We start from the raw sequence: 49,365 nt of genomic DNA on the forward strand, positions 1-49,365 counted from the left end.
CGACGCCCCGATGAGCCCGAGACCTATGACGGCCACGGCCGAGAAGGGGGCGTTGGCGCCGTTCAGTTCAGCAGATTCAGTCATGGGAGTGTCTGTTTCCTCAATCGATCAGGTACCAGTCGCCTCCCATTGTATACGAAGCCGCCGCCCCCGCACCCGAACACCCGCCAGCGCCGCATTTTCCGCACGTCTCTCCGCCTCCGCAATGTTTGACAGGATTCCGTTTGGGGTTATATACTGACGGGGCTGGGTGGCTTGCCGGGGCGAACGGCGGCTACCTCGTTTTCAAGTTTGTAGCTTGGCGAAGTAGCCGTTTTCCGTACTTATCGGGAGCGGCTATTTCGCTTTCTGGTCTTTACGGTCAGATCGATCACCGCAATAATCACGGAGAGGAATTAGGGCGCAACAATCAGAACAAGTAGCACGTGGTTTACCGCATATTCTTGATGCGCTGGACGTGCAGGCGGCCTCGCTTCTGGTTGAGGTCGCCGTAAGTAGTCACAAGGGCTTCTCCGAGACGATCGAGCTGCTGCTGATCCATGATCGGCGGCAGCTTTTCGCACTCGGTCTCTATCGCATCGACAAACGAGCGAACATCACACCCAGATGCATGCGTCATGCTGTAGTTCCCGCATTCCGCGACGCTCACGTTGACGTTGTCGACGAAACCCGCCTCATCGGTCTCGAACGAGTCAAGCCGGGTGAATACCAACTGCTCATACACGCTCTCGAAAGGATACTTTGGGCAGATGTCCGCAAAAGCCACGGCATGACGAGAATTCTGAGTTAGAGCGGCGGTTTCTTTGGTGCCGTTGATGCCCACAGCCTCAAAAGGCTTGAAAGCCGTCACGCTCACCCCCTTGCGGCTTTTCACTTCCAGCACGAACGCCGCCTGACGCGTTGCCACGATAAGATCCACCTGATCCCAAAGAGCCCGTTCCCCTCGGTTCGACGGTTCGCGCGGGAAGTACAAGTTGGGCAGAAGCTGAGCCTGGTAAAGCGGCGAGGAAACGTCGCGCACCTTCTCGAGCACCTTCTGGAACACCTCGAACTCGGCCGTCATGCCCGCCACATCGCCATACCCTGCGGGAAGACGCCATGCTCCTGCTGCCGAGTACTCGGGAACGAGTTTGAAAGGATCGATCACTGTGCGCTCGAGCGGAAAGCCGGTGCGCAGGTACCATTCCCCCGTATAGTAGCGCGACAGAGCAAGGGCACCAAGGTCACGCCAAGAATCTAACTTGTCAGCGCGGATATCGCCCAGCGTCTCTTCAATCGCCCGCAGCTTCCGATCCGCGTAGCGCTTCAGAGGAGCAACCCAGACAAACAGCTTGCCATTGCGCCGTTCCTTCCATTTTTCCGCCTCCTTCTTCTCCAGAAGGAGCCTCGCTTCGATCTCATCGAGCGATTCGCAGATGGCGCGCGCCCGTTCGTCGTAGGCTGTTTCGGACAGAGCAGTTCCGCAGGACGGGCAGAGCCGATTAAGATACGCGCCTCCAATCTCTTCGGGGCTAAAGAGATTGGAGCATTTCGGACACAGGCACCGCACGTCCAATGGCGGTTCTTTCGGAATAACGGGCTCGGGGTTTTGCTTGCGAACCGTTCTACCAGCCTTGTTCGTCATTAACCCTCCTGGGATCGTTCGGAAAATGTTCGGCGCAAATCTCCCGCACCGTGCTACAATGCAGGAGAAGGCGGTTGCCGCTGCTACGGCGACCGCTCCACGAATTGACTAGTATTTCGTGGTTGGAGGGTCGCCTTTAGCTACTCGGCTGAGGGCGGCTCTTTCCTCTTTCTGAGCAATTCCCTGATCAGCCCTACAATGGCCGTTATCATGGTTGCCAGCTTGGTAATCAGCTCCACTGTTTCCATAGGGTGTTCCCTTCTCGCAGTGGAGCGGCCTTCCGCCTTCCCCCTAACGGATGCATCCCAGCGATGCACCCGTTAGGGGGAGCCGACTCTATGTCAATTCTAACATGGTGCTTTACGGTAAAGCAATATGCCATTTTCAACATTATTTCAAAGGAAACCTCACCTTGAAGCCCCAGGGGGTTGCCTGCTGCGCTATCATTCGATGCGTTCCAGACAACCGCCTTCTGCTCGCAACGCGCTCCTGAGGCGGCTGCCCCAATCCGAGGAAGATCCCGTGACAGACCAATCGACCATCAACGTGAGAATCAGCACAACGCTCAAGAAGCGCGGAGACGACGTGCTCAGCAAGGCGGGCGGCTCCCCTTCTCAGGCAATCCGAGCGCTTTGGGCCGAAATGGCACGCACCCGAGCCGTTCCGGATTTCATATTGCGAGATCTGCGGGAAGGCGCCCAAGACGAGCGCATGCACAAGCATTCCGCTTTGCGAGGCTTGGACAACTTGGCGGGCGCCTCTGTCCCGCGAAGCGACGTCCGTCGCGACGACCTGCCTTCGGCCGCACTTCAAGCAGAGAGCGAGGTGACCTCGTGAGGGTGCTCGTTGACACTGATGTCTGGCTCGACGTAGCGCTAGGGCGCGATGGGCACGACGCCTCCCTTGCCGCGCTTTACGGCTGCATCGACGATGGGATCATCATGACCGCTGCGGCTACCACCTTGAGAGATGCATTCACCATAGCGAGCGCGGCAGATGGCTGCACCATCGCCTACGAGATGCTGGAACGCCTCATGGATCTCGCCGAGATACTTCCCGTCGACAGCATCGTGTGCCGTAGCGCCCTTCAGCTGAGGCTTTCGAGCTACGGTGACGGTATCATCGCCGCCTGCGCCCGCACAGAGAACATCGACCTCGTCATCACGCGAAACACCGAGCCATTCCTCTCCTTAGGCATTCCCGCAAGCACTCCGGACGAGTTCATCGAAGAGCTGGGGTTCACTACCATCGAACTTGGCGCTCTTTAGGGCAATGCCCTGCCCGAGAAGCGAGCTTCCCTACTCATGCAGCTGGCTTTTGGCCCAGCCTTCGTCGATGGCGGCGTTGCAGCGCTCGTCCAAAAAGGCGGCGCACTCCTCGGGAGTCGTCTTGCCCATGAGGAGGTCGTGAATGCCCGTATAGAAGATGTCGCGCACGCTCTGGGTGTCGGGGTTGTTGCCCGTGAAATCCCATACGTTGCCGGCATTGGCGCGGAACAGATCGTAGAAGGGGATGTCGGCCCCGTAGCGGTCGGACACGCGCTTGCTCGCCGGTATCGCGCCCGCCGCGTAATCGAGCCAGTGCCCATCGCCGTACACAAAGAAGAGGAAATCCCTCGCCACCTGCAGCTTCTCAGCATCGCCGTTGTCGAAGATCTGGAAGCCCGAGGCGAAGGCAGTGGCGCTGCCGTCCGCATCGGGCCCCGGGAAGTTCACGAGCCCCACCGCATCGCCGTAGCGGGTGATGGAGGCGTTGTTCACCATGTAGATGGCCAACTGCCCCTGTCGGAACAAACTGGAGCAGTCTTCGATCTCGAGATTCTCCGCATGGAGCGGGAACCAGCCGCGTCCCACACCGTCCTGAATCCACCGGAGCGCCGACACACCCTCGGATGCCGAGAGATTGAAGTGGCCAGCCTCGTCGTAGATGTCGGATCCGGCCGAGCGCAGAAGCGTCACGATATGGGTGTCGCCTTGGGAACTGCCCGCGTACATCATCATCGGGAAGCTTCCTTCGGGAAGCGAGGCGGAAAGCGCGTCCAAGATGCGCGTCCACTCGCTCAGCGACCAGGCGGTGATTTCCCCTTCGGCGATGAACTCCCCAAGCCCCGCGTTGCGGAGCATCTCCTTGTTGTAGGCGAGCACGTTCTGGCGCGCCAGATAGGGCATCATATACGCGCGGCCCTCCACCACGCCCATGTTCCACAAATCGTCGAAGAGGTCGTCGCGGATAGCCGGAGTAGCGACATCGTCCAACGGCACGACGCGCCCGGTGCGAATGTAGGTAGAGATGTTGAAGTAGTCGCCGTAAAGCACGTCCGGTGACTTGTCCGTATCGAACGACCCCTCGACGGCCTCGTCGTACTGGTTCTGCTCGAAGACGATGACCTCGACGTCGACGGGGCGCGCGTAGGTGCGCTGGAACTCGTCGGCCATGCCCTGGATGACCATCTCCACCTGGCTGATGGAGTCGTCGAAGACGACATCGTGGCCCGTGCGGGGCACCTTGATCACCAGACGAACGGGCGCGGCACCCGTGAAGGGCAGGCCGCTGCAGCCGGCAAGGGGCAGCGCCCCCGCGGCCGCGAGGAAGGCCGCTCCCGCGCAGAAGGCGCGGCGGGTCATGCCGCGACGAGGGATCGGCGGTGCGACGCTTTGCGTCGGCGACAATGCCGGCTCGATCATCCTGCGATGCGTTCTGCGGCTCTCGCTACTCATGAGGCACCGCCCTTCCGAACGGCCTCAAGCTTTTGCAGCATGACCGTCACGTTCAAAGGCTTGCTGAGGAAGTCGTCCATGCCCGATGCCAGAGCGCGATTGCGATCTTCGGCGAACGTGGAGGCCGTGCAAGCGAAGATGCGCACCGTCTTGGCATCGGCTCGCTTCAGATCTCGGATCGCGCGAGAGGCCTCGTAGCCGTCCATGACCGGCATCTGGGCGTCCATGAGGATGGCCGCGAAATGCCCCACCGGCGATTCGGAGAACAGGCGCACGGCCTCCTCGCCGTTTTCGGCCACGGTGATGGAGAAGCCCTCCTCGGTGAGGATGGACGAGATGATGTCGGCGTTCAGCTCGTTGTCCTCGGCCACGAGGATCTCGACGGGCGCCCGAGCGGCTTCGGCACCAGACGGCGAGGAGACGGCCCGAACGGCTCCGGGGGGCCCGGGGGTTTCGACGGTTTCGACGGTTTCGACGGTTTCGGCCTCCACCTTTTCCGCGCGTTCTACACCTCCCACGCCTTCCGCGCCTTCTGCACTCGACGAAATCAGCGAGGGCGCCTGGGCAGGCGTCAGCCCATCACCATTCGCGACAGTAGGAAGCGTCACGATGACGGTGAAGCAGGAGCCGCACCCCGGCTCGCTTTCCACCGTGATGGAGCCGCCCATCTGCGTCATGAGCAGGTAGCTGATGGACATGCCCAGCCCCGTGCCCTTCTGGGAATCGCTGTTGCGGTTGCGCTCTTGCGTGAAGGCGTCGAAGACGTGCTCGGCGAACTCCTTGGTCATGCCGCAGCCGGTATCGGCGATCGACACCGTGAGCACGGCCTCATTCCCCGACGCGTACACCGCCTCGTGCACCTTCATGGTGATGCGGCCGCCCTCGGGCGTGAACTTCACCGCATTCGACAGGATGTTCATGAGAACCTGCGACAGGCGCACCTCGTCGCCTCGAAGCCACGGGTGCTCGACCGTGCGCGACAGCTCGAAGCGGATCCCGCGGTCGGCCATGGGCCCGCGCTGCATCTCGCAGACATTGTCGACCAGCGCGTTCACGTCGAAAGGCTCGCTCGTCAAATCAACCTTGCCGGCCTGCAGCTTCGACATGTCCAGGATGTCGTTCACGAGCGATAGCAGGTACTGGGCGGCCTTGCCGAGCCGATTCACGTAGTCGCGCATGGCGGTGGCGTCGTCCACGTGCCGCTCCATCAGATGGTTCAGGCCGATGATGCCGTTTAAGGGCGTGCGGATCTCATGGCTCATGTTCGAAAGGAACTCTGTGCGCGCGACGGCCTCGGCCCGAGCCTGGATCGACTGCCTCATGAACCGGTAGATGACCGCCAGCATGATGGAGATGACCGCCACCATGGCCCCGAGCATGCCCACCGTCATGGCGATAAAGGGGGCGAAGCGCTGGCTGAACACCTCCGTCGGAACCGTCATGATGAACGACCACTCGGTACCTGCGACCGGCGCGAAGGACATGACGAGATCCTCGCCGGCGCTCGTCGTGCAATTGATGACGAAGCTCTCGCCCGCGGCGATGTTGCGGCGGATGTCCTCCACCGTGACGCCGTCGTCGATGCGCCCGGCTTCGAGCGTGTCGTAGAAGTTGTCGCGCCCGGCGAGGTCGGTGGCAGGGCTGGCGCTCACGATGTAATAGCCCCGCGCGTTCACGACCGAGGAGACGCCCTGGCCGTCGAAGCTCTCGACGACCAGCTGGCTGGAGATGGTGGACAAGTCGCTGCGGGCGAGCATGGCCACGAAGGTTCGCCCGCCGATTTCCGTATCGGACAGACGGATGCCGAAAATGAGGGACTCCTTGGTGGTTTCCAGCCGGCCGTTCTCGTCGTCGTAGAGCATGGCGAAGTGCTCGCACCCGTCTTCCATAAGCTCGTCGTAGGCGTGCTCGTCGGCACCGAGGCGCACGTACGAGCTGCTGTAGAGCGTGCCGTCGGCTTCCATGAGATAGACCGCGTTGAACATGGCCGACGAGGCCGCCTCCAGGTTCAGCTGCTCCTGGGCCTCGTGCACCGTCTGCACGTCGTAGACCTCGAGGCGGTCGGCCACCGAGCCCAGGCGCGCGTAGCAATTGTTCAGCGTGCCCTCGATGGTCTCCACGTCGTGGCGGGATATCTCGTCCACGGAGGTCATGAGGTTGCCGGCGACCGTCGCGGAGAGTTGGGCCAGGTAGACGCAGACCGCGACGACGATGACGACCGCCGCGGCCGATACGATGGCGATGTACTTTCTGCGCTCCAAAAGCCGTCCTTGTGCATGCTTGTTATTCCTGCGTCAGTTTATCACTGAAAACAAGCGGTCACGAGAACGTAACTCGACGGTGAACTTGAAAGGGCCCGCAACCCAACCGTAGGGGGCGACCTTGGTCGCTCCTCTCAGGCGAGATTAACGTGCTTGACGAGGGCGAATCGAGGTTCGCCCCTACGAGAAGGAGCTTTCGAGTTCCTTGATGGCGGCGTAGAAGCGCTCGTTTTGCGGCGTGGGGATGCCGTGGGCCGCGCCCAGGCGGTTGATGGTGCCCGAGAAGAGCTCCACCTCCGTGGGACGGCGCGCCAGCACGTCCTGGCGCAGGCTCGGCAGACCCTCCGGGTTCAAGTGGTCGATGATGTCGAGCCAGTAGGCCACGTCCTCTTCGGTGAGATCCACGCCTTCCGCCCGGCCCACCGCCGCCACCTCGCGCATGGCGGCGATCATGGCCTCGCGCGCCTCACCGGGTACATGGATGCCGCTGAAGCAGCAGTCGTAGACGGCACAGGCCTGGTTCACCCCCACGTTGCAGATGAGCTTGCCCCACAGCTGGTGCCGGATGTCATCCGGCGTGATGAAGGGCTGGTCGATGGCGGTGAGCCATTCCGCGACGCGCTCGAGGTTCGCCCGCTGGGCCGCGTCCTCGGCATCGTGGACGCCCAGGGCCATCACGCCCACGCAGCCGGCGGTCACCGTGGCGCCCACCTTGCGGGAGTCCATCTGCTGGGCGACGCACAAAAGGACGCGATCCCACCCAAAGCGCTCGGCGAGCACTTCCTCGCTCGTGACGCCGTTGAGCACCGAGATGATGGCGGTATCGGGGCCGATGAGCGGCGCCGACTGCTCGATGGCCTCGGGCAGCGCGCCGTACTTCACGGCGTACAAGACGACATCAAAGGGTTCCTCCGCGGCGCGCTCGGCAGCCTCATCGTAGGTCAGATAGGTGATGCGGATGGGCTCGCCGTTGAACGTGGCGGCCTCGGCGCGGTAGCGCTCGGTGCGGGCCGTATCGGCGACCACGAAAACGCGCTCGGGCCCCATGGCGGCCCCGAAGCAGCCGGCATACATGGCCCCCAGCGACCCGAACCCGACAATGGCGACATTTTCAATAGGCTTCATAGGAGCCTCCTTGCTATATTCAACGGTGGCAATGCAGGGAGGAGACGCGCGGCGTTCCAACCGAGCGAGTTCCGCAGATGGTATCGAAGGCGCAACGACGCAGGGAAAAGGCGACCTTGGGCCTTCGATACCATCGAGGACTGTCTGAGCGAATCAAGGTGCCCCGTGGTCCCGCCCCCCGAGGAGTCGCTACTGCATATCTTCCAAACGTCCGTGCTTCTCGTAGCGGGTGACGCGGGCGATGCGGTTGTCGTCATCCACGAACACCACGCGCGGGGCGTTGTCGGGATCGGCAAACTCCTCGGGAGTCATCTGTGCGTAGCACATGATGATGACCTTGTGCCCCGGCTCCACGCAGTGGGCCGCCGCGCCGTTCACGCAGATCATGCCGCTTCCCGGCTCGCCGGCGATGACGTAGGTCTCGAAGCGGTTGCCGTTGTCGATGTCGACGACCTGCACCTTCTCGTACTCCAAGATGCCCGCCGCGCGGGCAAGCTCGGCGTCCACGGTGATGGAGCCGACATAGTCGAGCTCGGCCTGCACCACCCGGGCGCGGTGGATCTTCCCCTTCAGGACGTTCAGCAGCATGGGCTACTCCCCTTCCTCGTACAGGAAGTTGTCGATGAGGCGCGTGCTCCCAATGTAGACGGCCATGGCCACGAGCGCCATGGCGCCGATGGCATCGGTCGGCTGCATGGTCACACCGTCGACGACTTCCACGTAATCGATGCGCGCGAGCGGCTCGGCCTCGATGATGCCGCCCATGAGCGCCTTGAGCGCCGCGGCGTCGCGCTCCCCCGCCTCCACGGCCGCCTTCCCGGCGAAGATGGCCCGCGACAGCACGAGAGCCGCCTGGCGCTCCTCCGCGCTCAGGTAGGCGTTACGCGAGCTTTTGGCCAGACCGTCAGCCTCGCGCACGATGGGACAGCCGACGACGGTCACGTTCATGTTCAAGTCGGCCACCATGCGCTTGATGATGGCGAGCTGCTGGGCGTCCTTCTGCCCGAAGAAGGCGCGATGCGGCTGCACGATGTTGAAGAGCTTCGTGACCACCGTGCACACGCCGCGGAAGTGCCCCGGGCGCGAGGCGCCGCACAGCGAGTCGGTGAGCGTTTCCATGACCACGAAGGTGTTGTGGGCCGGGGCGTACATGTCGTCCACTTCCGGGTGGAAGACGACGTCGACGCCGTGGCGCTCGCAGATGCGCGCATCGCGCTCGAGATCGCGCGGGTAGGCCTCGTAGTCCTCGCCCGGTCCGAACTGGATGGGGTTGACGAATACCGAGACGACGACGCGGTCGCTCGCCGCGCGGGCGGCGTCCATGAGGCTCTCGTGGCCCTCGTGCAGCGACCCCATGGTGGGCACGAGCCCGATGGAGAGCCCCTCGGCCTTCCAGGCGGCCGCGCGGGCCTTCATGTCCGCAACGGTGCGAATGATCTCCATGGCCGGCCTCCTAGAGGTTTTCCAGCACGCCCGCGGGGGCGGCGTAGGTGTGTTCGGCGGCGGGGAACGAGCCGTCCTTCACAGCGGCGTCGTAGGCGCGGTAGGCATCCAGCATGACGTCGCCCACCTCGGCGAAGCGGCGCACGAACTTCGGCGTGAAGTCGTGGAACATGCCGAGCATGTCCTGGTTCACGAGCACCTGGCCGTCGCAGCCCGCGCCGGCGCCGATGCCGATGGTGGGGATGGTCAGCTCCTCCGACACGCGGGCGGCGAGCTCTGCGGGAATGGCCTCGAGGACCACGGCGAAGGCGCCGGCCTCCTCCACGGCATGGGCATCTTCGAGAAGCTTGCGGGCCGAATCGGCCGTCTTGCCCTGCACCTTGAAGCCGCCCAGCGCGTTGATGCCCTGGGGCGTAAGGCCGATATGGGCGCATACGGGGATCTGGCAGTCGACGATGGCACGGATGCGGTCCGCCACTTCCACACCGCCTTCCAGCTTCACGGCGTTGGCGCGCGCCTCTTTCATGAGGCGGCCGGCGTTCACCACCGCGTCGTAGACGCTGGACTGATACGACATGAAGGGCATATCGACGACGACGAGCGCGTTCTTCGTGCCGCGGGCCACAGCGGCCCCGTGGTGGATCATGTCCTCCATCGTCACCGACACAGTGTCGCCCAGACCGAGCATGACGTTGCCGAGCGAGTCGCCGACGAGGATGGAATCAATGCCGGACTCGTCCACGAGCCGTGCCGTGGTGTAGTCGTAGGCGGTGATCATCGAGATCTTCTTGCCCTCGGCCTTCATTTTGAGAAACGTCGATACGGTAACACTCATGGTTACTTCCTTTCGATCCTGTCGCCCCGAGCCTTCCCGGGTGCAACGGTATCCTCCACTGGCGCGTATTATAAGCGCTGACGCCGATGCGGCATCCCAAAATGTTGGTGATTTCGATCAGATTTGCCGATACCGCCATTCTTGCGATCTATAAGGGAGCCGGCCGCGAACTGTGTTCCGGCAAGGGGGCCGGCATCGGTGCGCGTCGCGGATCGCGCCGGGACGCGGATCGGCTCAGATACTCGCAGACGCCGGAACATGGGCCAAACCAAGCCCTCGCCGGCGCCCGAGCTAGGACGCGAGATCCTTGAGGCGCGCCACTTCCTCTTCCGCGAGCGGACGGGAGGCGCCCCGGGGCAGATCCCCCAGGACGAGCGGACCGAAGGCCTCGCGATGCAGCGCGATCACCGGATGCCCCACGGCTTCCAGCATGCGACGCACTTGGCGGTTGCGGCCCTCGCGCAGGCGCACTTCCACGTAAGATCCCCTGGCGGCCAGCGCGTCGCGGCCGCGCTTGCCCCCGTGGCGCTGGCGGTAGCCGCTGGCACCGGCCCCCTCGCCGATGAGCTGTGCGGCCCGGCGGCCATCGGCGCCCTCGAGCACGCGCACGCCCGCCGGCAGCGTGGGGCCGTCATCCAGCAGAACCCCTTGGCGCAAGCGACGCACGTCATCTTTGTCGAGCGTCCCTTCCACCAGGGCCAGATACGTCTTCTCCACGTGGCGTCGCGGGTGCAGAAGCCCATGGCCCAGCTGTCCGTCGTCGGTGAACAGCAGAAGCCCCGTAGTGTCGGTGTCCAGCCGCCCCACGGGGAAAAGCCCCGGATGGGCGAGCAGCTCGTCGGCCATGAGCGCAGCCACGGTGGGGCGCCCCTGGGGATCGCTCATGGTGGTCACGTAGCCGGCGGGCTTGTGCAGCAGGAACGTGGCGTTCTCCTCGGGCAGCGCGACGGGCGCGCCATCCACGGCCACCATGTCCGCAGCAGGATCAACCTTCACGCCCATCTCGGTCACCCGCGCGCCGTTCACGGTCACGCGACCAGCCGCGATCAGTTCCTCGGCATGGCGCCGCGAGGCCACCCCGGCCCGGGCCAGAAACTTCTGCAACCTCATTTCGGCCATGGCGGGGGACCTACTCGTCGTCGGTCTCGAAGACGAGGGAGTCGAAATCGATCTTGTCGACGACGCCTAGCGTGGATGCGATGGCGCGAGCGAACATGGCGTCGGCGTCTGCGGTGCCGAGCGCGTCGGCGGCAGCGCCGGGCACGGCGATGCGGGCAGCTCCGGCATCCTCGCCACCCCCGGCGTTCTCGGCAGCCTCGTCGTCCTCGATCTTCGCTCGACCAGCTGCTATCGCTGCCGCTTCCTCCCCGCGCTCCCCCTCCAGGGCGTCCGCGAGCACCTCGGCCGCCGCATCCGTGCCCTGGGCCAGCTCCTCGTCAGATAGCATGGCCTCGCCGTCGTCGGCCCCGAAGTCCTCCCCCATGAGCGCGCGGGCCATGGTGCGGGCCTGCTCGTCGGAGACAACCGCGTCCTTGCGCGTGGCCGACAACCGCTCCGTGATGAGCCGACGCGTCTCCGCATCGGGCGCGAAATCGGCCAAATCGGGCAGGTCGGCAGGGCTGCGCAGACCGAACTTCTCCAGAAAGCCCCGAGTCGTGCCGTAGAGCACCGGGTTGCCCGGCGCGTCTTCTGTACCCACCTCGCGCACGAGCCCCTTCTCCACCAGCGAGTTGATAGAGCTGTCGGAGTTCACGCCGCGCACCGAGGCCACCCCGGCACGGGTCACCGGCTGAGTATAGGCCACGATGGCCAGCGTCTCCATGGCCGCCGCGGAAAGCTTGCGCGTATCCCAGGACAGCACGTACTTCTCGATGAGCTCGTGGTAGGCCGGATGCGTGAACAAACGCCAGCCGCCGGCCGCTTCGCGCAGCTGGATGCCGGAGCCGCGGGCCTCCAGATCATCCCGCAGCCGCACGAGCGCCGCCTCCACCGCGCCCACCTCGCACTCGAGCATCTCGGCAAGCGCGATGGTACCCACGGGCTCATCGGTCACGAAGAGCATCGCCTCCAGGGCGCCCGCCAGCTGGTCTTCCTGCAATCCTTGAAACATGTGCCTCTACTCCTCCCCCACCGACGTGAGGGCGTCGTCGCCTTCCAAACGCAAATCGCCCGAACCCTCGATGTAGTCGATCGCGATATCACCGAACAGCTCGTCCTGCTCGAGCCTCACCATGACGCGCTTGTACAGCTCGAGGATGGCCAGAAACGTCACTACCGCCACATCCTTGGGGGTGCCCGGGCCCACAAGCTGCGAGAAACGCAGGTGCTTGGCCGTGCGAATGCGCTGATGAATGGCGCGCACGTGCACCTCCACGGGAATGGGCTTGGCGGCAATGTGCTCGCTTTCCAGCAGGAACACCTCACGGCGCGCAAGGGCCGCGGCCGCCTGATAGGCCAGCGCGTCCAGCGACACCCCTTCCAGGAAGTCGGGCATGAGGCCGAGGAAGTCGGCATCAGGGCCGAAGGGGCGCGTGTGCATGCGACCCTCGGCGATGAAGCGGTTGTGGAGCACCGCGGCGGCGTTCTTGAACTTCTTGTATTCCATGAGGCGCTCGACCAGCATATCGCGGGCCTCGGAGGGCGCGAGCTCCGCCAAGTCGTCGTCAAGCTCGTCGCGTTCGCGCGGGATGAGGCTTTGGGCCTTGATCTCGAGCAGCGTAGAGGCCACCAGCAAAAAGTCGCTCGCCACGTCCAGATCGAGGGTCTCCATGCGCGACACCTCGGCGAGGTACTGATCGGCGATCTCGGTGATGGAGATGGCGCCGATATCCACCTTCTGGCGGCTCACGAGGTAAAGCAGCAGGTCGAAGGGGCCCTCGAAGCTGTCGATGCGGACTTTGTAGGACATGGGCGGCGCCGTCTCTTAGGAGAAAAACGGCGGGAACATGAAATCGAACAGATTGCCGGCCGTGACCCCCAGATACCACGAGAACGGGTTGAAGTTGAACACGTAGGGCAGCACCACGATGGCGATCATGAACACGGGGAAGGCGTACTGCTGGATCTGGTAGTACTTCGGCAGGTACTTCGGCGGCAACAGGATGGCGAAGATGGATGAGCCGTCCAAAGGAGGGATGGGCAGCAGGTTGAAGAACATAAGGTACAGGTTGATGAGCGCGAATGTGGGCAGGAACATCACGTAGAAGTAGGCGAACAGCTCGTTGTTGGCGAAGGCGGGGTTGGCGACGAGCCCCGAGCAGCCCCACGCCACCGCAGCGGCCAGCGCGGCCATGGCGAGGTTGGCGGACGGGCCGGCCAAGCCCACGATGACATCGTCGCGGCGCGGATCCTTGAAGTAGCGCGGATTGTAGGGCACCGGCTTCGCGTAGCCGAACACCGGCCAACCCATGACCATGAGCAGAAGCGGCAGAATGACCGTGCCGAAGGGGTCGATGTGCTTGAGCGGGTTCAGCGAAAGGCGTCCGGAGCGCTTAGCCGTGGGATCGCCCAGCTTGTAGGCCGCATAGCCGTGGGCAACCTCGTGAAGCACGAGAGCCGGGATGAAGCTCAGCACCGAGCAGATGATGTAGGGAAGGTTAACCATAGCGCATAAGTGTAGCGCACCGCGCGCCCTCATCATCGCGCCGCCTTCCAAACCCACAGAAACCGCCGATGAACGACAGCGGGCCCCGCGACGGAGGGAGGGGAACGTCGCGGGGCTCAAAAGAGGAGGGCGCAGGGATCTTAGGCGGCAGCGGCGGCCGAGGCGCCGGCGATGCGGCCGAATACGATCAGATCGGTGTAGGAGTTGCCGCCCAGGCGGTTGGCCCCCTGCACACCGCCGGTCACCTCGCCGGCGGCGAACAGGCCGGGAATGGCCTCGCCCGCAGCGGTGAGCACCTGCGCCTCGGGGCTGATGCACACGCCGCCCATGGTGTAGTGGATGGTCGGGATGCGCTTGGAGGCGTAGAAGGAGGGATCGGACACCGCATCGCCCAAAAGCTCCTTGCCGGGCGCGATCTGCGTGTCCTTGCCGGCGGCCACGCAGGCGTTGTAGCCCTCGATGGTCTCGGCGAGCGTCGAGGGATCCACGCCGATCTGGGTCGCCAAGTCCTCGATGGTGTCGGCCTTGAAGCTGTGGCCCTTCGCCACCAAGTCGGCGATCTCCTCCAAGCGGTCGTCCTTGATGTTCGTGGAATCCACCAGAAGCCACATCTCGTCGTTCGGCTGCTCCAGGATGGCGTCGGCGATGGTGTCGCGGCGCTCGTCCTCGCGGACGAAGCGGACGGCATCGTCGTTGACCATCACGTAGTCCTCGACGCCCAGCCAGTTGCCCACGAAGGTGGCCACGCCGCCGTTCTGCGGGTCGCCCAAGGGGTGAATCTGCACGAGTTCCATGTTGCGCAGCCCCGCGCCGGCGGCCTCGGCCAAAGCCAGGCCGTCGCCGGTGGAGGAGCACACGTTGGAAGAGGGCATCGATTCGGTCACGCGCTTGTCGTACTGCATGGCGAGCTCCGCGTTGCGGGAATAGCCGCCCGTGGCGAGCACCACGGACTTTCCGCGCACTTCCACGGCCTCGCCGGAGGACGGACGGGTGCCGCGCACGCCTACGACCGCGCCGCCTTCCACGATGAGCTCTTCGATCTTCGCATCGGTGTACAGGGTGAAGTTGCCCGTGGCCTGGGCGGCGTCCATCAGGCAGGAGACGTAGTAGCTGCCGCCCTGCTCGCCCTTGCGCTCGACCTCGACCGCGTGCCCGCGCTGCCACAGGCCGCCGATGGCCGTGAAGACCTCCTTCTCGTAGACAAGCCCGTGGTCCTCCATCCAGTGCACGGCGTCCAGCGCGTTGTCGGCGAGGATGCGCACGAGGGCCGGGTCGCCCGCCGAGTCGCCGCCCTCGAAGGTCTGGGTGTAGTAGAAGTCCGGCGAGTCCTCGATGCCCATGGGCTCCTGGCGCTCCGGGTCCGGCGCGTTCAACGTGCCCTCGCCGGCGTTGGTGTTGCCACCGTAGATGTCCATCTTCTCAAGCATGACGACGGACTTGCCCGCCTCGGCGGCCGTCACGGCGGCGGCCAGCGCCGCGCCGCCGGAGCCGATGACGACCACGTCTGCCTCATCGCTTATGGGCTCGGCAGCGTTCACGGAGGCGTCGCCCTTCATGATGGCGCGCATGTCGGCGCCAGCGGCCTCGGCGCACTCGGCCACGGCCGTGGCGAAGGCCATGGAGGTGAGGGTGGCGCCGGTCACGGTATCGACGGAGAGCTTCTGGGTGTCCAGGTAGTTGTCGGTCAGGAGGCGCACGGCGGCATCGCCGATGTTGCGGCTCTCCATGTGGTCGGCCTCGATGGAGGCGATGCGGTCGGCCTCGAAGGTCACCGACACTTTGATCTCGCCGTTGCGGCCCTGAGCGGTCGCCTCGTAGGTGCCGGGAGTGAAGGCCGGCGCGGCATCGCCCGTGGAGGCCGCCGGGGTCTTCGGCGCGCAACCGGAAAGACCGAGCGCGGCGAGCGCCATGGTGGCGAGGCTGCCGCTGATGAACTGGCGGCGGTTCAGCTGGAACTTCTCCGCGATGTTGCGATGGATACGGGCGAGGGCGCGCTGACGACGCGTGAAGGCCTCGATCTCGTTGGGATTCTGAATCATAGTGCTCATGGTGTCCTCCTCGGGTCTCCCTATGTTCTTGGGCGGTTGAGCCGTCTGCTCGCCGCCGATGAGGCCATCCTAGGGCCCGGCCCGGCGGGCGGACTAGTACACGAACGGTGTGTTTTCGCGGAGAACCCCTATGACACGAAGGGGGTGATACGGACGTTTCCCCAGGTCATTGAGAATACGGGCAAAACCTGAAAGCGTTGCCGAAGAAAAAGGCCGCACCGTGGCGGCCGGGGGGGGGACGATGCGGGGCGGCATCTCAGTCGCCAAGACCGAGCAAGTCGAGCACCTCTTGCTTGGAGTGAACGCCGAGCTTCTGGTAGATGTGCTTCGAATGGGATCGCACGGTGTTCTCGGAAATGAACAGCGTCTCGGCGATATAAGATTTGGAACGGCCCTTCACGAGCATCTGGAGCACCTCCACCTCGCGCACCGTGAGGCCGCACTCGGCACCGAGGCGCTCGCAGCCCGCATCCAAACTTTCGAAGACCGCAGGCACCGGAGCGGCGACGTCCAGATCGGCGAAGATGCGCCGCTGCGCGAAGGCGCTGTCGTTCAAGGCAAGCACACCGTCACCGTGACGACATAGGCCAGCACCGTCACGGCGATCGCGGGAGACTCCAACTGCCCAAGGAGCACGCCCGCCGTCTCGCCCAGGGCCAAGGGTAGCGAGTAGGCGAGCCATCCCGAGGCGAAGATCACGAGGGGCGAGGCCGTGGAATGGTGGGCCACATCGGCGAGCATGGCCCACAGCAGCATGACCACGAGGGTTTGGGCGATACCGGCGCCGAGAAGCAACCAAGGCACAGCCGCGGGGCCGGCCACGGGCAAAAAGAACAGCGCCGCCGCCGTGAACAGCAGCACGGCGCGCCACAGCCCCGAGAAGTTAATGAGCCGCCCGCGCACGAGCACCCACCACAGCATGGCTGCAGCAAGAACGATCTCGACGCCGTGGTGCACAACGGTGAGCGCCACGAAGGGCACGGGGTCGGATTGCACGGGGACACCCTTCACGGCCCCAATGGCAAAGCTGTAGACGGCCACGCCGAAGAGAATCTTCCAGGGAATCGCCGTGGGATTCACCTCGTGGAACATGCGCGGCGCGCGCCCTGCGGGCACGGGGCGGGCATCGGCGCGGCGCGCGAGGGCCACCGAGACGGCCGGAAGCAGCGCCAGCACGATGGCCGCAGCGGGAGCCGGCAGCATATCGAGGGGCACCTTCAACGCGGAACCTACCGCCATGGCGATGAACACGCAGGCGATGACATCTTTGGCTCCCAAGCTGGCGAAGAACGGCGCCCATTGCAGATAGAGCCACGCGACGCCCGCGCCCGCGAGCGCGGCGGCGACCGCATAAAAGATCGAAGCTGAGGGTGATGCTGGGAGCAGCGGCACCACCAAAGCGACGCTGGCAAGCCCCTGCACAACGGCCAAGGGCCACGCGAGGCGCCGGAGACTCGGCACGCACCCCCTCAGCACCAGCATCATAACGACGGCCATCGTCGCCGAAAGGGCCAAATACAAAGGCACGCCCAACGCGACCTCGCCGAGCGCCCCGTCGCTGCGATGGGCGATGCAGTAGATCCATATCTGCGGCGCGCACACCCCGATGTAGGAAATGTCGAAATTGCGCAGCACGGCCGGCCGGCGCTCCTTACCAGCCGCCGCACTGTCCGTCGCGCGGTCCCTCGCCGACCCCTGTTCTCCGATGCCCACATTCCCTCCTTGCGCTACGTCATCTGCGCCATTATACCGACTCGGCTCCCATCTGGGCAAATAGGAGAAAGCGCTAGTCGAGTACCAGCTGCTGGATGTAGACGTCATTGCGCAGGTCCTTGGCATGGGCCGCGTCGATGGAGTCATCGGCGACCATGGCCTTGATGAGCTGTAGCTCGCGGACGAGGGCTTGGGCCTGCACGTCCTCCACAGCGTCATGGGTCTCGCGCATCTGATGGAACTGGTCGGACAGGCTGGGGGCAGCCGAGGAACGTGAGCTCGGGCGATCGTCTGGGCCCTCCTCCATGTCGTCCTCGCTCTCGTCCCACCGCGCCGCTCTGCGGGCGATGTCGTCCAGCTGATCGTAAAGGCCGCGCACCCGAGCGACTTCCGCACGGGCCCGGGCCGCCGCCGCGGGCGATGCCGCGGGCGCGAGATCTTCCAGCATCTCGGCATAGCGGTGCATGACGACGACCGTGGCCGGCTCATCGACAGCGTCGGCGACAGCGCCCTTCACCGCTCCAGTGAGATGCGCATCGGCCTCGATGGAGGCGATCACGCCCAGGGCGAGGTCGATCTCGGCGTCCACCCGATCGCGGGTGCGCTTCGCCGAACGCTTCGAGGGCGTAAGCGCCGGCACCGCGAAATCAGCCAACACCAACGTCAGCACGATCATGCCCGAGGCGATGGAGACGAGCGTGGCCCGGCCCGCGGCAGAAAGCGCCGCACTCGCCGTCAGCGTCAGCATGAGGGAAAGCGTGATGCCGCCCTTGGCGCCGGCCAGTGCCATGGCGAGCGTGCCGCGCAGAGCCTCGGGCGCAAAGCAGCTGCGGACGCCGTCGCCCCGAGCGGCCGCAGCCCTCACGTCCATGGCGAGCAGCCACGCGAAGCGCACCCCTTCCAACACGAGAGTCAGCGCCACCACGACGCCCAGCAGCGTCGCTGGATCGCCCAAGCTCCCCTCGGCCGCCGGTTCCAGAAGGCGCGGCAGCTGCATGCCCAGCACGACGAAGATGATCCCGTTCAGCACGAACTCCAAGGTCGTCCACACGCTTTGGGCCTGCAGCTTGGTGCGGGCCGTGGCAGCCGTGTGGCGCTGGGGCAGTAGGGACAGCATAAGCCCCGAAGCCACCACGGCGATGACCGCGCCGATGTGCAGCGATTTCGCCGCCAGATAGATGACGAAGGGCAAAAGCAGCTCCAGCATCACGTGGAGCGTGGGGTTGTCGAGTCCCGTGCGCCGCAGCACCTGCAGAAGGCCCCAAGCAAGAAGCCCCATGACAAGACCGCCGAAGAAGCCGCCGAACAGATCAAGGGCGAACTCCTCGCCCGCGTGCAAAAGCGAGAACGATCCCGTGGCCAGAATCGTCAGGCAGCATTGGAACACCACGGTGCCCGTCACGTCGTTGAACAGGGCCTCGCCCTTGAGCAGCGCCTCGTGACGGCGGCCGAACCGGCGGTCGTGGGTCAGCGCCGTGACGGCCACGGCATCGGTGGATCCCATGGCGCCGCCGAGCGCGCAGGCAGCCGCCAGGGGCACGGCGGGCAAAAGCGCGTGCAACGTCGCCCCGCAGGCAGCAACGATGGCGAAAACAAGCCCCACGGAAAGCGACGCGATGCCCCAGCGGTTTTTCCACAGGGCTCCGGAGTCCACGTGGCGCGACTCGTTGAAGTGCAGAGGCGCGATGAACAGGATGAGCAGCAACTCCGGATCGATGCCCCATTCCAACGGCGTGGGCACCGCCAGCGCGAGCGCGGCGCCGAGGGCGATCTGCACAAGCGGCAGCGACAGCGGCGGCAGGAACTTGTCCAGAATGCTGGAGGCGATGACCGCCGTCAGCAGAAATAGGATCAGCTCGAAGGTCTCCATCTACACCAACCCCGGGAAGCTCCGCTGGGCCAAGGCCTCGTAGGCGGCGATGGCGACGGCGTTGGAAAGGTTCAGCGAGCGGGCTCCCTCGCGCATGGGGATGCGGCGACAGCAGTCGGCGAAACGGTCGATGAGCCCTTGGTCGAGCCCGCGGCTTTCGCGCCCGAACAGCAGAAACGCATCCGGCCCGTAGACGACATCGCGGTAGCCGCACGAAGCTTGCCCCGTGAACAGATGCAGCTCATCTTCGCCATGGGCTTCCAGAAACGCCTCGACGCAGGGCCATCGCACCACTTCGACATCATCCCAGTAGTCGCAACCGGCCCGGCGCAAGTTCTTCTCCGTCAGCCGAAACCCCATCGGCTCCACCAAATGCAGCCGCGCCCCCACACACGCGCACGTGCGAGCGATGTTCCCCGTATTCTGAGGAATCTCCGGTTCCACAAGAACAATGTTCAACATTGCAACCCTTTCATAGTTGGTAGAGCAGGTTCGAGATGCGGGGTGCCGTTCACCAAGCGAGTTCCGCAGCGAACGGAAATGCCCAGTGGGCATTTCCGCCGAGCGAGGACTGTCTGAGCGACTGAACGGTACCCCGCAGCCCGAACCGGAGGGATCCCCTAAGCCCGCTCCTGTTGGCGGGCCATTTCGGCTTCCAGCTCCTCAGTGAGGGTGAACCACTCCTCCTCGGCGGCGGCCAGACGCTGCTTCAGTTTGGCGTGCTCGGCGATGGCGTCGGAGGAGGCGTCCTCGTTCACGTAGAAGTCCGGATCGGCCATCATGGCCAGCAGCTCCTCCATGCGGGCGTTGTCTCGTTCCATCTGTTCGTCCAGCTGGGCGATGCGCTTGCGGTGGTTCTTCAGGGCGGCGTAGGCGCGGTTGCGCGCCTCGGCCTCGCGACGCTTCTGCTCCTTGGTCTTCGGCGCGCTGCCTTTGGGCGCGGTGAGCTGCACCTCGGGGCGGGCGGAAGGCGCATTCCCGGCGCCCTTGGCAGCTGCGGAGGGCTGACCGAGGTCAGCCCCTACGGAACCATCCCGAGCAGCCGTCGAGCTCGAGCCTTGGCGGTCGCGGCGACGGTTCACGGTGATCTTCGTGGGGGGCGCCGCACCGGCGCGGCGCTTCTCGGGGGCCGCGCCGCTCCCCTTCCCGTGGATGCCCGCATCGGCGAGCGCCTCGTCCACCACCGAGCGGTCGGCGTCCACGTCGCCATCGAGCTGGCCCGACTTGTACAGGTAGTAGTCGTAGTCGCCCTCGTAGTTGGTGATCTGGCCGTCCTTCACCTCCACGATGCGGTTGGCCACCCCGCGGATGAGGTGCCGGTCGTGGGTGATGAACAGGATGGTGCCGTCGAAGTGCTGCAGGGCCTGCTCCAGCACGTCGGCACTGGAGATGTCCAAGTGGTTGGTGGGCTCGTCCAAACACAGCAGGGGCTTGGGCGCCACGAGCATCTTCGCCAGGGCGAGCCGCCCCTTCTCGCCGCCGGAGAGCACCGACACCTTCTTGTCCACGGCGTCCCCCGTGAACAAAAACGCGCCCAGCAGGCTGCGCACCTGGGAGATGGACCAGCCGGGCGCGGCATGATCCAGCTCCTCGAAGACGGTGTTGCCCGCGTGCAGCTCTTCCAGCTGGTGCTGGGCGTAGTAGGTGAGATCGACGTTCACGCCGTAGTCGATGGTGCCGGCGTCGGGCTTTTCCACCCCGGCGATCATCTTCAAGAGCGTGGATTTGCCCGCGCCGTTGGGGCCCACGAGCGCCACCTTGTCGCCGCGGTACATCGTGAAGTCGATGCCGTCGTACACCGTGTGGTCGCCGTAGCGCTTCACGAGGCCGCGCGCCCGCACCACCTCATCTCCCGTGCGCGGCGGCTGCACGAAGTTGAAGTGCACCGTCTTCTTCTCCTCGGGGATGACCGGCAGCGTCTCCTTGATCTTCTCGATGCGCCGCTCGCGCTCCTGGGCCTGCTTGGCCTTGGTGGCCTTGTAGCGGAAGCGGTCGACGAAGGCTTGCAGGTGCGCGATCTCCTCCAACGATTTCGCACGCTCTGCCTTGATGCGCTCCAAGCGCTCCTCGCGTGCCACCAGGTACTTCGAGTAGTTGCCCTTGTACAGATTCACTTCCCCGTTGTCGATTTCCGCCACGCGGTCGACCATGTTGTCCATGAAGGCGCGGTCGTGGGAGACGACGATGACCGTGCCAGCATAGCCGCGCAGAAAGCCCTCGAGCCACTTCACCGATTCCAAGTCCAGGTGGTTCGTCGGCTCGTCGAGCAAGAGCACCTCGGGATTGCGGATGAGCAGTTTCGCGAGCGCGATGCGCATCTGCCAACCGCCGGAGAACTCGGTGGTGGAGCGGGTCATGTCGCGCTCGGTGAAGCCGAGGCCGAACAGCACGCTTCGCACCTTCGACTCCAACGAGTAGCCGCCGAGCATCTCGTAGGCGTCCCGTGCCCGGCCCACGGCCGCCAGCTGCGCTTCGGTGGGGTTCGCGCCCAGCTCCGCTTCCAGCTTGTGCAGGCGCTGCTCGGCTTCGAGTACCTCGGTTTGCGACGAGATGACCTCTTCGAAGACGGGGAGATCGCCCATCTCGATGGCCTCCTGCTCCAGATAGCCCACGCGCGCGCCCTTGGCGAAGAGCACGCGGCCCTCGTCCGGATTGTCCTCGCCGGAGATGATGTTGAGCAGTGTCGTCTTGCCCGCGCCGTTAGGGCCCACAAGCGCCAGCCGGTCGTACTCTTCCAAGCGGAACGTCACGTCGTGGAACAGCGTGCGACCGCCGTAGGATTTCGAAAGATGTTCAGTTTGCAGGATCATAAGCGCTTCCCGAATCAGTCGTCGAGGGACGACGCCAAGCCGCCCCGCTTTTGCCAACTGCATAGTGTAGCGCATCCGCGCAACGATGCGCCCCGCTATGCCTTCCGGTACTTCTGGAAACGGCTGTTGGGCTTATTGGGAATCGCCCGTACCCCTCACGCCTCAACCAATTCGAAGGCCTTCCGGTAAACGGGCTCCGCCTCCCAGCCCTTCGCCTCCACTTCTTCCAGGGTGAGCCATGCGAAGGACTCGTGCTCGTGGCTCAGGCGCACGTCGCCGGAGCACCAGCGGCAAACGAAGTCGACGCCGAGAATCCGTCGCCCCGGGGCGCGCAACGTCCAGGCGTCGAAGGGCTCGCCGACCTCGATCTCCAGACCGGTCTCCTCGCGCACCTCGCGCACCAGCGCCTCCTGCCAGCTCTCGCCCGCCTCCACGCATCCCCCCGGAAGATCCTCCTCGAGGTCGGGCGCGATGCTGAGACGGCGCGCCGCATCGGGCTTGAACAGGAACAGCATGCGGCCGTCCTTGAAGATGCAGCCTTTTACCGCAACGCGCTCCCTCGGCTTCGACGCCGCGGCTTGATCGAACCCATCAGTATCATATTGCGCGTGCCCCACGGCCGCCTCCTCAAGTAGGTTATTCCAAACACCCCCGTACCATAGCAGAGAGCCCCGCGATTCCTGCGCACGACCTCCTTCAGTTCACGAAGTGCTGCTTTTCTGCATGAGATCTCGAGTTATAAGCGTCTAGAAGAGACAGAATTAACGAATAGCAATATCCCTAGCATCTAATGAGGCAGTTTTCGAGAGAACGCCTTCGGAACCGGAACGGCGGCGCCCAAGCACGCAGCAGCAAGGACGAAGACGACGGCTTTCGCGGGAAAGCACAGGATGAGCAACAAGGCCACCATCAGCGGCTGGCGCATAGCGGCACCCAAGAGGGCCGCCGTGCTGACGGAAAGCGCGAAGACCGGGTCGATGCCAAAGAGCCCGGCGGCGGCATAGCCGATGGCGATCCCCGAGAAGATGAGCGGGAAGAAGTGGCCGCCGCGCCAACCGAGTCCGAGGCACACCTGGCTGGCCAGCACCTTGAGAAACCCCGTCGCGAGCAACGCCCCGGCACCGAGGGCCGTCCACTGCTGCGCCAGCATCTCGGTCTGGGCCTCGCCGGCGAACAGGGTAAAGGGGAGAAAGATCCCAAGAACTCCCAGTATCGCACCGGCAACGACCGCCTTCACTACGACGCGATTGCCGAGCCGCGCGGACAGCTTGCCCACGGCCCAGCCGAAGCCATGAAAGAGCCAACCGGCGCAGGCACCAAGCGCAATGACGGGAAGCGCCCAGGCGAGCTCGGACGCCCCCACGGCCATGTCGGAGAAGTGCGGCAGCCCCGAACCGCCGCCAGCCACCTCGTTGAGCAGCATGAACGCCCCCAGCGCCCCGGCCACGGAGAGCAGGTACACCGCCGTTTTGACCGGTTTGGAAACCTGGGGCGCGGAAACCACCGTCGCGGTGAACGAGTCGATCCGGCGCCGACGCCCGTCGGCATCGTCCGCATAGCCGAACAGCGGCGCCGCCAGACCGAACAGCGGGGCCGAGAAGATCGCCGACAAAATGGCCGCCGTGCCCGCGTTCGCCAGCTCGCACATCTCGGCGCCCACGAACTTGAGTCGGTCCCCCACCCAGCTGCAAAGCCCCGCCACCACGCCGGTGAGGCCAGCCTCGGGCCCGATGCTGCCGCCGAATAAAAGCGGCAGAAGAGCGCCGAAGAACATGGCTCCCAAGTGCCGGTAATCGTAGCGCCCGGTTTTCTTCACCTCGGCGAGCACCGCGTTCATATCATCAGGGTACGGCCCCACGTTCTTTTGAAACAATCCGATGGCAACACCACCGGCAACGCAGAAGGCAAGCGGGTACACGACAGCGGGCATCCCTATCGCCGCCAGCCACGCCGGCGCCTTCACCCACAAAAGATCGAGGCCCGCGTTCATGAGAAAGAAGAACGCCCAGCAAAACGCTCCGGCGCAAGCCCCGAGCGCCACGGTCACCACAGCAAATGCAATCCGTTTCACGACGGCTTCCTTTCCCGGGCGAAAAGCTCTTTGAATACGAAAAGGCCCCTCCGAGGAGGGGCCTGCGAATTCATGGTGGTCGCTACAGGATTTGAACCTGTGACCCCCGCCGTGTGAAGGCGATGCTCTCCCGCTGAGCCAAGCGACCGAAAGGTTTTCGCAACTCACTTGGTGACTTGCGACGGCTGTATATACTACACGGATTCCGCGACGCGCGCAAGGGGGAATCTTGTATACTATCCCAACATATTCACAATTCCACCGTTTGGCGGCTCTTCCCGCGCTTTCAGTGCCGAGGCCGTCCACCCCGAAACGGCGCACGAGAAAGAGAGGATCCGCCCCCATGGCAAGCGATTTGACGAGCGACACCTTCCTCGCCTCCAAGAAGATCAGCGACGAGATCAAGGCCGATCTGGCCGTGCACCCAGAGAAATACACCATGCTCACGGGCGACCGCCCCACGGGCCGTCTGCACATGGGCCACTACTTCGGCACCATCCGCGAGCGCGTCGCCTTGCAGAACGCCGGCGTCACCACCCGCATCATCATCGCCGACTACCAGGTCATCACCGACCGCGACACCACGGCCAACATCGCCGACAACGTGCACAACATGGTCATCGATTATCTGGCCTGCGGCATCGATCCGGAGAAGACCATCATCTTCACCCACTCCGCCGTGCCCGCCCTAAACCAGCTCATGCTCCCCTTCCTGTCGCTCGTCACCGAATCCGAGCTCATGCGCAACCCCACGGTGAAGGCCGAGCAGGAGGCCTCGGGCCACGCGCTCACGGGGCTGCTCCTCAGCTACCCGGTGCACCAGGCCTGCGACATCCTCTTCTGCAAGGGCAACGTCGTGCCCGTCGGCAAGGACCAGCTGCCCCACATCGAGCAGACCCGCCAGATCGCCCGCCGCTTCAACGAGCGCTACGGGCATGTGTTCCCGGAGCCCCACGGACTTCTCACCGACGCCGTGGAAATCCCCGGCCTCGACGGGCGCAAGATGTCGAAGAGCTACGGCAACGCCATCGCCCTTTCGGCCACGGAAGAGGAGACCGCCAAGCTCATCAAGAAGTCGCAGACCGACTCCGAGCGCATGATCACCTTCGATAAGGAGAATCGTCCCGGCGTGTCGGCCCTACTGACTACGGCGGCGCTGACCACCGGTCGCACCGAGCAGGACATCGCGACGGAGATCGGCAACGACGGCGCCGGCGCCCTCAAGCGCTACGTGACCGAGTCGGTGAACGCGTATCTGGCCCCCATCCGCGAGCGTCGCCGCGAACTGGAAGGCCAGCCGGAGATGGTGCGCGAGATTCTGCACGAGGGCAATCGCCGCGCCAACGAGATCGCCAACGCCACCTTGGACGAGGTGCGCGAGGCCATGGGCATGGTGTACTAGCCGCCGCGGGCAAGATTCAACGATAGCGTACGATCGCGGCGCCCCCTTAGCGGAGGGGGCGCCGTTTTCTATACCGTGTCCTCCAGATCCATCTGCATGAGCTGGACGCTCTCGCGCATGCGCTGGGCATGGGCGCGGGAGAGCCGGTCGTCCTCGTAGGCGCTCTGGATCTGCTCCAGCTCGAAGGTATAGGCCTTGCGCTTGATGTCCTCGGTGCGGTCGCCGGCCTTGATGACCGAGGTCACCGTGGGCCGCGCATCGTGCAGCGCCGCCACCGAGCGCTGGTACTCCACGAGCACCGCCGCCGCGTCCTCGGTGGGCACCTGGCTGGAAGCGACGGCCGCTTCCAAATGCTCCACGGCATAGGTGCGCGTGGCCGTCTGCAGCCAGCGCATCTCCTCGGTCTGCTCGGCCAGCTCCGTGTTGCCCGGCAGCTCGCGCAGCACCGCGCGCACGCCGCGGTGCCACAGCGCCCGGAAGCGGCCGTTCCAACGCTTCAACGTGCCGTGCCCCTTGCCGTGCTGCAGAAGCTGCATGGCCTGTTCGAGGCGCCCCATGTAGCGGTAGGCCACCACGCCGGAGACGACGCCGCGCTCCATCAGCTCCATGGCGCGCTCGTACTCCCACATCAGGGCCTGGACGCGCAGCTCCACGTTCATTTCGCTCTCGATGCCATTGTTGGCCTTGATGCGCGCGAGGCGGTCGTTGTAGGAGCGAATGACCGCCCGGGTCTCCGCGCGGTTCTCCCGGGTCTGCTGAGCCGCGAGCATCTCGATGACCTCGCGCATGATGTCCATAGTGGTGGCGGCGTCCTGGTCGATGCGGCGCAGCTCCTCCTCCCCCTTGTCGCGGGCCGGCGCCAGAAGCGGCACGACGAAGGTGGCCAGAAGCAGCGTGCACACGATGACGCCGCAGGCGAGGAAGATCAGCAGCTCGCGCTGGGGAAAGGGCACGTTGGGCGGCCCGTAAACGGCATAGGTGGGAATGGAGAACATAATGGAGAGCGTGATGGTGCCCTTGGCCCCGCAAAACGTCGTGATGAGCGCGCTGCGCAGATCGCCTTTCCCGAAGCGGCGCTTCTCGTCGCGGCGCACATGGTAGAGATCCATGGCGAGCACCCACAAAAAGCGCGTGGCCAGAAGCACGAAGGTGAGCCCGAAGACGAGCAGGATGAGCGTGGAGTTCGTGATGCGCACGTTCTCCCACGTGTCCTGCATGGCCAGGGGCAGCTGGGTTCCCAGAAGCACGAACACGATGCCGTTCAGGGCGTAGGTGAGCACGTGCCACACGCTGCCCGAGACGATGTTCATGCGCGAGACCGAAGGCCCGATAACCCCCTTGGGAGACGTGACGTTGATGAGCCCGGCCACCACCACGGCGATGACGCCGGAGACGTGGCACACGTTGGCCACCAGGTAGATGAGGAAGGGAATGAGCACTTCGAAGAGCACGTGGAAGTTCGTGTTCTCCACGCCGATGGAGCGGGCGCGCTTGACGACCCAATTGCCGAGCAACCCCAGGAGAATGCCGAGCAGCAGACCGCCGACGAATTCCACGAGGAAGTCGACCCCGGCGTCAACCAGGGAGAACGACCCGGTGACCACGGCGGCAATGGCGAATTGGAAGGACACGATACCCGAGGCGTCGTTCAAGAGCAGCTCGCCCTTCAACATGGAGGCCTGGCGCTTCGGGATGTCCACCTGCTTCGAAAGCGACGAGACCGCCACGGCGTCGGTGGGGCCCAAGGCCGCGCCCAGGGCGAAGGCCGCCGCCAGCGGAATGGAGGGCACGAACGCGTTCAGCAGGAAGCCGATGACGAGCGTCGTGGCCACCACCAGACCTATGGCCAGGGAGAGCACGGGCTTGCGCTCGCGCCAGAGCGCCTGCTTGTCGGCGTGCTTCGCCTCGTCGTAGAGCAAAGGCGCGATGAACATGACGAGGAACAGCTCCGGGTCGAGCGTCACCTCCACCTCGCCGCCGGCCACAACGGCAATGAGGAGCCCGATGACGATCTGGATGAGCGGAAGCGAGACGCGCGGGATAATCTGGTCGATGAGCGAGGACGCCAAGACGGCGACGAGCAGGAGCAGACCGAGGGTCAGCGCTTCCACAAATGCATCTCCTTTTGGGTGTCGGCAATGGGCGAATAAGATATTTTAGAGCATGGCGGGCTATTGGGAAAGGCGCACGCGGAAGTTGCGGCCGCTCTTCTCCAGCTCGTAATCTCCCACCGAGGCCATGTACTGGCGCATCTGGGAATAGCCGAGGTCGCGCACCTTGAAGTCCTTGAACTTGGCACGCAGGGCGTCGGTGATGGTGGAGAGCATGATGCCCTCGGTGCCAGCGCCGGCCACCAGCTCGCGGATGTAGCCGGCCGGGGTGTCGCCCGCGGGCTTCTTCTTGCGAACCGGCGCCTTCTGGGGGGCCTCCTTCTTGGCCGTGTTCTTCTTCGCGGCAGTCTTCTTGGCGGTCTCCTTCTTCGCGGCAGTCTTCTTGGCAGCCGGGTTCTCCTCCGCCTTCGACTTGGCCGCCTGGCGGCGCCGCGTCGGCTTTTCCGTCTCCGCGGGCTTCTCGGCCTCCGTCGGCTCCTTCGTCTCGCGCGTCTTCGCCTCTTCGGTGGCATCGGCTTTCTTCGTCTGGCGGGTCTTGCGCTCGGCGCGGGCGCGGCGGCCGGGCCGCACGTCCTTCTGAGCCTCCGGTGCCACAGGTTCTGTCTCCGGCGCTGCCTCCACGACCACTTCGACGGCCTCGGACGCCGGCACCTCCACCGCCACTTCGGTGGAGACATCCGACTGCTCCGCTTCGCCCTCGGGCAACGCCGCGGCGGCCTGGCGGCCCTCCGACAAACGCCCCACGGCCTTCGTCGCAACCCGGCGCGTACCGCGATGGCTGCGCGAGCGGCGATTCGGCTTCTCGGGCTTCTCCATCTCGGGCTTCTCGGCCTCGGCCGAGGACGCCTCAGTCGCGGCCGCCTCTCCATCGAGCTCAGAGGCGACGTCGGCAGCCTCTTCTGTCTTAGCGGCCTTCTCGGGCTTCCCCGCACGCTCGGGCTTCTCCGCCTTCTCGGGGCGCTCCTCGCCCTCGGCGAGTTCCACGGTGACCGAACTGTGGTCTTTGGTGATGCGCACCCGCGTGAACTCCTCGAGCAGCTTCGAGAGCAGGTTCGTGCCGTAGCTGCGCACGTCGAAATCGGGGTAGCGCTTCTGCAGGCGGCTGCCGATCTCGCCCAAGCCGGTGGCCTTGCCGTTGTTCTGGTTGTCGGTGATGATATCCACCACGGCCTGCTCCACGGAGTCCTTCGGCACCGCGTTGCTGCCGCCGCCCTTCTCGTTGCGCTTGTTCTGCACGAGCAGCTCGAGCGTGGTGAACACGTCGCAGGCGCGGCGGAAGGGCGTGGGGGTCTTCTTCTCCCCCATGCCGATGACCATGCGCCCGCTCTCGCGCAGACGGCTGGCCAGGCGCGTGAAGTCCGAGTCGCTGGACACGAGGCAGAAGCCGTCGACGTTGTCGGTGTAGAGGATGTCCATGGCGTCGATGATCATGGCGGAATCCGTGGCGTTCTTGCCCTGGGTGTAGCCGAACTGCTGGATGGGCGTGATGGAGTTCTCCAGCAGCGCGTCCTTCCATTTCGCGTGCAGGGTGAGCGTCCAGTCGCCGTAGATGCGCTTGATAGTGACGGTGCCATACTTCGACAGCTCGTTCAAGATCGGCTTCAAGTAGCGCGCCGACACGTTGTCCGCGTCGATGAGCAGCGCGAAGCGGCGGTCGGACGATTCAGTGGTTGTCTTTGATTCCATGGGAGGTAAATTCCTTGCTTGAGATAAGGGGCCTTTGTCATTCAGTATGGCACACTTCGGCCTAAAATGCTGCACCTATCTTGGACTCAGGTCAAGCCGTAACGTTGAGAAGCGCCTTTCCTCCCGAGAATACAGGAAGTCGTGGGATAGGGGCAGCCGAGGCAACAAAAAGCCAGCGACGATAAGCCGCTGGCCTAGCATTTCGGTGGTGCACCATGAAGGACTCGAACCTTCGACCTTGGGATTAAGAGTGGGAGCTGGCCTCGTGACGCTTTTCAGCTCTGCCCTCTGAACTGGGGTTTCTTCCTCCGCTTTAGCGTACTTTCGTTCGCTTTTCACGGTTTCGCGGCCGACATCTGGGTCGTTCTGGGTCAGCGACCCAGATGACGGCGGCCCAGATGTCAGCCGCGCGACAGCATCTCTATCTTCGCGTCGGCGTCCAGGCGGTTGTAGTGCCTGTAGTCGGCCGTGAGGTTCGCATGGCGCATCAGCTTGGAGATCAGCGAGTCCTCGTAGCCCTTCCGGTGCAACATGGTGCTGTAGGAGTTGCGCAGGTTGCCGAAGGGCACGTAGCCGGTGGGGGGGCAGGGACAGCCACCGCTTGTAGGCCCTCGTGACCGTTTCCGAGTCGATCGGGCCGCCGAAGCCGTCGTCCACGAGCCACGTCCCGCCCTCCGCGAGGACCGCGTCGGTTATCTCCTTCAAGCGCAAGGAGTACGGCGGCGGCACGATCAGCGGCTCGGTGCGGTAGTCGCTCTTCGCCCGATCGAGCACCGTTACCTCGCCGTCCAGGAGGTGCACGCCGCGCAGCACGGGGCACACGGCCCACAGGCCCGACTCGTTCTCGCGCCACTCGATCTCGGGCGCCCGGACGTCTATCGCCTCGGCCCTCTGGGCACCGCCGAACGCCGCCAGGATGTAGTACGGCTCCCAAATCTCCCCCTCGCACTCCCGGAAGATGGCGTCCAGCTCGTCGGGGTCGTAGGTGTCGGAGCTGCGCTGCCGCGCGCTCTTGGCGGTGGGCATGATGTACCGCTTGCCCAGGGGGTGGTGGTCGATGTACTCCAGATCCCCGGCGCGGTTCAACACGATCCTGAAGATGGCCTTGGCGTGTTTGGCGGTGCCGAACGTCATGCCAGACAGCCACTCCTGCACGTCCCTGGCCCTTATGTCCTCCAGCGCCGTGCGAGGATCCTCTGCGGCCCTCTCGTACTTGAGCCGGAGCGCCATGAGGCGCCGGTCTGCCTCCTTGGCCGTTCCCCGGAACATCTCGGACTTGGGCTTCCCCGCGACGGTGTAGCGCAGCTCCCACACCCCGCGCCTCTTCTGGCGCTTGCTTCCCCACGTCGACTTCGCCATGGTACAATGCACCCGCCTTCCGTTCATCGGATGGTTATTGTTGCGGGCCCCGCCTCCGTCGCCAAACTGACGCGGGGCTCGCCTTATCTACATGTTTTGTCGCCAAGCGCCCTTGGCAACATTTTTTGTTGCCGGCGACTCCTCCCCTACCATGACCGCAGTAGACAGGAGGAGACCATGGGCAGCCTTTCCGAAGTTCCCACCTGCGAGCTTGTCGATGAGCTTAAGCGCCGCGAGGGCGTGGAGTCCGTCTCGCTGTCGCCCTACACCGAGGCGACCGTGCCCGCCGAGGGGCCGGCGGTGGTGCTCGTCGTGACCGACTAGCCCACCTTCTGGTACGGGAACGAGTTCCTGATGAACCGGTGGAAGTACCTCCCGTGCGACGGCGCGGCCATCAGCTCGCGGTGAACGTACTCCGACACCCCCGTGTAGCGGTACATGCCGCCTGAGTGGAACTCGACGTAGAGCGTCCCGTGCTCGTAGCCCACGGCGGCAAGGTCGCTCGATGCCACTGGAACCATTCTCATTCGCAAATCCCTCCGAGCCCCATCACGACGCCTGCTGAATGGCCTGGATCAACGCAGGCATGACGGACGGCACAGCCTCGATGCACTTGTCAAACAGAAAGTTGCCTATGCGCTTTGCGGCTTCCAGCACCTTCTGCTTGCCCTTGCCCTCGCTCTTCTCAAGTTCCGATAGCAATTTCGACAATTCCGCTCTTTGCTCGTCGGAGATAGCCGCGTCGGGAAGAGACCATACGGCTGCGATGGTCTGGCTCAGGGAGAGGCTGCTCGATGCCTCGGCGGAAGACATACTGACGGTGGAGATGTCCACGCTGCTGGCGTTCGACGTGGTGACAAAGCTCCCTATCCAGCCCATGAGCTTCCTCAAGCCTGATTCGTTGCGCTCCTGCAGTATGTATTCGCATCCGCAGCACCGCATCTGAAAGCGATAGCCCTCCGCCTGATCCATTATGCAGTCAATTTCCTCCTGCGCGATCTCGTCATCATCATTGACCAGGTAATATATGTCGCACCAAAGCTGCCAAGACGGATCTACTCGTTCTGCCATAAAACCTCCCTACTCCATTTCCCTAGCCTTCCTAAAGAACTTTCGCCTGGCAGTCTGTCGAACAAACAACATTAATACAATTAGATACAATACGAAAAAGACAGACATGAAGCTAAAAAGATGGACTGCAGAATCGCTTATTCCAGGCGGTTCGAGAATAAACCATATTCCACCAAAGACAATAAACATCGCCGCACATATCGCAACCATCTGGGAAAGAGTCGACCATCGTGGATCGCTCAGCTTCTCTATCTGCCAATCGATATCTAAACGAAGCTTTTTAAGACATTCCTCATCAATGCTCATCGCGCTTCCCCTCGTAACTGAATTCCACTCAGAGTACGCCTCTATGCTCTTCAGCAGCCGGGAACGACTGTCGAAAGCGGCAACCGCCGATATGACTGCCGCGGCAACAGTTGCCACCGCAGCCAGTATTGCGACAACAATTGCAGTATCCATGACTACCCCTTTCCGCTCCGTTTCTCCTGGAACTCGCGCTTTTTGCCGCCACCAAACCTCCCTACTCCATCTCCCTCTCCGTTTTTCGCCGCGCCTAGGCGTTGATGCGCTGGACGTTCGCGTAGGCGTAGCCCTCGAGGAGGGCGTAGAGAGGCTGGACGTTGAAGCCGCCGGGGAAGTCCAGGCGCTTCGATGCGGTCTTCACGTCGTAGGCCTTGTAGTAGTGCGACGTGATGTAGGTGAACGTCAGCTCGGCGTGGTCGAAGCCGGCGCCGCCCGTCTCAAGCTCCACCCCGATGATGCTGGATAGGTAGATGGACTCGACGGCGGTCTTCTTTCCCGTGGCCCCCTGGTGGTCGATGAACACGATGCGCCGGTCGGTGAACAGTATCTTGTCGCGCAGCAGGGCGAAGCCGGTGGCGAACCGCTCCCCCTGCATCAGGTACATGCCGTACTGCTGCTCGATGGCCTCGACGGGCAGTTCGGAGTAGTTGCCCATGAGGCCCTGCATGATGCCGCCGCCCCCTTGGGCCTTCGCCTGCTGGCGGTCGTGCTCCATGGCCGCCTGGGCGGCATCCTGCGCGGTGCTCATGGCGGTGCTCGCCGCGTCCTTGATCATGTCCTTGAATGCCACTGCTCATCCTTCCTATCTCATTTCCTTGCCGGCCTTATGGCTCCGTTCTCCGGAACGGCGGCCGTTGACGTATCCGGTCGGCTCGCTGCGTAGCCGTCGGACACCTTTAGCACCCCCTCCATCCCCGGCGAGTCGTCCGGCTCCAGCGGCAGACGGAGCCTGGGATCGTCCTCGATCCTCTCGCGCACGCGCGCCAGCGCCTCCGGGTGCGCGTCCAGCGCCTCTCGCGTCTCGGGCTTCAACGTGAATATGACGTTGCCGGGCGGAATCTCCTCGCCGTCCGCGTAGTCGGACAGGAAGCTTGCCGCTCCGCCGAAGTCGTGGAAGTGCAGGTCGCGGATAGGCCCTTCATCGTAGAGCGCGAGGATCACCAGCTTGACGTTTGCGTGGAGGTCCTTTATCTCCGCCGCGATGCCGTCCAGGTGTCGCCTGCGACGCTCGGCCTCCCTGGCCTCGATGTCCTCGTACTCCGCCAGCCTCGCCTTAAGCTCCTCTCGCTCGGCCTCGGCTTCCACCATCCGGTGCAAAGCCTTGTCCTTCTCGGCGATTATCCGATGTGCCGTCTTCCTCAGATCATCCAGCTCGCGCTCGATGGCGCCGTTCTTCCTCGTCGCGCTCTCTAGCGCCGAGTCGCGGTCTCTGGCCTGATTCTCCAGCTCCGCGATGCGCCCGGCGGCGTCGGTCGCCGATTTCTCCAGCTTGGCGATGCGGGCAGCCCTCTTGTCAAGCTCCCTCGATACCCATATCTTCTTCAGGTTCCACCCCGCCAGGAACGCGAGGCCGGCCACGAGGAACGGCCATGCGATGCAGAGGGCGTCGTAGACGGACTGCCCCACGGCCGCGGGAGTTATCCCGATCCACGTGAATATCGTAACCAGCGACGCGCATCCCGCGAGGATGGCGGTCGCCTTGGGACGGCCCGTCCCCTTCTCGCTCACCTACGCGCTCCTTCCCACCTCGGCCGGCGCTCGTAGACCCCCGGCATTTTTGTGAACTCTGACCATGTTGGCGTCGGCCGCGACCTCCGCTATGTCCAGAAGCCGCCTCCTCCCGTCGTCGTTCATGGACTCCCAGTAGCCGTTGAGAGCCGCCTGAGCCGGGTCGGAGTAAGACACGGGAGGGTCGTACCCAGCTATGGCGTCGATGGAACAGCCGAACAAGCGCGCGCAGTTATAGGCTTGTTCGAGGTTTATCATAGCCTCCTCTCTTTCCCAAGACGCATATCTACGTTCCGGTACACCTAAAGCGTCCGCAGCCTCTTTTTGAGTTTTGAACCCAGCCAGTTTTCTTAAACGCTGCAATTGTAGGTTCATGACGACCTCCACTCATCGCGTTCAAAATATTACAACGAAATTGTTGAATCTTCAACCAAATTGTTCTTATTTGGGTTGATACAGCAATTTAATTGGTGTAACTTCATAAACACCAACAATCTAATTGTTGGTTGCAAGAAGACCCATGAAGGTTCCCCCGAACCTTGAGAGTCGAATATGCGCAGGCGCGGCAGCCGGAAAGGAGGCCGCGCGACGAGAGGAGGTGGAGAGACGTGAAGAGGCTTGGAAGGGACGACCTGGTGATGGCGTTCCTATGCGGACTCGGCGGGGCACTGGCCTACAAAGCGGGCAGCGCGCTACTGGCCTAGCATCCTCTGGACGAGGAGGGCGACGAGGCCGCCGGATCTGCCAATCAGGAATTGGAACGCGTACTTCCCGACGGTCTTGGCCACCTCGATCTTCGACTCCTGGAAGTAGCAGGCGCCGAGACTTGAGAGCAGTACAGCTTGTCCCCGTCCTCGGTTCTCTCCGGTTTGACGAGGTCGAGCTTGACGCGCTCGTTCAGGTACCGCCTAAACTGATCGCGGTTGAGGCCGAGAGAGCCCAGGTCGATGGCTCCGTCGTCGATCGCCTTGCGGAAGCCCATCTTGCCATCTATAGGGATGACGGCCGCAAGCACCTTCCTCTGGGTCCTGCTAAGCCTTACCACGGTGCCTCCCGTCTCTCAGATTTACGCCCGTATTCTACCAGGCCGCCGCGCCCGCGCATATTCGCTCCCGACGAGAACCCGTAAAGAAAGGAGGAGCCTTGAACCTGGCCGTATCGCTGGCCGCCTCGCTTATCTCGTGGACGTTCGTAATCGCCAGCTTCTCGCTGGACGGCAAGCCCCGCGAGCTGTGCCTCCTGGCGTCGTTCGCGGTGATCGCGTTCCATGTCGGATGGTGCTTGTCGGGCAAGACCTCGGACGGGTGGTTCGCCATCAAGTACCAGGGGCAACATACGCCGCGAAAGTGCGATCTGGGCCGCAAGACGGAAAAGATCTGGGATGCTTCTGGGTTTTTCAGCAGATTTGACCCAGATGAACGAAAAAGGTCGGGAGCCACAAGCTCCCGACCTAGCATTTCGGTGGTGCACCATGAAGGACTCGAACCTTCGACCTTGGGATTAAGAGTCCCCTGCTCTACCAACTAAGCTAATGGTGCACTTGGTTCCTGCGCAAAGCGCTTGAATATTCTAGGCGAAGCTTTTCAGAATTGCAAGCCCTAAATTTTCAAGCGCGCTGGGGTGGATGATGGGACTCGAACCCACGATCTCCAGAGCCACAATCTGGCGCCTTAGCCAACTAGGCCACACCCACCATTTCGCGCAAGGCAGAATTATAGGCAACAGAGAGCCTGGGTGCAAGAGTTATTTTTCCTATGCCGCTCCCCGCGCCATGGGCGCCGCTCCCGTCGCCGCTGCCGGCACCACTCCCGTCGCCCGTTGATTCGTCTCGCCACCGTCCGACCGTTTCCGAGTACCCCGGCGCCGACGAGCACGCCGCGGTGCGCTTTAGCAGGCCGCCAAGTCCTTCACCACTTCCCCGCCGAGAATGAGGCCGGCTACGGAGGGGACGAAGGCAACTGAGCCGGGTGCCGGACGCGTACCGTCCTTCACAGCCATGTCGTCATCCGCGGGAACGAGCGGCGGCTCAGTGGAGTAGACCACCTTCAACGACGGAATGCCTCGCCGCCGCAGCTCGCGACGCATGACGCGGGCAAGCGGATCGACCGAGGTCTCGTAGATGTCCGCCACCCGAAACGCCGTCGGATCGAGTTTGTTGCCTGCGCCCATGGACGACACAATGGGCACACCTGCCGCAAAGGCGGCTTCCACCAGGGCGATCTTCGCGCTCACCGTGTCCACCGCGTCAATCACATAATCGAAGGTCGCGAAATCGAACTGGTCAGCCGTCTCGGGAAGGAAGAAGCACTGGCGAGGACGCACGATGCACGACGGATTGATAGAGGCCACGCGCTCGGCCGCCACCTGCGTCTTCGGACGCCCGATAGCGCCCATCGTGGCGATAATCTGCCGGTTGAGGTTCGTGGGATCCACCGTGTCGGAGTCGACGAGATCGAGCGCCCCCACCCCGCTGCGAGCCAGCGCCTCCACCGCATAGCCGCCCACTCCGCCAATGCCGAACACGGCCACCCGAGCCGCCGCCAAGCGGTCGAGCCCGTCTCGCCCCAGCAGCAGCCGCGTCCGCGCGAAAAGGTCATTCACGAGAGCACTCCCATCTTCCCTGAAGAGCGTCGAGTGTCGGGCACGGGCGCTCTTGCAAAAAGTTTCGCAAAAATGGTCACAAAATCGACTTTTGAACTCTTCGTGAACCGCAAACCCGTCATTTTCAGCACTGAAACGCGGAAAAGAGGCGTTAAACTAGCAAAATAGGGTTCAGAATCAAAGATAGAGAGTTCAAAACTCGATTTTGTGACCATATTATCGCAGTTTTTTGTCGGGAAGGCGCTTGCGGCCCCGATTAGGAGAAGACGATGTCCCAACAATCCTCGCAGCACAAAAATTTGACCCCCGCCATCGGTATCGCTCTAGCATTCTTGCTCTCGATGAGCTCTTTGGCCGGATGCAGTGCCTCGATGGCAGCTGATGAGGCGCCGACCGATAAGTCGACCCCTGAGCTCGCGAGCACAGGGGCGCCCGACGACTCGCAAGAGCCGCAGGCCACTCCCCCAGAGGACGCAAACCAGCAGAATGCTGAAGCTGCTAGCGAAAACCGATCCGTAACCGACGATGGTGCCCTCTCCTACCGCGACATCCCCGCCTTCGATGGCAATCCCTACGTCTACGTGAACGACGGCGAGCCGGTGTTCACCGACGAGCAGCGCGCGGCCGAACCCGGGTATGAGCATTACGACGAGCTGGACGAGTTAGGCCGCTGCACCGCCGCCTTCGCCGTCGTGGGCCCCGAGACCCAGCCCACGGAGAAGCGCGGTTCCATCGGCGAGGTGCGCCCCTCCGGCTGGCAGATGGCCAAGTACGATTTCGTGGAGGGCAAGTACCTGTTCAATCGCTGCCATCTTCTGGGCTACCAGCTCACGGGCGAGAACGCCAACGAGCGAAACCTCATCACCGGCACGCGCTATTTTAACGTCCAGGGCATGCTGCCCTTCGAGAACGCCGTGGCCGACTATGTGGATGCCACAGGCAACCACGTGCTCATGGCCGTGACGCCCGTCTTCGAGGGAAGCGAGCTGGTGGCCCGCGGCGTGCACATGATGGCTGAGTCCGTGGAAGACGGCGGCGAGGGCGTGGCCTTCAACGTCTTCTGCTACAACGTGCAGCCGGGAGTGGTCATCGACTACGGCACGGGCGCATCGATGCTCGAGGAGGATGCCACTCCCCTCCCCGACGTGTCGGGAGCCGAAAGCGCACCCGATGCCGCAAGCGAAGGCGCAGGTGCCAGGGAGGCGTCCGAGAAGGGCGCGACGGGCTCCGACGAGGGCAAGGGCGTCGCCGAGTACGTGCTGAACACGAACTCGAGGAAGTTCCACCTGCCGAGCTGCTCGTCGGTCGGCCAGATGAGCCCCAAGAACCGCGAGGACGTCGAGGACACCCGCGAGAACCTCATCGCCAACGGCTACGACCCCTGCAAGCGCTGCAACCCGTAGGACTTCGATGGAGTCTCCAAATGTGTGCTAGAATAGCCACCGCACTTACGGGGCTGTAGCTCAACGGTGGAGCAGGGGACTCATAATCCCTTGGTTCTCGGTTCGAATCCGGGCGGCCCTACCAAAAACAGACATGCGCCTGTCGGATATTTCCGGCGGGCGCATTTGCTATACGACGCTATCTTTCAAACGCGGCGAGCTTTTGTGCGATTAGCTTGGGAAGCTCTTCCGCGCATTCGGCGATGGCGTCTGCGCCTTCGCACTCCCCTGGCTCGCCAAATCCGTAGGCGCAGGCCACGAAGGGAATGTCGTTGCGCAGGGCCACCTCGCGATCGTGGAATCGGTCCCCTACCATAATATGGGGCAACGGATAGAAAGAAGCCACCTCGCGGTAGATCTGCCATTTGGGAATCCAGTCGAAGTCTTGGGCACAGTGAAGCCCTTCAATCCATCGGCCAAGGCCGAACTCCCGCATGTGATCCTCGCCGTAGGAGCGCCAGCAGTTCGACAGCAGCACCATGGTCGCCCCTCGGGAAGCTACCTCATCGAGGGCCTCCTCGACGCCGGGGAACAGCCGGGCCCGGCCTTCCTTTCGCAAACGCTCCATCTCGTCTCGCACCCGCAGCGAGGCCTCGCGCCACACGGGCTCGGGAAGATGCGGGGCGAAGGTGGTCCACATCTCCTCGGTCGTCCAGCCGAGCCAACATGCAATGTCGGCGTCAGCGTAGGTGCGCCGCTCGAGCCAGCCCTCCTTCGAAAGCCATGCGCAGGCCGCGCGAAAAGCCGGTCCGTAGAGCGCCATCGTATCGTGCAGCGTGCCATCGTAGTCGAAGAACACCGTGCCTCGTCGATCGCCCATTCGCCTCTCCTTTCCCAGGGCGCGCGTCAGCTAGCCCTCGATCTCGCGCAGCAGGTTCACCACCTCGATGGCCGACGTGGCGCAATCGAAGCCCTTGTTTCCCGCCTTGGTGCCCGCCCTCTCGATGGCCTGCTCGATGGTGTCCGTGGTGACGACGCCGAACATCACCGGCACATCCGATGCCAGCGCCACCTGCGCGATGCCCTTGGCAACCTCGTTGCAAACCAAATCGTAGTGGGACGTAGCGCCGCGAATGACCGCTCCCAGGCAGATCACGGCATCGTAGTGCCCGCTTCGGGCCATGCGCTGCGCCACAAGCGGTTCCTCGAAGGCACCGGGCACCCAAGCAATGTCCACATCCTCCTCGCGAACATTATGGCGCAGAAGCCCGTCCATGGCCCCGGCGATCAGCTTGCTCGTTATGAACTCATTGAAGCGGGAGGCCACAATGCCCACCTTGACGTTCTCGGATACCAGTTTTCCCTCAAATACGGTCATGATCTTGCCTTTCTCTCAATTCCTTTCGAGTTTCCAAATTTCCGAATTTTCCGTCTGTTACGCCACCTGGGGCTGCGGCTCCTCCGCCTTGAGCATATGGCCCATCTTCTCCCGCTTGGTCTTCAGGTAGAAGCCGTCGTGGGCTGTAGGTGCGATCTGGATCGGCACCCGCTCAGCAATGACCAGGCCGAAATCCTCCAATTGATACACCTTGTCGGGGTTGTTCGTGAGCAGGCGCATGGTCTTCACTCCGAGGCTCTGCAGAATTTGGGCCCCGATATAGTATTCCCGCAGATCGCCGGCAAACCCCAGCGCCTCGTTTGCCTGCAGCGTGTCGAGGCCCTGCTCCTGCAGCTCGTAGGCGCGCATCTTGTTCACGAGCCCGATGCCGCGGCCCTCCTGGCGCATGTACAGCACCACACCGCGGCCGGCCGCTTCCACCTGGGCCATGGCCGCCGCAAATTGCGCGCCGCAGTCGCAGCGCTGCGAGCCGAACACGTCTCCGGTCAGGCATTCGGAATGCACGCGCACCAGCACGTCCTCGCCGTTGCCGATCGCTCCCTTAACGAGGGCGATATGGTGCTCGCCGTTCAAGCGGTTGACGAAGGTCTTGGCGCGGAACTCGCCGTATTCCGTGGGCATGAACACGTCGGCCACCTGTTCCACGTGCACTTCGTGCTTCTTGCGATAGTCCTGCAGCGCCTTGATGGACACGAACGTCAGGCCATGTCGCCTTGCCAGCTCGATCAGCTGCGGCGTGCGCATCATCGTGCCGTCATCGGCCATGATCTCGCAGCACAGCCCGCACGGCTCAAGGCCGGCCAGCCGGCACAGGTCCACCGTTGCCTCAGTGTGCCCATTGCGCTCCAGCACGCCGAGGGGCTTCGCCATAAGGGGAAACATGTGGCCCGGCCGGCGAAAGTCGCTGGGCGACGAGGTGGGATCCACCACTTTGCGCGCCGTAAGGCCGCGCTCGGCCGCCGAGATGCCCGTTGTCGTGTCCGCATGATCCACCGACACGGTGAATGCCGTCTCGTGGTTGTCGGTGTTGTCGGTGACCATCTGGGGGAAGCGCAGGCGGCGGCACAGCTCTGCGCTCATAGGCATGCAGATGAGCCCCTTTCCCACGCTCGCCATGAAGTTCACGTTCTCCGTCGTCGCGAATTGCGCGGCGCAGATGAGATCGCCCTCGTTCTCGCGATCGGGGTCGTCGGTCACCAGGATGACCTTTCCCGCGCGCAGGTCCCCCAAGGCCTGTTCAATGGTGTCGAATTGGAAGTCGTTCATGATGCTTCTCTTTCTCTGATAGCCTTGCCGTGCAGATGCGAGCCTAAAACCCATGGGCCGCAAGAAAATCCCGCGTGAGACCCGGTGACGACGGACTCGCCTTCGGACTGCCGCCACCCTTTCCCCAAAGCTCGTCCTTCCCGGGCGATGCGCGCGGCAGCAGACGCTCCACGTACTTGCCGATGACATCGTTCTCCATGTTGACCTTATCGCCGACGCCCTTGGAGGCGAGGGTTGTCTGCTCCCGCGTGTGCGGAATGACCGATACCGTGAAAGAAGCGTCCGAGACGCTTGCCACCGTCAGGCTGATGCCGTCGAGGGCAACCGAGCCCTTCTCGACGACCAGGCGCAGGAGGGAGGGCGCCGCCTCTATCTCGTACCACACGGCGTTCGCCTCCTGGCGCACCGAGGCAATCGTGCCCATGCCGTCGATATGGCCCGATACGATATGGCCCCCGAAGCGCCCGTCGGCCGCCAGAGCGCGCTCCAGATTGACGGGGCTCCCCGCGCGGAGCATTCCCAGATTCGATCGCCGCAGGGTCTCGGGCATGACATCTGCCGTGAAAGAGCCGCCGTCGAAGTCCGTCACCGTCAGACACACACCATTGACTGCGATAGAGTCGCCCAGTCGCACATCGCCCAAAACCCGCTTGGCGGCAATGCGTAGCACGCCGTCTTTGGAGCCGCCGCGCAGGGAACGCACGCGTCCCACTTCCTCTACGATACCGGTGAACATGGCTGAAGCCTCCCTTCCAGCAGCACGTCGCCTCCCATCATCTGCAGGGACACCTCGGAAAGGACGGGCGCATCCGCCGGATCCCCCACCCCGCGCCCCGCCACGGGGCCCAAAGCTTCTAAGCCGCCGAAAATCTTGGGCGCAATGTAGGCTTGGACGCGATCGACCAAACCTTCGTCGAAAAGGCTGCCGAGAAGCGTCGGCCCCCCTTCCACGATCAGGGAGTCCAGAGAGAAGCGCTGCCAGAGCAGCTCCATGAGAATGCGAGGGTCAACGCGACCTTCTCTCGCAGGCACCGCAACCACCGCGCATCCGCGCTCGGCCAGGGCGTTGCGGCGAGCCAGCAGCGCGCCCTCGGCCACGGCCACTATCACGGGCGCCTCGCTTGCCGTGCGAACCAGTTGGGATTCCAGGGGAAGGCGCGCGGCGGCATCGACCACGACGCGCGCCGGCTGGGAGACCTCGCGTCCATCGAGGCGGCACGTCAGCAGAGGATCGTCGGCGAGCGCCGTGCCGATGCCCACCATGACCCCGGCATGGCGGTGGCGGTCCTCATGAACGCGGCGGCGCGCCGCCTCTCCGGTCACCCAGCGAGAAAGCCCCTCCCGCGTGGCCACCTTCCCGTCCAAGGTCATGGCGTATTTGGCTATCACCAGGGGACGGCGCTGCTCCATGGCGTGCAGGAACGGTTCGTTGACAGCGCGGCACGATGGCTCCAAGACCCCCACGGCCACTTCGATGCCGGCCCGCCGCAGAGCCTCGTTGCCCCTGCCCGCCACAAGAGGGTTGGGATCGAGCACGCCCACGACCACGCGCGCAATGCCGGCCTCGATAAGCGCCTCGGTGCACGGCGGCGTCTTGCCCGTATGGCAGCAGGGCTCCAAGGTGACATAGGCCGTGGCACCGGCCGGCGACTCGCTGCAAGCCGCAAGCGCCTCCCTCTCGGCATGGGGACCGCCGAAACGGTGGTGCCAGCCCTCGCCGATGATACGGCCGTCTCGCACAATGACGGCGCCGACAAGGGGGTTGGGGCTCGTCCATCCCGCTCCGCGCCGGGCCAGCTCAACGGCTCGGGCCATGAAGCGCTCATCAGCCTCAGCGGGCAGCGAGCCGTCGGCATCCGCTGATTGCGCACCCACTTCCGACGATCGCACGCCCCCTCGCGCCCCATCGGGGACGCTGCGCCCTCCGTCCATCATGCCTCCTTTCACAAAGACACCTCAGGACAGGGGGGCGCCCGCATTGCAAAGGGCCCTGAAACACGAGGTTCCAGGGCCCTTGAGCATACGCGCGCACGCTGAAGATCTTCTTCCATCCAGACTGTACTGTCGGTCTCGGAATTTCACCGAGTCAGCCCTAAGGCTCGCGGACTTTACCGCCGGTCGGGAATCTCACCCTGCCCTGAAGATGCTATGTAGTTGTTCGACGGGAAGGATATTACGGCCGTTCTTCCCGATAGTCAATTACCCAAATTATTTCAAATGGGTGAAAGCACAAAATCCGATGGCTACATCTTCACCGGAGCCGACACGCCCAGCAGGTTCAGCGTCAAGGCCAGCACGATGCGGGTGGCGTCGCACAGGGCCAAACGCGCCGTCTGCACGTCGGCGTCGTCGGTGAGCACGTGGCAGTTGGTGTAGAACTGGTGGAACAGCGACGCCAGATCCTGCGCGTAGTGGGTCAGACGGAACGGCGCGCGGTCGCGGGCCGCCAGGGCGATGAGGTTGCCAAAGTCGGCCATCTTGCGCATGAGCGCCAGCTCAGAGGGATGGGTGAGCGGCGTCAGGTCGCAATCCTCGGGGATGATCTTCTCGGCGAGCTCGCCCATGGTCATCTCCCCCGCCTCGACGGCGGCGGCATCGGCCTCATCGGCCGCCTTGCGCAGGATCGAGCAGATGCGCGCATGGGCGTACTGTACGTAGTACACCGGATTGGAGGCGTCCTTCTTCTTCGCCACCTCGATGTCGAAGTCGATGGGCTGGTCGGCCGAGCGAGACAGCATGAGGTAGCGGGTGGCATCCACGCCCACCTCGTCGATGAGCTCCTCGAAGGTGACCATCTCGCCGGTGCGCTTGGACATGCGCACGGCCTTGCCATCGCGGAACAGGTTCACGAGCTGCCCCAGCTGCACCTCGAGCGCCCCGGGCCAGCCCCAAGCCTCGAGCATGCACTCGCAGCGCTTGATGTAGCCGTGGTGGTCGGCGCCCCACAGATCGATAAGGTGGTCGAAGCCGCGCATCATCTTGTCGTAGTGGTAGGCCACGTCGCTCATGAAGTAGGTGGCCTCGCCGTCGCCCTTGATGAGCACGCGATCCTTGTCGTCGCCCAGATCCGTCGAGCGGAACCACAGGGCGCCGTCCTTCTCGTAGAGGTAGCCCTTCTCGCGCATGGCGTCCAGGGAGCGGGACACGGCGCTCTCGCCGTTCTCGTCCTCCACGTACAGCGAGCGCTCGGAGAACCACTTGTCGAAGGTGGTGCCGAAGTTGGCCAGCACCTCGCGCTGGTTCTTGAGCGTCATGTCGTAGGCCATCTCGCGGAAGGCCTCAACGCGCTCCTCGTCGGAGACGTTCAGCCACTTGTCGCCGTCGCGGTCGATGATGTCCTGGGCGATGTCCTTCACGTAGGCGCCGCCGTAGCACGCCTCGGGCATCTCCACGTCGCGGCCGAGCAGCTGCTGGTAGCGCACGTTCACGGAGTTGCCGAACACGTCCATCTGGTTGCCGTGGTCGTTGATGTAGTACTCCTCGTACACGTCGTAGCCGCCGTGGCGCATGACGCGCGCCATGGCATCGCCCAAGGACGCCCAACGGCCATGGCCCACGTGGAAGGGGCCGGTGGGGTTGGCGGACACGTACTCGAGGTTCACGTAGCGCTCGCCCTCGGGAATGGTGCCGCGACCGAAGTTGTCGCCCTCCTCGCGCACCTCGCGCACCACGCCCTGCAGCACCGCGTCCGACAGGCGGATGTTGATGAAGCCGGGGCCGGCGATCTCCACGGAGGCGATCATGTCGTTTGCGGGAATGTGGTCCACGATGATCTGGGCGATCTCGCGGGGGTTCTTGTGAGCGAGCTTCGCGGTGCGCATGGCGACGGTGCTCGCCCAGTCGCCGTTGGCCTCGTCGCGGGGTCGCTCAAGAGCTGCCTGCGGGGCCTCCGCCAGCTCAAGTGAGCCGTCGGCACGGGCCGCGTCGATCGCGGCGTCGATGACCGCTTCGAGGGATTCGCGAATTTCCATTGGTCTAACTTCCTCTTCTGTACGTCTTCAGTACGTCGGCGTTACCACGCGCGCGGGCTGTGCCGTACCCAATCGCGCCTATAAGCGGCCATAATAGCATGAACGACCCGAGAAAAACAGGAGCGCCCGAGCACTGTGCCCGGGCGCTCCCGCTAACGGTTCCGCAGGTCAGAACTGTGCAAGTGCACAAGTTCGCGCGCTTGCCCTGGATGCTACGACAGGATCACCATGGCCGCCGTGAGGATCACGATGCAGACCACGCCGAGGACCACGAACAGCTTGGCGCCGAACTTGAGCCACGTGGAGTACTCCACCTTGGCGAGGGCCAAGCCGCCCATGATGGCGCCGGAGGTCGGCGTGAACAGGTTCACAAGACCGTTGCCGGCGGAGTAGATCATGACCATGGTCTCGACCGAGAAGTTCAGCTGGTGGGCCAGGCCGCCCAGAATCGGGATGGACACCGTGGCCATGCCGGAGGAGGACGGGATCAGGAAGGACAGGACGATGTAGAGCAGGAACGACAGCGGCGCGAAGATGATCGCCGACATGCCCGTCAGCGCCGCGGCGGCGTTGTTCAGGATCCACATGTCAAGGCCCGTCTTGGCCATGAGCACGGTGATGGAGCGGGCCAGCGCGATGATGAGCACGACCGACATCATGTCGGCGGCGCCGTTGATGAACGCCTTCACGAAGCGGCTCTCGGACACGCCGCCGATGACGCCGATGACAAGAGCCATGAGCAGGAACCACGTGGAGGCCTCGTCGAAGTACCAGCTGCCCAGCGGCACGCCAGTCAGGAAGCTCGACCAGGCCGGGGTGACCTCCTCCTCGGCAACGGAGGTGGCCTCAACCGGAGCGGCAAGCGTCGTCGTGGTGCCGTTCGCCTCGTCGTAGGCGCTCACAAGCTCCTCGCCGGTCACGGTGGTCGTCACTTCCTGGGTGGTGGCGCCGGCATCGAAGATGGTGACGCCGAGGTCGGCCCAGGGAATGAACGAGACGATCATGATGACGAAGGTGAGCGCGAACACGATGAGCGACCACTTCTGGCGGCCGGACATCTTCGGCGTCGCGGCGGCGTCATCGTCGGCGGCCTCGGTCTCGGACTCCTTCATGCCCCACTCGTTCATCATGTCCTGCTGCTCCTGCAGCGACAGGAAGGTGGAGCCCTTGTCGGCCTTCACCTTCTTGGCGTAGCGCATCACGAAGACGATGGCGATGGCGAGCGACACGAGCCAAATGATCACGCCGAGCGCGATGATGATGCCCTGGTTCACGGACACGCCGATGCCGTTCAAAGCGTCGACGGCCACGCCGACGGCGAACGGGTTCACGGTGGAGCCCATGACGCCGACGCCGGCGCCGAGCAGCACCACGGCCGCGCCGGTCAGGCTGTCGAAGCCTGCGGCCACCATGGTGGCGGCGAGCAGCAGGTAGAAGGGCACCGTCTCCTCGCACATGCCGTAGGTGGTGCCGCCGATGGAGAAGATCGCCATCAAAATCGGGATGAGCACGAGCTCGTTGCCCTTCAGCTTGTGCACGAGGGCCGCGATGCCGGCGTCAAGGGCGCCGGTCTCGGTGACGATGCCCAGAAAGCCGCCCAGGATCATGACGAACAGGCACACGCCGATGGCGTCCTGGAAGCCGAACACGGGCGCGGTGAGCACCTGGGAAAGCGTCGCGCCCTGGACGCCCTCGACGCCCGACGCGGACATGATAACAGTGACAATCGCCAGAACCACCAAGATGATGAGCAAGATGGTGAACGAGGACAGAGGCGCCCTCTTTTTCTTGCCTTTCTCTGCAGCTGCCATGGTTATCCCTCCTTAATCGAATGACTGACAAAACACGGGGGCCGTGCGGTTCCCCTCCCGACTCCGCACGGCCCCGAGGTGTCGAACTATGTGCCAGCTACCGTAGCGGTACGAAAGCTACTGCAGCGTGGCGTACATGACGGCCTTGATGGTGTGCATGCGGTTCTCGGCCTCGTCGAAGACCTTCGACTGCTTCGACTCGAACACGTCGTCCTCCACTTCCATCTCCGTCACGCCGAAGCGCTTCGCGATGTCGGCGCCGGTGGTGGTGTTGGTGTCGTGGAAGGCCGGCAGGCAGTGCAGGAAGATGGCCGTCGGCTTCGCCATGGCCATGATCTCCTTGGTCACGCGATAGGGCTGCAGCTGCTCGATGCGCTGCTGCCACACCTCGTCGGGCTCGCCCATGGACACCCACACGTCGGTGTAGATGACGTCGGCGCCGGTGCAGGCGTCCTTCACGTCGTCGGTGCACTTCACGGTGCAGCCGTTCTCGGCGGCGATGGCCTCGCAGGTCTTCACGAGCTCGGCGTCGGGCATGTTCTCCTTCGGGCCGCAGGCCACGAAGTTCATGCCGAGCTTGGAGCACACGACCATCAGCGAGCGGGCCACGTTGTTGGCGGCGTCGCCCATGAACACGAGGGTCTTGCCCTTGATGTCGTAGTTGAAGTTCTCCTGCACGGTGAGGATGTCGGCGAGCATCTGGGTGGGATGCCACTCGGTGGTCAGGCCGTTCCACACGGGCACGCCGGCGTTCTCGGCCAGATCCTCCACGTCGGTCTGGGCGAAGCCGCGGAACTCGATGCCGTCGTAGAAGCGGCCGAGCACGCGGGCGGTGTCCTCGATGGACTCCTTCTTGCCCATCTGGGAGGAACCGGGATCAAGGTAGGTCACGCCCATGCCGAGATCCATGGCGCCGACCTCGAAGGCACAGCGGGTGCGCGTGGAGGTCTTCTGGAACAGCAGCACGATGTTCTTGCCCTCGAGGTAGCGGTGCGGGGTGCCGGTGCGCTTGAGATCCTTGAAGTTCTTGGAGAGCTTCAGCAGGTACTCGATCTCCTCGGTGGAGAAGTCGAGCAGGCGGAGGAACGGACGACCGCTGAGATTGATAGGCATGTTCTGTTTCCTTTCCCTTGAAAGAGACATTTGTATCGCGCGGGGCCCCCGAGAACCGGGGAACCCGCGCCTCTTTTACGGCCCAGCGCTGGCTGGCTAGACTGGGCCGGAAAAGACGGACGAAAGAGCGCTCCTTGGCGGAGCGGGCGCCTTGCGGCTTACAGGGCCTCGCGCCAGGCCGGCATGGACATGCAGCGCGGGCCGCCACGACCGCGGGAGAGCTCGGCCGAGGGCATCTCCAGGCAGTTGATGCCCTGCTTGTACAGCACGTCGTTGGTGACGTTGTTGCGCTGGTACACCACCACGGTGCCGGGGCGCACGCACAGCGTGTTGGAACCGTCGTTCCACTGCTCGCGCTCGGCCGCGATGCGGTCGCCGCCGCCGCAGGGGATGAGCTTCACGGCCTGGCCGACGTACTCGGAGAGCACCTTCTCGAGATCCTCGTTGCGCTCGCGGATCTTCGTGCCGCCGTTGCCGTCCGGGGTGATCTCGAACACGGTGAGCGGACCCATGATGCCGGGATGGATGGTGAACTTGTCGTAGTCGATCTGGGTGAACACCGTGTCCAGGTGCATGAAGGCGCGGGAGGACGGGATGTTGAAGGCCAGGATCGTGTCGATCGGGCTCGTCTCGTCGTTGAAGATGTTGTGGGCGATGTGGTCGATGGCGTCGGGCTCGGTACGCTGGGAGATGCCGATGGCCAGCACGTGCTCGTTGATGTTCAGGATGTCGCCGCCCTCGATATGGAAGGTGTCGTTGCGGCTGTAGTACTCGGGGGTGCCCACGAAATCGGGGTGATTCTTGAAGATGTAATCGCCGTAGATGGTCTCGCGGTTGCGCGTCTGGCTGTACATGCGGTTGATGGACACGCCGTTGCCGATCATCGCGAACGGGTCGCGGGTGAAGTACAGGTTCGGCATCGGGGCGCACACGAGCTTGCAGCGGTCGGACACCATGTCCACGAGCAGGTGCGTGTCCTTCTGCGGCAGCTCCTGCAGGTTGATGCCGGCCATGGTCTTCATGACCATGTCCTTGGTGTTCGGGTAGTTGCTCTCGATATAGTCGGTGATGATGTCGTGGTACATATCAGTGCGGATGCCCGCCTCGTAGATCCACTGATCGAGGAACTGGCGGCGCAGCTCGGGCTTGGCGTCCAGGACCTCGGCCATGAGGTCCTCCAGGTACACGACCTCGACGCCCTCGTCGCGAAGGATCTTCGCGAAGGCGTCATGCTCCTCCTGGGCCACGGGAAGGAACGGGATGTCGTCGAACAGCAGCTCTTCCAAGGTGTTCGGGGTGAGGTTCAGCAACTCGTCGCCGGGGCGGTGAAGGATGACCTTCTTGAGGTTGCCGATCTCGCTTTTGACGTTTACTCCTTGCATAGAAGCTCTCCTATCCTAGATCGGATACAGATAGAAACGTGCCAGCCACACAAGATCTCATGCGGCTTCGAGAGCAGGGCCCGCCAAGTCGTAACAAGGTCTGTTGTGTTTGACGGCATCTACTGTCCCACAACTTGGGGTTCGCTCTAGGGGCCGGGGGCTTTAGTTGTCTCAGCGCAAACGAGATGACACCTATTTGTCACCTGCAAATCGGCCGGCAGCTCTTTATTTTCGGTGAGCTTTTTGGTAAGGGAAAGACGAGCCCTGCCAAACGTGATTGCTCGGCAGGGCTCGCAGCCTAAATTCATGGTCGGGACGACAGGATTCGAACCTGCGACATCCTGCTCCCAAAGCAGGCGCGCTACCAGACTGCGCCACGTCCCGAAATAGCGCGGAAAGTATAGCAGAACCCTCGCTATCGAGCAAAAGCACAGGATTTTGCGTTTGGGAGAGCCTTGGAGCTCCTTACGGGCCTTTTCGGTGCAAGATTTTGCGTTTGGGAGAGCTCGCAGGGAGCGTGCGACTCTCCCAAACGCAAAATCCTGCACAAAATCTTTGGGCCCGCTGTTAAACCACCATTGACATAGACCCACTTTCGGTACACGCGGAAAGGGGCCTCCCGCTACGATGCGATTGTCGAGAAAGCACCGGAGAGGAGG

The 49,365-nt window shown here is 63.8% G+C and carries 44 protein-coding genes, 5 tRNA genes and 1 riboswitch (1 of these 50 running past the window's edge); of the genes, 6 read left to right on the forward strand and 43 right to left on the reverse strand.

Features of this window, described 5'->3' with window-relative positions:
- Both ACW4LP_RS06320 and ACW4LP_RS06325 read right to left on the reverse strand, forming a co-directional pair.
- A protein-coding gene (locus ACW4LP_RS06320; RefSeq protein WP_455803601.1) for a prephenate dehydrogenase/arogenate dehydrogenase family protein crosses the window boundary here: on the reverse strand, window positions 1-84 show its 5' portion. Its footprint begins 1,092 nt before the window's first position; the window shows 84 of its 1,176 coding nt (coding positions 1-84); it begins with the start codon at window positions 82-84; its stop codon lies off the left edge, out of view.
- 346 nt (window positions 85-430) lie between these two features.
- Window positions 431-1,624, reverse strand: a complete 1,194-nt coding sequence (locus ACW4LP_RS06325; RefSeq protein WP_455803602.1) for a nuclease-related domain-containing protein — start codon at window positions 1,622-1,624, stop codon at window positions 431-433.
- A 450-nt stretch (window positions 1,625-2,074) separates the two neighbouring features.
- On the opposite strand from ACW4LP_RS06325, the gene ACW4LP_RS06330 reads away from it, so the two are divergent.
- Window positions 2,075-2,461, forward strand: a complete 387-nt coding sequence (locus ACW4LP_RS06330) for a type II toxin-antitoxin system RelB/DinJ family antitoxin (protein ID WP_455803615.1) — start codon at window positions 2,075-2,077, stop codon at window positions 2,459-2,461.
- Window positions 2,458-2,892, forward strand: coding sequence for a PIN domain-containing protein (locus ACW4LP_RS06335; protein WP_418686784.1), 435 nt, complete (start codon window positions 2,458-2,460; stop codon window positions 2,890-2,892). Before ACW4LP_RS06330 ends, ACW4LP_RS06335 begins: the two co-directional genes overlap by 4 nt.
- Window positions 2,893-2,922: 30 nt before the next feature.
- Here ACW4LP_RS06335 and ACW4LP_RS06340 read toward each other — a convergent pair whose 3' ends face one another.
- The 19 genes from ACW4LP_RS06340 to ACW4LP_RS06430 form a co-directional block, all read right to left on the reverse strand.
- On the reverse strand, window positions 2,923-4,341 hold the full coding sequence (locus ACW4LP_RS06340; protein ID WP_455803603.1) for an ABC transporter substrate-binding protein: 1,419 nt from the start codon (window positions 4,339-4,341) through the stop codon (window positions 2,923-2,925).
- Window positions 4,338-6,602: a hybrid sensor histidine kinase/response regulator gene (locus ACW4LP_RS06345; RefSeq protein WP_455803604.1), complete on the reverse strand. Its 2,265-nt coding sequence runs from the start codon at window positions 6,600-6,602 to the stop codon at window positions 4,338-4,340. Before ACW4LP_RS06345 ends, ACW4LP_RS06340 begins: the two co-directional genes overlap by 4 nt.
- 180 nt (window positions 6,603-6,782) lie before the next feature.
- On the reverse strand, window positions 6,783-7,727 hold the full coding sequence (locus tag ACW4LP_RS06350) for a ketopantoate reductase family protein (protein ID WP_455803605.1): 945 nt from the start codon (window positions 7,725-7,727) through the stop codon (window positions 6,783-6,785).
- Window positions 7,728-7,916: 189 nt separating this feature from the next.
- Entirely contained in the window at window positions 7,917-8,315 is a 399-nt protein-coding gene (gene panD / locus ACW4LP_RS06355; protein ID WP_157012819.1) for an aspartate 1-decarboxylase, read from the reverse strand.
- Window positions 8,316-8,318: 3 nt separating this feature from the next.
- Window positions 8,319-9,170 (reverse strand): pantoate--beta-alanine ligase, encoded by an 852-nt coding sequence (gene panC, locus ACW4LP_RS06360; protein ID WP_114549692.1) that lies wholly within the window; start codon window positions 9,168-9,170, stop codon window positions 8,319-8,321.
- A 10-nt stretch (window positions 9,171-9,180) separates the two neighbouring features.
- The gene (panB, locus tag ACW4LP_RS06365) at window positions 9,181-10,005 is read right to left on the reverse strand and encodes a 3-methyl-2-oxobutanoate hydroxymethyltransferase (protein WP_455803606.1); all 825 of its coding nucleotides are present in this window, start codon (window positions 10,003-10,005) and stop codon (window positions 9,181-9,183) included.
- A 291-nt stretch (window positions 10,006-10,296) separates the two neighbouring features.
- Window positions 10,297-11,124, reverse strand: coding sequence for a pseudouridine synthase (locus tag ACW4LP_RS06370; RefSeq protein ID WP_455803607.1), 828 nt, complete (start codon window positions 11,122-11,124; stop codon window positions 10,297-10,299).
- Between the two features lie 10 nt (window positions 11,125-11,134).
- Window positions 11,135-12,115, reverse strand: a complete 981-nt coding sequence (scpB, locus tag ACW4LP_RS06375; RefSeq protein WP_455803608.1) for an SMC-Scp complex subunit ScpB — start codon at window positions 12,113-12,115, stop codon at window positions 11,135-11,137.
- 6 nt (window positions 12,116-12,121) lie between these two features.
- A complete protein-coding gene (locus ACW4LP_RS06380) occupies window positions 12,122-12,913 on the reverse strand; it encodes a segregation and condensation protein A (RefSeq protein WP_022739663.1) in 792 nt (263 codons plus the stop codon).
- A 15-nt stretch (window positions 12,914-12,928) separates the two neighbouring features.
- Window positions 12,929-13,609: a site-2 protease family protein gene (locus ACW4LP_RS06385; RefSeq protein ID WP_117283428.1), complete on the reverse strand. Its 681-nt coding sequence runs from the start codon at window positions 13,607-13,609 to the stop codon at window positions 12,929-12,931.
- Between the two features lie 140 nt (window positions 13,610-13,749).
- Window positions 13,750-15,657, reverse strand: coding sequence for a flavocytochrome c (locus tag ACW4LP_RS06390; protein WP_302403612.1), 1,908 nt, complete (start codon window positions 15,655-15,657; stop codon window positions 13,750-13,752).
- A gap of 256 nt (window positions 15,658-15,913) precedes the next feature.
- Window positions 15,914-16,222 carry a helix-turn-helix domain-containing protein gene (locus tag ACW4LP_RS06395; RefSeq protein ID WP_455803609.1) on the reverse strand — a complete coding sequence of 103 codons (309 nt, stop codon included), beginning with the start codon at window positions 16,220-16,222 and terminating at the stop codon, window positions 15,914-15,916.
- A complete protein-coding gene (locus ACW4LP_RS06400; RefSeq protein ID WP_455803610.1) occupies window positions 16,210-17,370 on the reverse strand; it encodes a helix-turn-helix transcriptional regulator in 1,161 nt (386 codons plus the stop codon). The genes ACW4LP_RS06395 and ACW4LP_RS06400 overlap by 13 nt, the downstream gene beginning before the upstream one ends.
- Before the next feature lie 73 nt (window positions 17,371-17,443).
- Window positions 17,444-19,240, reverse strand: coding sequence for a cation:proton antiporter (locus ACW4LP_RS06405; protein WP_157012815.1), 1,797 nt, complete (start codon window positions 19,238-19,240; stop codon window positions 17,444-17,446).
- Window positions 19,241-19,702, reverse strand: a complete 462-nt coding sequence (locus ACW4LP_RS06410; protein ID WP_302223019.1) for a tRNA (cytidine(34)-2'-O)-methyltransferase — start codon at window positions 19,700-19,702, stop codon at window positions 19,241-19,243.
- A gap of 158 nt (window positions 19,703-19,860) precedes the next feature.
- The gene (locus ACW4LP_RS06415; protein ID WP_455803611.1) at window positions 19,861-22,050 is read right to left on the reverse strand and encodes an ABC-F family ATP-binding cassette domain-containing protein; all 2,190 of its coding nucleotides are present in this window, start codon (window positions 22,048-22,050) and stop codon (window positions 19,861-19,863) included.
- 155 nt (window positions 22,051-22,205) lie between these two features.
- The gene (locus tag ACW4LP_RS06420) at window positions 22,206-22,667 is read right to left on the reverse strand and encodes an NUDIX domain-containing protein (RefSeq protein WP_302403617.1); all 462 of its coding nucleotides are present in this window, start codon (window positions 22,665-22,667) and stop codon (window positions 22,206-22,208) included.
- A gap of 170 nt (window positions 22,668-22,837) precedes the next feature.
- A complete protein-coding gene (locus ACW4LP_RS06425) occupies window positions 22,838-24,121 on the reverse strand; it encodes a chloride channel protein (protein WP_302403619.1) in 1,284 nt (427 codons plus the stop codon).
- A gap of 73 nt (window positions 24,122-24,194) precedes the next feature.
- Window positions 24,195-24,269: transfer RNA gene (locus ACW4LP_RS06430), tRNA-Val, on the reverse strand.
- 195 nt (window positions 24,270-24,464) lie between these two features.
- Between ACW4LP_RS06430 and trpS the strand changes: the two genes are divergently transcribed.
- Complete coding sequence (trpS, locus tag ACW4LP_RS06435; RefSeq protein WP_223900810.1) at window positions 24,465-25,523, forward strand: tryptophan--tRNA ligase; 1,059 nt, start codon at window positions 24,465-24,467, stop codon at window positions 25,521-25,523.
- A gap of 68 nt (window positions 25,524-25,591) precedes the next feature.
- Here the strand turns inward: trpS and ACW4LP_RS06440 are convergent, their stop codons facing one another.
- The 3 genes from ACW4LP_RS06440 to ACW4LP_RS06450 form a co-directional block, all read right to left on the reverse strand.
- Window positions 25,592-27,634: a Na+/H+ antiporter gene (locus ACW4LP_RS06440; protein WP_114549659.1), complete on the reverse strand. Its 2,043-nt coding sequence runs from the start codon at window positions 27,632-27,634 to the stop codon at window positions 25,592-25,594.
- 60 nt (window positions 27,635-27,694) lie between these two features.
- Window positions 27,695-29,320 (reverse strand): NYN domain-containing protein, encoded by a 1,626-nt coding sequence (locus tag ACW4LP_RS06445; protein WP_302223030.1) that lies wholly within the window; start codon window positions 29,318-29,320, stop codon window positions 27,695-27,697.
- A gap of 75 nt (window positions 29,321-29,395) precedes the next feature.
- The gene (locus ACW4LP_RS06450) at window positions 29,396-30,679 is read right to left on the reverse strand and encodes a hypothetical protein (protein WP_302223033.1); all 1,284 of its coding nucleotides are present in this window, start codon (window positions 30,677-30,679) and stop codon (window positions 29,396-29,398) included.
- 177 nt (window positions 30,680-30,856) lie between these two features.
- Between ACW4LP_RS06450 and ACW4LP_RS06455 the strand changes: the two genes are divergently transcribed.
- The gene (locus tag ACW4LP_RS06455; protein WP_302223035.1) at window positions 30,857-31,003 is read left to right on the forward strand and encodes a BC1881 family protein; all 147 of its coding nucleotides are present in this window, start codon (window positions 30,857-30,859) and stop codon (window positions 31,001-31,003) included.
- Here the strand turns inward: ACW4LP_RS06455 and ACW4LP_RS06460 are convergent.
- The 9 genes from ACW4LP_RS06460 to ACW4LP_RS06500 form a co-directional block, all read right to left on the reverse strand.
- Window positions 31,000-31,206, reverse strand: a complete 207-nt coding sequence (locus tag ACW4LP_RS06460; protein WP_302223038.1) for a KTSC domain-containing protein — start codon at window positions 31,204-31,206, stop codon at window positions 31,000-31,002. The two genes, ACW4LP_RS06455 and ACW4LP_RS06460, sit on opposite strands and share 4 nt — an antisense overlap.
- A 22-nt stretch (window positions 31,207-31,228) precedes the next feature.
- On the reverse strand, window positions 31,229-31,750 hold the full coding sequence (locus ACW4LP_RS06465; protein WP_302223040.1) for a hypothetical protein: 522 nt from the start codon (window positions 31,748-31,750) through the stop codon (window positions 31,229-31,231).
- Window positions 31,751-31,759: 9 nt separating this feature from the next.
- Window positions 31,760-32,209: a hypothetical protein gene (locus ACW4LP_RS06470; protein WP_302223041.1), complete on the reverse strand. Its 450-nt coding sequence runs from the start codon at window positions 32,207-32,209 to the stop codon at window positions 31,760-31,762.
- 94 nt (window positions 32,210-32,303) lie between these two features.
- Entirely contained in the window at window positions 32,304-32,843 is a 540-nt protein-coding gene (locus tag ACW4LP_RS06475; RefSeq protein ID WP_302223044.1) for a PH domain-containing protein, read from the reverse strand.
- A gap of 17 nt (window positions 32,844-32,860) precedes the next feature.
- The gene (locus ACW4LP_RS06480; RefSeq protein WP_302223048.1) at window positions 32,861-33,781 is read right to left on the reverse strand and encodes a hypothetical protein; all 921 of its coding nucleotides are present in this window, start codon (window positions 33,779-33,781) and stop codon (window positions 32,861-32,863) included.
- Window positions 33,782-34,156: a helix-turn-helix transcriptional regulator gene (locus ACW4LP_RS06485; RefSeq protein ID WP_302223121.1), complete on the reverse strand. Its 375-nt coding sequence runs from the start codon at window positions 34,154-34,156 to the stop codon at window positions 33,782-33,784.
- A gap of 1,087 nt (window positions 34,157-35,243) precedes the next feature.
- A tRNA-Lys gene (locus ACW4LP_RS06490) sits at window positions 35,244-35,319 on the reverse strand.
- Between the two features lie 78 nt (window positions 35,320-35,397).
- Window positions 35,398-35,474 (reverse strand) — tRNA-His (locus ACW4LP_RS06495).
- A 194-nt stretch (window positions 35,475-35,668) separates the two neighbouring features.
- Entirely contained in the window at window positions 35,669-36,382 is a 714-nt protein-coding gene (locus tag ACW4LP_RS06500) for a tRNA threonylcarbamoyladenosine dehydratase (RefSeq protein WP_302223050.1), read from the reverse strand.
- A 371-nt stretch (window positions 36,383-36,753) separates the two neighbouring features.
- Between ACW4LP_RS06500 and ACW4LP_RS06505 the strand changes: the two genes are divergently transcribed.
- Entirely contained in the window at window positions 36,754-37,785 is a 1,032-nt protein-coding gene (locus ACW4LP_RS06505; protein WP_417177812.1) for a DNA/RNA non-specific endonuclease, read from the forward strand.
- Window positions 37,786-37,834: 49 nt separating this feature from the next.
- Window positions 37,835-37,909: transfer RNA gene (locus tag ACW4LP_RS06510), tRNA-Ile, on the forward strand.
- A gap of 54 nt (window positions 37,910-37,963) precedes the next feature.
- On the opposite strand, the gene ACW4LP_RS06515 is transcribed toward ACW4LP_RS06510, so the two are convergent.
- From ACW4LP_RS06515 to ACW4LP_RS06560, 10 genes are all read right to left on the reverse strand, one after another.
- A complete protein-coding gene (locus ACW4LP_RS06515) occupies window positions 37,964-38,644 on the reverse strand; it encodes an HAD family hydrolase (RefSeq protein ID WP_302223053.1) in 681 nt (226 codons plus the stop codon).
- 30 nt (window positions 38,645-38,674) lie between these two features.
- The gene (gene ribH / locus ACW4LP_RS06520) at window positions 38,675-39,142 is read right to left on the reverse strand and encodes a 6,7-dimethyl-8-ribityllumazine synthase (protein WP_302223055.1); all 468 of its coding nucleotides are present in this window, start codon (window positions 39,140-39,142) and stop codon (window positions 38,675-38,677) included.
- A gap of 57 nt (window positions 39,143-39,199) precedes the next feature.
- A complete protein-coding gene (locus ACW4LP_RS06525; protein ID WP_022739645.1) occupies window positions 39,200-40,429 on the reverse strand; it encodes a bifunctional 3,4-dihydroxy-2-butanone-4-phosphate synthase/GTP cyclohydrolase II in 1,230 nt (409 codons plus the stop codon).
- Window positions 40,430-40,472: 43 nt separating this feature from the next.
- Entirely contained in the window at window positions 40,473-41,165 is a 693-nt protein-coding gene (locus ACW4LP_RS06530) for a riboflavin synthase (protein WP_302223057.1), read from the reverse strand.
- Window positions 41,147-42,364, reverse strand: a complete 1,218-nt coding sequence (ribD, locus tag ACW4LP_RS06535) for a bifunctional diaminohydroxyphosphoribosylaminopyrimidine deaminase/5-amino-6-(5-phosphoribosylamino)uracil reductase RibD (protein ID WP_225885598.1) — start codon at window positions 42,362-42,364, stop codon at window positions 41,147-41,149. Before ribD ends, ACW4LP_RS06530 begins: the two co-directional genes overlap by 19 nt.
- Before the next feature lie 100 nt (window positions 42,365-42,464).
- Window positions 42,465-42,578: riboswitch (FMN riboswitch) on the reverse strand.
- 94 nt (window positions 42,579-42,672) lie between these two features.
- A complete protein-coding gene (gene argS, locus ACW4LP_RS06540; RefSeq protein WP_302223058.1) occupies window positions 42,673-44,400 on the reverse strand; it encodes an arginine--tRNA ligase in 1,728 nt (575 codons plus the stop codon).
- 212 nt (window positions 44,401-44,612) lie between these two features.
- Window positions 44,613-46,211, reverse strand: a complete 1,599-nt coding sequence (locus tag ACW4LP_RS06545; protein ID WP_181815611.1) for a YfcC family protein — start codon at window positions 46,209-46,211, stop codon at window positions 44,613-44,615.
- 117 nt (window positions 46,212-46,328) lie between these two features.
- Window positions 46,329-47,324, reverse strand: coding sequence for an ornithine carbamoyltransferase (gene argF / locus ACW4LP_RS06550; protein WP_455803612.1), 996 nt, complete (start codon window positions 47,322-47,324; stop codon window positions 46,329-46,331).
- A 158-nt stretch (window positions 47,325-47,482) separates the two neighbouring features.
- A complete protein-coding gene (gene arcA, locus ACW4LP_RS06555) occupies window positions 47,483-48,706 on the reverse strand; it encodes an arginine deiminase (RefSeq protein ID WP_455803613.1) in 1,224 nt (407 codons plus the stop codon).
- Window positions 48,707-49,013: 307 nt separating this feature from the next.
- Window positions 49,014-49,090: transfer RNA gene (locus ACW4LP_RS06560), tRNA-Pro, on the reverse strand.
- Between the last annotated feature and the right edge of the window lie 275 nt (window positions 49,091-49,365).

The organism is Adlercreutzia sp. CNCM I-6215 (genome assembly GCF_977072315.1).

Coding starts and splice junctions, on each gene's coding strand:
- ACW4LP_RS06465 (WP_302223040.1), bottom strand. CDS start 31,750: ATGGCAGAACGAGTAGATCCGTCTTGGCAGCTTTGGTGCGACATATAT.
- scpB (WP_455803608.1), bottom strand. CDS start 12,115: ATGTTTCAAGGATTGCAGGAAGACCAGCTGGCGGGCGCCCTGGAGGCG.
- panD (WP_157012819.1), bottom strand. CDS start 8,315: ATGCTGCTGAACGTCCTGAAGGGGAAGATCCACCGCGCCCGGGTGGTG.
- ACW4LP_RS06470 (WP_302223041.1), bottom strand. CDS start 32,209: ATGGATACTGCAATTGTTGTCGCAATACTGGCTGCGGTGGCAACTGTT.
- ACW4LP_RS06410 (WP_302223019.1), bottom strand. CDS start 19,702: ATGTTGAACATTGTTCTTGTGGAACCGGAGATTCCTCAGAATACGGGG.
- ACW4LP_RS06460 (WP_302223038.1), bottom strand. CDS start 31,206: ATGAGAATGGTTCCAGTGGCATCGAGCGACCTTGCCGCCGTGGGCTAC.
- ACW4LP_RS06415 (WP_455803611.1), bottom strand. CDS start 22,050: ATGATCCTGCAAACTGAACATCTTTCGAAATCCTACGGCGGTCGCACG.
- ACW4LP_RS06390 (WP_302403612.1), bottom strand. CDS start 15,657: ATGAGCACTATGATTCAGAATCCCAACGAGATCGAGGCCTTCACGCGT.
- ACW4LP_RS06530 (WP_302223057.1), bottom strand. CDS start 41,165: ATGTTCACCGGTATCGTAGAGGAAGTGGGACGCGTGCGTTCCCTGCGC.
- argF (WP_455803612.1), bottom strand. CDS start 47,324: ATGCCTATCAATCTCAGCGGTCGTCCGTTCCTCCGCCTGCTCGACTTC.
- ACW4LP_RS06350 (WP_455803605.1), bottom strand. CDS start 7,727: ATGAAGCCTATTGAAAATGTCGCCATTGTCGGGTTCGGGTCGCTGGGG.
- ACW4LP_RS06325 (WP_455803602.1), bottom strand. CDS start 1,624: ATGACGAACAAGGCTGGTAGAACGGTTCGCAAGCAAAACCCCGAGCCC.
- ACW4LP_RS06380 (WP_022739663.1), bottom strand. CDS start 12,913: ATGTCCTACAAAGTCCGCATCGACAGCTTCGAGGGCCCCTTCGACCTG.
- ACW4LP_RS06455 (WP_302223035.1), top strand. CDS start 30,857: ATGGGCAGCCTTTCCGAAGTTCCCACCTGCGAGCTTGTCGATGAGCTT.
- panB (WP_455803606.1), bottom strand. CDS start 10,005: ATGAGTGTTACCGTATCGACGTTTCTCAAAATGAAGGCCGAGGGCAAG.
- panC (WP_114549692.1), bottom strand. CDS start 9,170: ATGGAGATCATTCGCACCGTTGCGGACATGAAGGCCCGCGCGGCCGCC.
- ACW4LP_RS06505 (WP_417177812.1), top strand. CDS start 36,754: ATGGCAGCTGATGAGGCGCCGACCGATAAGTCGACCCCTGAGCTCGCG.
- ACW4LP_RS06515 (WP_302223053.1), bottom strand. CDS start 38,644: ATGGGCGATCGACGAGGCACGGTGTTCTTCGACTACGATGGCACGCTG.
- ACW4LP_RS06340 (WP_455803603.1), bottom strand. CDS start 4,341: ATGAGTAGCGAGAGCCGCAGAACGCATCGCAGGATGATCGAGCCGGCA.
- ACW4LP_RS06405 (WP_157012815.1), bottom strand. CDS start 19,240: ATGGAGACCTTCGAGCTGATCCTATTTCTGCTGACGGCGGTCATCGCC.
- ACW4LP_RS06525 (WP_022739645.1), bottom strand. CDS start 40,429: ATGAACGACTTCCAATTCGACACCATTGAACAGGCCTTGGGGGACCTG.
- ACW4LP_RS06545 (WP_181815611.1), bottom strand. CDS start 46,211: ATGGCAGCTGCAGAGAAAGGCAAGAAAAAGAGGGCGCCTCTGTCCTCG.
- ACW4LP_RS06385 (WP_117283428.1), bottom strand. CDS start 13,609: ATGGTTAACCTTCCCTACATCATCTGCTCGGTGCTGAGCTTCATCCCG.
- trpS (WP_223900810.1), top strand. CDS start 24,465: ATGGCAAGCGATTTGACGAGCGACACCTTCCTCGCCTCCAAGAAGATC.
- ACW4LP_RS06445 (WP_302223030.1), bottom strand. CDS start 29,320: ATGGAATCAAAGACAACCACTGAATCGTCCGACCGCCGCTTCGCGCTG.
- arcA (WP_455803613.1), bottom strand. CDS start 48,706: ATGCAAGGAGTAAACGTCAAAAGCGAGATCGGCAACCTCAAGAAGGTC.
- ACW4LP_RS06450 (WP_302223033.1), bottom strand. CDS start 30,679: ATGGCGAAGTCGACGTGGGGAAGCAAGCGCCAGAAGAGGCGCGGGGTG.
- ACW4LP_RS06370 (WP_455803607.1), bottom strand. CDS start 11,124: ATGGCCGAAATGAGGTTGCAGAAGTTTCTGGCCCGGGCCGGGGTGGCC.
- ACW4LP_RS06330 (WP_455803615.1), top strand. CDS start 2,075: ATGCGTTCCAGACAACCGCCTTCTGCTCGCAACGCGCTCCTGAGGCGG.
- ribH (WP_302223055.1), bottom strand. CDS start 39,142: ATGACCGTATTTGAGGGAAAACTGGTATCCGAGAACGTCAAGGTGGGC.
- ACW4LP_RS06485 (WP_302223121.1), bottom strand. CDS start 34,156: ATGAACCTACAATTGCAGCGTTTAAGAAAACTGGCTGGGTTCAAAACT.
- argS (WP_302223058.1), bottom strand. CDS start 44,400: ATGGAAATTCGCGAATCCCTCGAAGCGGTCATCGACGCCGCGATCGAC.
- ribD (WP_225885598.1), bottom strand. CDS start 42,364: ATGATGGACGGAGGGCGCAGCGTCCCCGATGGGGCGCGAGGGGGCGTG.